Raw genomic sequence first — 57285 nt, forward strand, 5'->3', positions numbered from 1 at the left:
GATGCAGAGCGATGACGGCGTTGAACTGACGAAGGCGATCGGAAAGGCTGCGCTGGGCTCGGACACCAGGGTGATTCAGGGAGCCTTGTTCTTCGACTCGCGGCGCTGGTTCCAGCATGTATCCGGCTTGCCGGGGGATCAGTTCACCAACGGCTATCTCTGTATTCACGCTTACCCTTCACGTGTCGTCACCCTCTCGCTCCACGGGAAGACAGATCCTGCCCTGCTCGCCAAGGCCGATCTGGCTTACATTGATAGCATGGATAACAGCCTGATCCTTTCGGATAGCGCGCCCGCCGTCGCGAAGGAATTCGCTGAGGTGTACAACGCCTGTGGCGTGTCGCATTGCGGTATCGTTCCAGAGGAGGGCATTGCTATGATGATTAATACCCTCTTTGCCATGTTCGCAGGGTGCGACCTCTTAGGTTGGCCTAAATTCTCTGAGATCGATCCCTCCGACGATGTCTGGTGCCTGGCAATCGCGGCCATGAAGGAAATTCAGGGTCTCTCGATCTATGGCGAGGCGGGACGCGCAGCTGTCGAGGCAACGACCGAAGCTGGCGTGCTTGAAGGAAATGTGGCCTGGGAACAGCAGATGCTGCCGCTCGACTTGCAGGAGTTCAACCGCTTCCATCATGGCGGCAAGGTCAGCAAGCAGGACCATGCGATCCGCGCCGCCTGTCTTGCCGCTGGTCGGGCTGAGGGTAAGGACATGTCCGCCTTGAGTGAACTGATACGCCGCGTTGAAAGCAATGTGCAGTCTACGCTGGCACGCTGAAGACATCGTGGTGCCAGTAGCCCGGTTCTCCGTCCTACTGCACGGACCTTACCCGCGAGGCGCTACCGGCGGCGCTGGCAGCTACGGAGAAGTTGCGCTTGGCAAAGCGGCGGGATCTTATGCTCGCAGAAAAGGGCTCATAGCCACTTAAGATGCCGCACAATGTCCTGCGACTGATGAAGTATTCGAACAACAATGACGCTATCTGTTTCGTACAGAAAAAATAGCGTATGTCTGACGACGGGAAATGAGTACAAGCCTGGCCCAAGTTCCTTACGCTCGATCCCTATTTTGTTGTGTCTGATAGCGGAAAACGTGTGTTCAATGGTTTCCAGATAGGTGTTGGCGCTTTCCTCATTAAAATGCTGTAAACCATAGAGGTAAATCGCTTCCAGATCGCGTTGCGCCAGCGGCGTTAGCTTGATTTTATCGGGGGGGCCGCTCGCGTCCTGCTTCTGATTTTTTGCAAGAACTCATCTTTATCCCACTCCTGTGGCTCTCCGCTGTTTATCCCTTCAGCGAGTAAATGGCGTAGCGTTTGTAGATCTGACTCCGCCTGTTTTTCCCGTAGCATTCTCAGCGCTTCCCGAATGACTTCACTCTGCGTGCGGTAATCACCGGATTCCACCAGCGATTCCACGTAATGGCGAAGTTCATCTCCAAGGTCAATTGTCATGGTTCTGGCCATTATGCCTCCAGTGTTCAGTGTAAGATTTATTCTTACAAGAAGCGCGTAGCGTACTTAAAGATGCAATCGTCGTCCAGCACAAGGAAAAAGGATTTCCGCGTTGTGGGCAAGCGGCGCTTGATGGAAAAGGGAGACGACTCGAAATAAGGTTTGTAAGCGTTGCAAAAGGATAAATAGGATGGGAAGTGGTGGGCAGGTTTGTCAGAGAAAACCTGCCCACGGAATGATTATTCTTCTTCCGCCAGAAACAGTTCCAGCAGAGAATTCAGAAACAATTTGCCGTGTTCGGTGATTTGCCAGTGCGTGGCGGTTTCCGTCAGGTAACCTTGCGTCAGCGCCTGATCCAACTGCGGGCGGATGCTGTGTTCTTCCAGACCGGTGTACGCCGTGAAATCCTCGCGTGGAGCGGCTTCCAGCAGGCGAAAGCGGTTCATGAAAAACTCAAAAGGCCGATCGTCGTTGGCAACATTGTGCTGCTTATCCAGATACGTGCCTTGCATATAGCCACGCGGATGGCGCACTTTTACCGTGCGCAGAATACGCCCGTCGCTGAAGGTCAGCTTGCCGTGCGCGCCACAGCCAATCCCCAAATAGTCACCGAAGCGCCAGTAGTTCAGGTTGTGCTGGCACTGGTAGCCTGGTTTTGCATAGGCGGAGGTTTCATACTGCTGGTAACCGGCGGCGCTCAGTAGCGCGTGGCCCTGCTCGTAGATGTCCCACAGCGCATCGTCGTCCGGCAGCGTAGGCGGGCGCGAGCTAAATAGCGTATTCGGTTCGATGGTGAGCTGATACCACGATAAATGCGGTGGATTGAGCGCAATGGCCTGACGCAGATCGTCCAGCGCTTCGTCCAGCGACTGATCCGGCAAGCCGTGCATCAGGTCCAGATTAAAACTGCGTAAGCCCAGACCGGTTGCCAGATGCGCTGCGCGCTTGGCCTCGTCCGGGCCGTGAATACGCCCGAGGCGCGTCAGCTTTTGCGGATCGAAACTCTGTACGCCGATGGAAATACGGTTAACGCCCGCGCGCTGATAACCGCTGAAGCGGTCAGCCTCGACCGTACCGGGGTTGGCTTCCATCGTGATTTCGGCATCCGGCGTTAACGGAATCCTCGCGCGAACGCCGTCGAGCAGCGCCTGCATCGCTTCTGCACTCAGCAGGCTAGGCGTGCCGCCGCCGATAAAGATCGAGTGCAGTTCACGACCGCTCGCTAGCGGCAAATCGGCATCCAGATCCGCCAGCAGATGATCGACATATTCCTGATGCGGCACGTCGCCTTTCAGCGCGTGAGAGTTGAAGTCGCAATACGGGCATTTCTGTACGCACCACGGAATATGAATGTACAGGCTGAGCGGGGGAAGCTTAAGCATTGCGTAGCGCATCCAGCAGCAGGCGCAACGCCTGACCACGATGGGACTGCGCGTTCTTCTCTTCACGCGTTAATTCTGCTGCCGTTTTACCCAGCTCAGGCACGAAGAAGATCGGGTCATAGCCAAAACCACCGCTGCCCACCGCTTCATGCGTCAACACCCCTTGCCAACTGCCGTGGCAGACAATCGGTGTTGGGTCTTCAGCGTGGCGCAGATATACCAGCACGCAGTGGAAGCTGGCGCGGCGCTGTTCGTCTGGGACGTCTTTTAGTGTCAGTAGCAGCTTATCCAGATTTTGCTGGTCGCTGGCCTCTACGCCTGCGTAGCGTGCCGAGTAAATACCCGGTGCGCCGCCCAGCGCATCGACAGCCAGCCCGGAATCATCGGCAATGGCCGGTAACCCTGTAATTTGCGCCGCATGACGTGCTTTCAGGATGGCGTTTTCGATGAAGGTTAGGCCAGTTTCTTCGGCAGAATCCACGCCGAGTTCAGTTTGAGCCACAATATCCAGACCGAAATCGGCCAGCAAGCTCGCAAGCTCGCGCACTTTACCGGGGTTTCCGGTAGCCAAAACCACTTTTTGCATCGTCTTGTCCTGCGTATTTATTCAATCGTGTTTATTCAATGAAGCCCGCGACGTCAGCCGGGATGTGCTGCGGATGGGTAATTCTAATCTGTTTATGCCGCCCGAGTTCGCCTTTTTCAATCACGACCAGACTCTTGGCGACCCGAAACTGTTTGGCGAGGAATTTGGTCAGATGGGCATTGGCCTGCCCATCAACCGGCGGGGCGGTGATGGCGACTTTCAGTTCGTCGCCATGCAAACCCACGATCTGATCGCGGCTGGCTTTCGGCTGGATATACAGCCGAATCACCAGCGCATCGCCGTGGCGGGTAATGGCACTCACAGCAGGAACCATAGCCCCGGGAACAGGTCCATGCCCAAATAGTTGAGCATATACAGAATCAGAATCACGGCCATGGCAGAGAAATCAATGCCGCCCATCACGGGAATAACGCGGCGGAGCGGTGCCATTAGCGGTTCGGTTAACTGATGTAGCAGATACTCAATAGGGCTACGGCCTTGGCTGACCCAGCTCATGATGGAACGGATAATGATGACCCAGAAAACCAAATAACCCGCGGATTTAATCAGAGAAATGAACCCGACCAGCAGATTCATCGGGCTGAGAGAAATTGCGCCAACCTGAATCAATAGCAGCAACGGGTATTTGATCGTCGTAAGAATAAAGGCCAGCAGTAATGAGGCGCTATCAATCGGCCCTAGCGACGGCAGAATACGACGCAGTGGCCCGACAATCGGCTGGGTGATTTTGACGACAAACTGCGATAACGGGTTATAGAAATCGCTGCGTGACCACTGCATCCAGATGCGCAGCAGCAGGACCATTACATAGAGGTCGACCAGCGTTTTGACCAGAAAAGTCAGGGTGAGCATAGGTACGTCTTTTCCTTAATCAGATAAAGAATCGGGGGCTCGCTTTTGATTAAAAAAGCGTTTCCATTTCTTGTGCGCGAGCAATCGCCGCCTGCATGGCTTCTGCCACGGTCTGCGTCAACTGCTGTTCGTTAAACACCCGTAGCGCCTCTGCCGTGGTGCCACCTTTGGAGGTGACATTCTCCCGCAGAGTCGACAACGGCGTATCAGGATTGGCTTCAACCAATGCTGCCGCGCCTGATGCAGCTTGTTGCACCAGCAGGCGAGCGGTTTCTTGATCGAACCCCTGGCGAATCGCTTCCTGCTGCATCGCGTCCATAAACAGGAAGAAATAGGCCGGTGCGCTGCCCGCCGCGGCGATCACGCCGTTAATGCCAGATTCGCTATCTACCCAGCAAATTTTACCGACGCTCTGCATCAGCTGTGCGGTGAAGTCTTTATCAGCCTGACTGACGGACGCAGGGGCAAACATTCCGCTCATCCCTTTTCCGACCAGCGACGGCGTATTTGGCATGATCCGCACGATATTCAGCGGCTCACCCAGCAGCGCCTGAAAACGGGCGATATTGATTCCCGCTGCAATCGAGAGCACCAGTTTACCGGTGAAGTTGACCTGCTCACCCAGTGGTTCACACACTGTCGCCATCATCTGTGGTTTGACGGCCAGAACAATGACGTCCGCTTCCTGCGCGCAGCGCACGTTATCCGCGCTGCTGATGACGCCATATTGTGCAGCCAGCGCATCGCGGTTTTTACCCGAAGGTGCGCAGACGCTGATATGTTGAGCGGGATAACCGCCGTTGACCAATCCGGCGATAATGGCCTGCGCCATGTTCCCGGCACCAATAAACGCTATTTTACGTTGCTGCATCTGCATCCTCGTTGCTCACCTGTTTGTCAAAGACGACGTGCCGTTCAGGCGCGGTCTCTGCGGTTTATACGCTTTTGGCTGACTGTTTATGCGCTTTTTGCCGAATAGTCCCGTGCGCCAAAGATTGCCGTACCGATGCGCACCAGCGTGCTGCCTGCATTAATCGCTGCGCGCATGTCATCTGTCATCCCCATAGAGAGTGTATCAATATGCGGATAATTTACTGACAATGTTTGGCACAGCGCTGCCATTTGTTTGAAAACAGCAAGCTGCTGTTCATAATCGGTTTCCGGTGCCGGAATCGCCATCAGGCCGCGCAGACGCAGATTAGGCAAGGCCGCGACACTGGCGGCGAGTTCTGCAAGTTCAGCCACCATAATGCCGGATTTGCTCGGTTCGTTGCTGATATTAATCTGCAACAGCACATTTAACGGCGGTAAGGTGGTCGGGCGTTGTTCACTCAGGCGCTGCGCGATACGCAGGCGATCCACCGTGTGAAACCAGTCAAAATTCTCGGCTACCAGTCGACTTTTATTTGACTGTAGTGGGCCGATAAAGTGCCATTCCAACGACGTGTCCGGGTGATTTTCCTGGAAATAATGAACCTTCTCCACGCCTTCCTGAACGTAGTTCTCGCCAAACGCACGTTGCCCTGCCGCAATGGCTTCTTCGATCGCGCTCACAGGTTTGGTTTTACTGACTGCAAGTAGCGTAATTTCTTCTGGTGCACGTGCGCAATGCTGTGCGGCGGTGGCGATTTGTTGCCGGATGTCCTGTAGATTCTGCTGGATTGTCGTCATGGTTATTCAGGAGGTTAATCTATGGAGTTGGATGAGTGGATGGCGCGTAGTGTAAAACATAATGCCTCGGATCTGCACCTTTGTAGCGGGCATCCGCCGGTATTACGTGTGGATGGGCGGCTACAGCCTGAAAATACCTTACCATGTTTAACGCCGGAACAGGTGGCGCAATGGTGTGATGTCTGGCTAGAGCCGACTCAGAAAGAACAATTGCGACAGGCTGGGCAGGTGGATGGCGCGTTGATGCTGCCTGATGGTCAGCGCCTGCGGGTAAATGTGTTTCGTCAACGGGAAGGGTTATCTGTCGCGCTGCGTATTATCCCGTTTGTGCAACCTTCATTGGATGAGCTACATGCGCCACCCGTCCTCGCGACACTGCTGGAGAAACCAAACGGGCTGATTCTGATTACCGGTGCGACGGGCAGCGGTAAATCCACGACGCTGGCGGCAATGGTTGGAACGTTAAACGACAGCAGCGATCGCCATGTGATCACGCTGGAAGATCCGATCGAGTTTATTCATACCAGCCGGCGCTGTCTGATCCAACAGCGAGAGATCGGTGCACACAGCGCGTCTTTTGCTCAGGCGCTACGAGCGGCATTGCGGGAAGATCCCGATGTTATTCTACTGGGAGAACTGCGCGATACGGAGACGATTCGTCTGGCGTTGACAGCGGCGGAAACCGGCCATTTGGTGCTATCAACGCTACATACACGCAGTGCATCGCAGGCCGTTGATCGGCTAATTGATGTCTTCCCCGGTGAAGAGAAAGCGTATGTTCGCAGCCAGTTAGCGACCTGTTTGCAGGCTGTAGTGACGCAAAAGCTGTTGCCCGCCGCGCAAGGTGGCCGAATCGCCCTTTATGAAGTGCTGACGGCGACAGCAGCAGTCAGCAACTTGATTCGTGAAGGGAAAACGCACCAGCTTCCCGGCTTGATTCAGACGGGAACCGCAGTGGGAATGCAAACGTTCGAACAAAGCTATCAGCAGCGCTGTCGGGACGGGCTTATTTCACACAGTTGCGACCTTGCCGTTTAGCGGAATAAAGGTTTTCATCGGCTAGCTGAATCCAATCTTCAACGGAGGCAAGTTCAGGTCGGTAGGCGGCAATTCCTGCACTGATCGTAAAATGCAGACTCTGGCGATCGTATTCCAGCGTATGTTGCTCAATCGATTTACGAATACGCTCGATCGTCATCACCGCCGTTTGATAGGAGACCTCTTTTAACAGGATGATGAACTCCTCACCACCGAGACGGGCGACCAGATCCTCCTGACGTAATGACATACGCATCAACATCGCCAGCTCTTTTAAAACGGCATCGCCAGCCAGATGGCCATATTTGTCATTAATATTTTTGAAGAAATCGATATCAATGATGGTCAAACAGCTTTTATCTGCGTGCTGGTTTTGCTGCCTGAGTTGGAAAAAAGCGCTGGCCTGCTCGAAGAAACTGCTGCGATTGGGCAAGCCGGTAAGAAAATCATGTCCCGCGCTAAAACGGAGAGAGGCTTCTACCTGTGTGCGCTCATCCTCCAGCGAACGGGCGTGAATAATAATACCGAGCGTTTTCACCAACGGTGCCAGTAGTTCGATCATCGTTTGATCGTAACCCTCCCGGCGGTTAGCTAGCGCGATCATTCCGATCGCTTTACCGTTGTGGGTGATAGGAATGCCGAGCAGGGAATACAGCGCAGGATGGATAGGGGGAAGGTCCCGTCCGGCCTTTTGTCTCAACAGGTTGTTGGTGCAGACCACCGTGTTGTGGGTTACAACATGGCCAAACAGGTTATCAAGCTTACGTAGCCTCAGGCCGCCGTGGATTCTTCGCTGGTGCCTGTACCAAGCCAGGGTTTCTTCATCCCAGGCAAGATTGGACATAGCGGGAAGATAGAGCGATTGCCCGTCCTCATCTTCCTGCAACGTGGCGATAAAACCGAAACTGCTGTTGGTTACGTCAAGCAGGCGTTCAAAGACTTTATCGCAGGCAGAGGGGAGATTATGGTCGAGTAGAAAGCTGTCATGGACTGATAACAGGATATCGAGAATGATACCTTGCTGATGGGCTTTTTTTTCGGTTTCAACGTTTTGCGTGATGTTGTGAGCATATTTAATGATTTTTCTCACATTACCTTCACTATCCATGATTGGGCTGTAGGTCGCCTGTATCCAGAATGAATGATTATCCTTACCCAGTTGGTGGAAGCGTCCGCTAATGGGGTGGCCTCGATGCAAGGTTTCCCAAAATGTTTGATAGTCGGCTTGTTCGGTATAAACGGGTTCGCAAAGTGATTTGTGGTGCAGCCCGAGAATTTCCTTCTCTTCATAGCCTGTCAGCATCAGGTAGTGTTTATTGACGTGAGTAATATAGCCATCTTTATCAAATTCGATCACGCCTTGCGCATTTTCAATGGCCTCTAGCTGTGCCCGATGTTCCGACATCAGACGCTTTTCCTGAGTAATATCCAGCGCCAGTTTTATTACGCCAATGTGGCGACCGGAATGATCAATAATTGGCGTATAAGCGGCGTGGAGCCAAATAATGTCCCCTTTTTGGTTTTTTCGTTGGAATTCTCCCGCATTGATATTTCCTTTGATCACATCGTGCCAGAAATGATCGTGTTTTTGGCGCAATCCTTCTGGCAGAAAGAACGTGTGATTTTTCTGAATAATATCTTCTTTTTTATAGCCCAGCATTTTGCAAAAAAGAGGATTGGCTTCAACCAGTTTCCCTGCCAGATCAAACTCGGCGATGGCATAAACGGAATTGAGCGCGTGCAGTTTGGCTTCATTGTCAAACCTGGTAATCAAATCAACATCAACTGACTGATTATTCATGTTTATATTTGCCTATGTTCTTTCTGTCTTTACCCTTGATTCGCTGTTGCCAGAGGCATTCTTTTATCACAATGCCGTCTGCGATGTTATCGGCAGTCCTTTTTTTACGCGAAAAGCAATGGGGCGAATTAACAAAATAGCGAGCTATTAATTATATTAATAAATATTTTTCTGGCATGTAATTAATGGCCTGAAAGGCACAACGCCTATCAACAATAAGGTGTTTCTCTCATTGTCTTTTTATTCAATGTATTGGCGTGGTTGTTCTGGCCGTTTTTACGCTGAAACTCTATTTATACGCTTATGTGCAAAAACAGAGAATAGCGGCAAAAAAATAATACTCAAATTATCTGAAAGTATATGTATGAAGTATGTGCGTTAAGAGGGCAGCGGGTTCCTGCTTTTTCTCATTATTTATTCTGTGCTGTACGGAATTAGTAGAGAGCAGTGATGATTTTTTATAATGCCAGTGGTCAACGTGAGGCTGACCACTGGTGATGTAGATCTGTCGATTAGGAAAGGCGAGGTTCTACCTGAAACAGTGACATAGACCGCATCAACTGTTGAGACTGCTGTTCCAACGACTGCGTGGTGGCGGACGAGGCTTTGACGAGCTGTGCGTTGTGCTGAGCCACTTTGTCTATCTGCGTAAAGGCGACATTAACCTGTTCGATACCGCGATGTTGTTCTTGCGTAGCGGTAGAAATATCTCGCATCAGTTGCGTAATACGGATGATTTCGTCGGTCACCTCATCCATGGTTTCGCCTGCTTTAGAGGCCAATTCAAGCCCCTCAGACACGCGAGTTTGTGAATCTACAATCAGTGAGCGGATTTCTTTCGCCGCTTGCGCGCTGTGCTGCGCCAAATTACGTACTTCTCCGGCGACGACGGCAAAACCTCGGCCTTGTTCGCCTGCGCGGGCGGATTCGACGGAGGCGTTTAGCGCCAGAATGTTGGTTTGGAATGCAATGCCGTCGATGACGCTGAGGATGTCATTGATGCGCTTGGCGCTGGTGGCGATCTCCTGCATTTTTTCAATAACATAACAGACCGACTCGTTGCTGCGGCTGCTGGTGTTCGAGACGTTATTGGCGAGTTGATGTGCAAGCTCGGCGTGATCGGCATTGAGCTTCACCGTGGCACTCAATTGCTCCATGCTTGCCGCCGTCTGCTCTAGCGCGGCAACGGACTCTTCGGTACGCTGAGAAAGCTGAGCATTTTCTTCAAACAGTTCGCGGCTACCGAGATCGATTTGCGTGCTGGCATCACGGACTTGGCTAACCGATTCCAGCAGCGCGCTCTGCATGCGCCCTATAGCATCGTTGAGTCGACCTAGCTCGTTGTTTCCGCCTTGAATCAGACGGCGCGTCAGATTACCGCTGGCAACCTGCTCCAACTGCTCGATTGCATAGTCCAGCGGTTTGAGCAGCATGTGACGCAGTGCGACCCAGGCTAATACCACCAGCGTAATGGATAACAGGCTGGCAATCGCAATGAGCAGCAGCATCATGCGTTCATTACGTTCAGACTGCACCAGGCCCTGTTCTGAAAGCTGTTGGGCATACTGACGGAAGTTTTGGATCGATAAATCAAAGGCCTCGCTCAGCGGACCGAGTTGTTTTTCCAATACGTCGTAATATTCGTCGGTATACTGCTTTTGCAGCGCGCTCAGCATCGGGGTCATACCCTGCTGAAAATAGGCTTGATAGGTTTTTAACACCTCTTGTGCCAATGCCTGACGTTTTGGATCGGCATCGACCGATTTGATTGCGCGTTCAATGTCTTCCTGTGACTGGCGGAGATGTTTTTCTACGATTCCGGTTTCTTTCGTTCCGTCGTCCAGCAGCCCGATTTCGATTTTCCTGACGGCGAGCGTTGCCGAGGCGCGGGCGCTAAGCGTTTGATTATAGCCGTTCATCAGGTTGCCCAACTCAATCCCCTGTATTTGATTTTGTGTAGCCAGAGTTTCCCTGTCTTTCTTAATAGCGACAACGCCCATACTACTGACGATAAGCAGCAACAGGGTCGTTAACAGCAATAACGTTAATAAACCGGTGCGAATAGAAATATTTTTCAGCCCCATGGTGTCCTTTTCCTTACGCTGCTTTCGTGGGTGATAGCCCATTCATCATTGGATATGGTGTGTGCAACCAAAGAGAATACGTTATCTGTGTTGCGGTGAGATAAAATTAAAAAGATATGGCAGGAGCAAAAGGTATTGGCAACAGGGCGTAGCCCGCTGGTCTCTCGCAACGTAAAGGGTATAAATAATTAGCCGTAGTGTTTGTGCCTGGTTTATCATCTGTCAATAGCATTGGTTTTTCAGGGGCGTAGTTGATACGCCTGTCAATGATACCCAGAGGTATCCGAGGTTTATGTGCAGTTAACAAGTTTCACGGATTATGGTTTGCGGGCGCTGATTTATATGGCGTCACTGCCGAGCGGGAAAATGACCAGCATTTCGGAGGTAACGGAAGTGTATGGTGTGTCTCGTAATCATATGGTCAAAATTATCAATCAACTTAGCCGTGCTGGGTTGGTAATGGCCGTGCGCGGCAAAAACGGCGGTATTCGTCTTGGGAAACCGGCAGAAACTATTCGGATTGGCGATGTTGTACGCGAATTGGAACCGCTCACGCTGGTTAACTGTAACCATGAGTTTTGCCACATTACACCAGCCTGTCGCTTGAAGCAGGTGCTTCAACAGGCGGTACAAAATTTTCTGCATGAGCTGGATCAATACACGCTGGCTGATATGGTCAAAGAAAACCCGCCGCTTTATAAATTATTGTTGGTTGAATGAATTTTGTTCAGCCATCCTGCTGATGACAACGGAGGAACCGCAATGTCACAAGATCCATTCCTGGAACGAGAAGCAGAAAAATACGAATCCCCTATCCCTAGCCGTGAATATATTTTGGCGCACATCGCCAAGCGCGATACCCCGATCAGCCGGGAAGAATTAGCCGCCGACCTGCAATTAACCGGAGAAGAACCCCTCGAAGCGCTGCGCCGCCGCCTGCGTGCGATGGAGCGCGATGGTCAGCTTATTTTTACCCGCCGGCAATGCTATGCGTTGCCAGAAAAGCTCGATCTGCTGCGTGGCACGGTGATCGGTCACCGTGATGGCTTTGGTTTCCTGCGTGTGGAAGGCCGCAAAGACGATCTTTATCTGTCGGCTGAAGAGATGAAACGGGCGATTCACGGCGATGTAGTGCTGGCACAGCCGCTGGGTGCGGATCGTAAAGGACGCCGCGAAGGGCGTATTGTACGCGTGCTAGAACCGCGCACCGGGCAAATTGTCGGCCGCTATTTTGTCGATGCCGGTGTTGGGTTCGTCGTACCGGATGATAGCCGTCTGAGCTTCGATATCCTGATCCCGAAAGAAGAAATTAACGGCGCTCGCATGGGCTTCGTGGTCGTGGTTGAACTGACGCAACGCGCCACACGCCGCACGAAAGCAGTCGGTAAGATCGTCGAGATCCTCGGTGACAACATGGGCACTGGGTTGGCGGTGGATATCGCCCTGCGTACCCACGATATTCCGCACACCTGGCCGCCTAAAGTCGAAGAGCAGGTGAAGGATCTTTCCGAAGAGGTGCCGGAAGCCGCGAAGAAAGGCCGTGTGGATCTGCGTAAGCTGCCGCTGGTCACGATTGACGGCGAAGATGCCCGTGATTTTGATGACGCCGTGTACTGTGAACAGAAACGTGGCGGCGGTTGGCGCTTGTGGGTCGCGATTGCGGACGTGAGCTATTACGTTCGGCCGAATACGGCGCTTGACCATGAAGCGCGGGCGCGCGGCACGTCGGTGTACTTCCCGTCGCAGGTCGTACCGATGCTGCCGGAAGTGCTGTCAAACGGGCTATGTTCGCTTAATCCGCAGGTTGACCGCCTGTGTATGGTCTGTGAAATGACCGTGTCGGCACAGGGCAAGCTGTCATCTTACAAGTTTTATGAAGCGGTGATGAGTTCACACGCACGTCTGACCTACACCAAGGTGTGGAACATTCTGCAAGGCGATGCCGAGCTGCGTGAGCACTACAAGCCTTTGGTCGGCGGACTGGAAGAGCTACACCACATGTATAAAGCGCTGGAACACGCGCGTGAAGTACGCGGTGGCATCGCGTTTGAGACCGAAGAAGCGAAGTTTATTTTCAACGCCGAACGCCGTATCGACCGCGTAGAAGCCGTAGTGCGTAATGATGCGCACAAGCTGATCGAAGAGTGCATGATTTTGGCGAATATCTCCGCCGCGAGATTTGTGGAGAAAAACGAAGAGCCTGCGCTGTTCCGCGTACACGATCAGCCGAGTGAAGACCATGTATTAGCCCTGCGCAGCGTGTTGGGCGAGCTGGGGCTGACGCTGAAAGGCGGAATGAAGCCGCAGCCGAAAGACTACGCGGAATTGATGAACGAGGTGGCGGAGCGTCCCGATCGGGAAATGCTGCAAACCATGCTGCTGCGTTCGATGAAGCAGGCGATTTATGACCCGGAAAACCGCGGTCACTTCGGGCTGGCCTTGACGTCCTACGGCCACTTTACGTCGCCAATTCGTCGTTATCCTGACCTGTCGCTGCACCGTGCGATTAAGTATCTGCTGAGCGATCGCCATGAGCGCTGGACGTCAACGGGCGGTTGGCATAGCGATATTAACGAGATGCTACAGCTGGGTATGCACTGTTCGATGACGGAGCGTCGTGCGGATGAAGCCACACGCGACGTCGCGGACTGGCTGAAGTGCGACTTTATGCAGGATCACGTGGGTGAAGTCTTTACGGGGATTATCGCCAGCGTGACCGGCTTTGGCTTCTTCGTGCGCCTGAAAGATCTGTTTATCGATGGGCTGGTGCACGTTTCCACGTTGGATAATGACTACTACCGTTACGATAATATCGGTCAGCGGCTGATCGGCGAATCACGCGGACAGGTTTATCGCCTGGGTGATGAAGTGGAAATTCGCGTTGAAGCGGTGCATATGGATGAGCGCAACATTGATTTTGCGTTGATTTCCAGTACGCGCAAGGTGCGTGGCGAAGGTAAAACCGCGCGTGACCGGACGAAAAAACCGGAGTCGCGTGAGGCCAAGCCAAGTCGACGCCGTCGTAGTCCAAGCAAGGCCGCCGCAAACTTTGAGCCGGATGCGGCATTCCGCAAAGAAGGCGATCGCAACGCGAAATCGGATAAGCCAAAAGCCAAACCGAAAAAGAACCGCGATAAAGCGAAAAAGAACGCAGAAAAAACGCGTAAAATCGCCGCTGCGACCAAGGCTAAACGCGCAAAGAAAAAGTCTGCTGAGTAAGGTTAGCTAGCCTGCTGCTCCTCGATGCAGAGGAGCAGCAGGGTAAACCTCTATCTCTAATGAACAGGTTCTGCCTGTTATGGTTAATTTGAAGAGTATTAATGAGCGAAATTATTTACGGTATTCATGCGGTTAAGGCACTGCTTGAGCGCGACCCACAGCGTTTTCTGGAAGTCTTTGTTCTGAAAGGGCGCGACGATCGTCGCCTTCAACCCGTGATTGCCGAGCTGGAAGCGCAGGGCATCGTCATTCAAGTGGCGAATCGGCAGTGGCTGGATAAGCAGGCCGACGACGCGGTGCATCAGGGGATCGTAGCGAAGGTCAAAGAAGGGCGGAAGTATCAGGAAAACGATCTGCCTGCGATGTTAGACAATCTGGAAACCCCTTTCCTGCTAATACTGGACGGCGTGACCGATCCACACAATCTGGGGGCGTGCCTGCGTAATGCCGATGGTGCTGGCGTGCATGCGGTGATTGTGCCCCGCGATCGTTCGGCACAGTTGAACGCGACAGTGAAGAAGGTAGCCTGTGGTGCGGCGGAAACCGTGCCAGTTATCAGCGTGACCAATCTGGCTCGCACGATGCGCCTGCTGCAAGAGCGCAATATCTGGATCGTCGGCACGGCAGGTGAAGCGGATCATACGTTGTACCAAAGCAAACTGACCGGGCCGTTGGCGCTGGTGATGGGCGCGGAAGGGGAAGGGATGCGTCGTCTGACTCGTGAACATTGCGATGAGTTGATCAGTATTCCGATGGCGGGCAGCGTGTCTTCACTGAACGTGTCCGTTGCCACTGGCGTGTGTCTGTTTGAAGCCGTTCGCCAGCGCGCGTGATTAGCGTCGTATCTGATAACAGAGAGGTGCCATAAGGCACCTCTCTGTCGTTGGGGCTACGCCGCAGAGTTTGCCAGCCTGCGAAGGTCTTGCTGTGAAGGATGTAAAAGCCGGAAGACGGAAACGGCATCAGAAAGTACGATCGCCTGTTGCTCCAGCGAGTGAGCGGCAGAAGAGGATTGCTCGACCAGCACGGTATTTTGCTGCGTGTTCTGATCCATTTCTATGATTGCCTGACCGACCTGAGAAATACCGCGGTGCTGCTCGTCCGAGGCGGTAGTAATGTCTTTCATGATGGCGTGGACCTGTGTCACGGACTGTACAATCCCCTCCATCGTTTTCCCTGCGCTGTTAACGAGTGCCGCACCGTTATTAATCTGTGAAACCGACTCGCCAATGAGCGTATCGATCTCTTTGGCGGCCTGCGCGCTGCGTTGTGCCAGATTGCGCACCTCGCTGGCGACGACGGCAAAACCACGACCTTGTTCACCGGCTCGCGCAGCCTCTACTGCCGCATTGAGCGCCAGGATGTTAGTCTGGAACGCGATGCTGTTAATCATTGAGGTGATTTCAGCAATACGGTGAGAGCTCTGTGCGATACCGTGCATGGTATTAACAGCTTTAGAGACCTGCTCTCCCCCCTGATTCGCGGTATCAGAGGCATCCATAACCAGCCGGTTGGCTTGATGGGCGTTATCGGCATTTTGTTTTACCGTTGACGTCAGCTGTTCCATGCTGGCGGCGGTTTCTTCCAGCGCGGCGGCTTGTTGCGTTGTACGAGACGAGAGATCGATATTGCCAGCGGTAATTTCCCCAGCGGCAGAGGAAATTTGATTCGCACTGAGGCGAATTTTATCAATCATGCTGTGCAGATTGTTGTTCATCTGCCCCATAGCCGAAATCAGCTGGCCTAATTCATCACGACGTTCATTGTGAAGTTGTACCGTGAGATCGCCTTCTGCAATCGCGCGGGTGGCGTGTAGCGCCTGGTGTAGTGGGCGAACGATCTGCCGTGAGATAACAATCGCGGTTGTCAGACCGAGTATGATGGCAATCAGCGTAATCACACCCAGTTGGATATCGCTGCTGATGACGTTACGGCCAGCGCGGCTCTCTTCCGTGAAGTAAAGCTTATTGATATTTTCCTGCAACAGCGCCATCTGATCGTTCAATTCACTGAGCCGCTGTTGGCTGACATCCGGGCTCATGACCTGCTGGCGCTGAGCCAGGTAGGCATTGAGTGACGTGCTGATATCCTGAATGGCGCTTTTATCTTCTGCTGGCCAGTGTCCTGTATCAATTTCCTTCAGCAGTGCTGATAGCTCTCCGCTGATATTATCGATAGCGCCGTCATGCTGTTCCAGATACTGTGCCTTACGTTCCAGCGCATAACCAAAGTTACCTTCTCGGGCGACCACGGTCTTGTCATAAATGGCACCCAAGCGGCTGATGCGCTTTAACGATTGGTCGCTATTGTATAATCCATAAAAGCCGACCATGGAAAGAATGACTCCCATGATGAGCAATAAACCAAACCCTACCAATAACTTGCGTGTTACTGACAGGTTTTGAAATGACATCCAGCGCAGCATAAACTTCTTCCTTTTGTTCATTAATTATTACCGTCATAGCAGGCCAATAACGGATTAGTTGTCGTTGTGTGTTGTGTAAAAAGGGCAGGTGATGAAAGTAGAACAGGCTCCTATATCACTGATAAAAAATGCCTCATCTGTTATCGGCATTTCAGGCGCAATACTTATTCCTTTTCTCAAACAATGTGAGGATATTCGTGCGGATACAATGATCAGGGGGATAAAGCGCCGTGCAGGGGATTTCTGCATTGCTTATCACGTAAAGTCATGTATAAACGCTTTGCTATGCAAGAATCATCTATATTCTTCATGCTTCCTCTTATCTTTGCTGGCGCGTCAACGTGTCTCATTTGAAAGGAATACTGCTATGCCTATTGTTACGTCGCTACTCGCTTTCGCATCCTATTTCTTTATCGGGTTTGCCATGGTGCTGGCCTTTTTGTTTATTTACACCCGTGTTACGCCGCATGATGAATGGGCGCTGATTAAAGAGAACAACGGTACGGCCGCGATTGGATTTGGTGGGGCGTTGATTGGTTACGTGATTCCACTTTCCAGTGCGGCGATTAATTCGGTGAGCCTGGTGGATTACATCACTTGGGGTGTGGTCGCGCTGGTGGTGCAACTGTTGATTTATTTCGCGGTGCGCCTGTATATGCCGCGTCTCAGCCAACATATCCAGAATAACGATATTGCGTCCGGTGCTTTTCTCTGTGCCGCTTCGCTCAGCGGTGGGATTCTGAACGCGGCGTGTATGTCGTACTGATTCGCCATTGCGTGATGATACGGAAACTCTCTCATCGCACTGATAGCACTCTTTAGCGAGGGGAAAATCACGGGCAGGAAATCGATGCCTGCCCGTCAGTTGAGGTTAGTGAGAAGCAACCAGCGTAAAATCTTCGCCCTTGAAGACTTTTACCGGATTGCCGCGCTCTATCTGATGGTGGAACAGACGCCGCTGTGCGCGTAGTTCGGCGTGTTGTTGTTGCTGTAGCGTCTCCAGACGATAGGCGATGAGATAACAGGCCAGACGCTTGTTCGCGTGCTGACTGCGTTCGCTCTGCACCTTCACGGTGATACCGCTGGCGACATGAGTGGCACGAACGGCAGACTCGGTTTTGTTCACATGCTGTCCGCCGGGTCCGGAGGATTTGGTGGTTTCAAAACGGATCTCGTTATCGGCAAACGCCTGCTCCTGATGAAAGCGTGCGACGCCGATAAACCAGTTCTTGCGTCCGCCACCTTTACGCCAGGGGCTATTGCATGTCCATTGAAGCGTACCGCACCAACTGGCAGCCAATGGTTCCGCCTGCTCACCGTTTAACAGAACCAGTGCGGAACGTAGCGTACCGGAACGTTTTCCTGCTTCGGTTTCGATGATTTCACAGTCGATGCCTTGCCGTGCGGCATCTCGCTTTAGTGCTTGCAATGCTTTTGCCGTTGCCAGCATGCATTCGTCCGGTCCCTGTGCAGCGGAGAGTTGAAGCAATATCATTTATCCTCCCCGCGCGTTTTGTAGGTGAGTACGGGTTTCAGGCGAGCAATTAACGTAATTAATCCTGCCTGCTGCATCGCGCCGATCACACTGTCTATCGGTTTGTAGGCTTCTGGTGCTTCCTGAAAAATCAGCTGCCTATCCTGACAAATCACACGGCTGCCGAAACGAGTACGCGCCAGTTGCTGGACGCTATACCGTGAAGACAGTCGATCCTTACACTCCGTGCGCATCCACTTTCTGCCTGCGCCATGTGCCAACGAATACAGGCTGTCTACGTGAGGTATAGGCTGCACGATATAGCTGTAGTCGCCGCGCGATCCGGGAATGATAACCGGGCCGCAGTCGGCGGGCGTCGCGCCTTTGCGGTGCAGCCAGCCGGAAATGCCCTCAATCGTCGTCGATGTCACCAGATTGTGGTTCACGTCCAGTGCGGCGGTGCCTTCCGTATGCCAGCGATCCAGCATGCGCTGTGCGATCAGCCGCCGATTGTGGGTGGCAAATGTCAACGCGAACTGATGCTGTTCCAAATAGGCCGCAGCGGCTGGCGTGTTGGCTTCAAGCCCTTGATGGCCGAATTCTCGCACGTGGGCTTCCAGTATGGTTTGCCCTAATCCGCGTGAGCCGCTATGCACGAGCAGCAGTAGCTGCTTAGGATCGATGTGCAGAGCATGCAGCGTCTCTGGCTGATAAATTTCATCAAGCTGCTGCAATTCTGCAAAGTGGTTACCGCCGCCGATGGTGCCAAGGGAATAGCGGAAATCCGCCAGCGATGGGGGAATTTCGATCTCGTCTTCCAGTGGCCCATCGATATTGCCAAGCCGTTTTTCCAACTTATCCAGCGAAATTTTGTTAGCGTTCAGGCTAGTGCGCCATAGCGCCATGCCGCAGCCGATATCATTTCCGACCAGAGCGGGGTAGAAGCGCTGTTGTGAAAAAAACGCCGCCCCAATGGGATAGCCACGGCCTGGGTGCAAATCTGGCATACCGGCCACGCGTACCATATCGGGAAGCTGTGAGGTAATTTGAAGCTGTTGGATTGCTTTATCTTCAATCCAGGTATTTTCCGTCGCGATCACACTGACGCGCGCCGAAATAGAGCGAATAGCATTGCCCATAGATCATCCTGCTGATCAATTTAAAAATAGGGTAAGGCAGGCTACAGCTGGGGGGATAACGCAACGCGGAAAAGAATGCGGAATTAGTCCCGAGATGTCCTGCAAAGAATCAGAGTAAGTGTTGTCATGATGTCGTCTCCTTTGTCAGTGGGGGAATGGGTGAAAAAGCGTCGGCATAATACTCAAGTGGCGACCATCGCGCAATACCTGCGATGGCCGTTATGGTTTTTTCCGCTTTTGTGCGACGGGATAAAAATAGTGACACAAAAGCGGATACCTTACTGATTTTTAAATACGGAAGACGCTGACCAACTCGCTGAGGTGGTGGCCTTTCTGACGCAGACTCTGCGCGGTGTCTTCCGAGTTGTTGACCAGAATGGCGTTTTCTTGTGTTGCCTGACCAATCTGTACAATCGCGATGTTCACCTGACTGATACCGGCGGACTGCTCGCGTGAGGCGATATCAATATCGTTCACGATGGTGCTGACTTGCAGGATGCGGTTGCGCAAGTCGTCCATTACCGCCTGCGTTTTTTCTGAGAAATGGTAGCCCGCTTCGATTTTCTCCAGTGACTCATCAATCAAGCTTTCGATCTCTTTCACCGCAGTAGAACTGCGCTGTGCCAGCGCGCGCACTTCAGCCGCAACCACGGCGAAGCCTCTGCCGTGCTCGCCCGCACGAGCGGCTTCTACGGCAGCATTAAGTGCCAGAATATTGGTCTGGAAAGCGATGGATTCGATCACCGTCGTGATATCGGCGATCCGCTGCGATGAATTTTTGATATCACTCATCGTAGAAACCGAGTCGGTGACGGTTTGGCTGCCGTTGCGTGCCGCCGCTGCGCTCTGTTCTGCCAGATCTTTGGCGGCGGAGACATTATCGGCATTCTGCTTCACGCTGGCGGAGAGTTGCTCCATGCTGGCAGAGGTTTCTTCGACGCTACTGGCCTGAAGGGCAATCTGCTCGCTGATATTTTCGCTATCAGCGGCAAGCGCATCGGTGCTGGCACTGATTTCCTCAGAAGAGCTTCTTACCTGCGACACGATAGTCGTTAACCCCTGCCCGATGCCGTTAATCGCATCGATCAGGCGACCCACTTCATCGCCCCGGTTGCTGGAAAGCGTGGCCGTCAGGTTACCGGCAGAAAATTGTTCTGCCACTTTGACGATTTCAACCAGCGGCTGGCTCAGCCATTTGCGCGTCAACACGACAAAGAATGCAGCGAAGAGCAGAACCAGAATAATGCCACCGCCCAAAAACAGGTTTCGAGTACGGTTAATCTCCGCCATCAGGCTTTCCTTGCTGATAGTACCAGCCACAATCCAGTTCCACTGTGGAATACTGCGGTACACCATGATCCGGGTTTTTTCTTCGCCCGTCATCGTGTTGTTGTCGTATTCGATCGTACCATTACCGGTTGCCAGTACTTTCTCTAATGCACCTTCTGACCAGTCAGGGCGTTGGTTGGCATTGCTTTGGTGGTAAAGATAGTTACCCGCATCCTTTCCTTTTTTCGAGCTAAGGACAAAGAAATGGCCTGTCTCACCCATTTTCTTGTTCAGAATAGTTTGTTGCATCTCGGTAAATTGCTTCGTGATATCGACGCCGACGAACAGAATACCGATGACCTTGTTTTCACTATCGCGTATCGGCTGATACTGGGTGATGTACTGTTTGCCGAATAGGGTTGCTAACCCACTGTAGGTTTCACCTTTCATGACAAGTGCATAGGCCGGGCTTTCACGATCGAGTTTGGTACCCATTGCGCGCGATCCATCTTCTTTCTTCAGTGAAGTGGTGATGCGCGTAAAATCTTCTCCATCGCGGACGAAAATTGTTGAGATGGCGTGAGTGCGGCTCAGAAAGTCATCCGTCACCTCGGTGTTGAGGTTCAATACCGTATCGCCAGCCTTTAGTGTCGGCTGAGGTGTGTTGCCGAAAGGGGTACGGTTAACGGTATCCAGTGAAAACCGCGTCGGCAGAAAGCTCGCCAGCAGCCGTGTATAGTTGCTGACCTCGGCTTGTAGGCTGGTATCGTACATGTTGATCATGTCGGTGACTCCATTCACCTGGCTCTGCATATCATTGAGGGTCAACGATTTTAGTTGATCGCCTGCGGAGCGGGTCAGAGTAAGGGTGAACGCAATGAACAATATCGCCACGCTTAGGGAGGCGATAATTGATAACTTGATACCCAAACCCCAGTGCTTAAAGGAAAGTCCCAACATATGTGTGTCTCTTATAATAAAAAAGGTTATTTTTTAGTCTTACTTCACATGCGTTAACGGCAGTAAATAAAAAAAATTTAATCACGGAGTGTAAATATCCATTTCAGTAATTGATCCTGATCAATGCAATTTTTTTATTTACATAAATGCGCTGCTTAAATAAGCATGAAATTAATAACATTACTGAGATAGGAAGAGTGTTGTGAGCGGGTTTTATCGTAAAAGGTTGTGAGCTTGTTGCTAAATACGATTTCGCTACATAAAAGTGTGCTGACAGAACGGAATACGAGGGAAATATGGTTGAAATGTCACTGGATAAACTCGGCAGCGGTATAGATGTGATTCATGCGGTGCCTGCGGGAAGAAGGGAACAGCCTCTACCGACGATTTTTTTCTTCCACGGTTACTGCTCGTCAAAAGAGGTGTATTCGTATTTTGGCTATGCGCTGGCTCAGGCTGGATTCAGAGTGATTCTACCCGATGCCGCCATGCACGGTGCCCGTTATGACGGGGATGAAGCACAGCGGTTGCGTCATTTTTGGGATATCCTGCAATCGAACATCGAAGAACTTCCTGATTATGTCGCGGAATACCGGCAACGTGGCCTGATCGACGGGGAACGGGTTGGCGTTTGCGGCGCGTCACTTGGCGGAATGAGCGCACTGGGGTGCATGGCTCGCTATCCTTGGATTACGGCGGTGGCGGCATTTATGGGTTCCGGCTACTTCTCCACGTTATCCTCAACGCTATTTCCTCCGGTTCCGGCCGATCGCGAAGAGAATCAGGCTGAGTTACTGGCGTTAGCGACCCAGCTCGCTGATTACGATGTCACCACGCGCCTGGAGGCGCTGTCCAATCGGCCGCTGTTGGTGTGGCACGGTGAGGCGGATGATGTCGTGCCTGCGGCGGAAAGCGCACGTCTCCATCAGGCATTACAGGCGCGTGATCAACTGGCTAATTTGACGTATTTGACTGAGCCCGGTGTGGCGCATCGCATTACGCCGACGGCCTTGCAGGCGGGGGCTGGTTTCTTCCAGCGGACACTGTCATTCCACGTTGATTCTGCAAATATCACAGCGTAGAAAACTTCTGTGTTTCTTCCTTGTGTTCTTTAATGTCGAGCACTATACTTACGCGTCATTTTTTCAGCCGCACACATACACGTTCCTTGCCTCCACGGGCCGCGGTTGACCCAGACAGGAGGCTGAATAATCCGTAAGGAGCAATTCGATGCGTCATTACGAAATCGTATTTATGGTTCATCCTGACCAGAGCGAACAGGTTCCGGGCATGATCGAGCGCTACACTGCTACCATCACTGGTGCGCAGGGCACGATCCACCGTCTGGAAGACTGGGGCCGCCGTCAGCTGGCTTACCCGATCAACAAACTGCACAAAGCTCACTACGTTCTGCTGAACGTTGAAGCGCCGCAGGAAGCGATCGATGAGCTGGAAACAAACTTCCGCTTTAACGATGCCGTTATCCGCAGCATGGTTATGCGCGTTAAGCACGCGGTAACTGAAGCATCTCCAATGGTGAAAGCGAAAGACGAACGCCGTGAGCGTCGTGAAGATTTCGCTGAAGCTGGCGATGATGTGGATGCAGGGGATTCTGAAGAGTAATTGTTGTGGTGACGGTGAACCGTCTGGTGTTGTCTGGCACCGTGTGCAAGACGCCCATTCGTAAGGTCAGCCCGTCAGGTATTCCTCACTGTCAGTTCGTGCTTGAGCACCGCTCGACGCAAGAGGAAGCCGGATTGAAGCGGCAAGCATGGTGTCGTATGCCCGTGATTGTCAGCGGACTTTCGTCACAAGCAGTTACCCACAGTATAACGGTCGGCACGCAACTTACCGTGCACGGATTCATTAGCTGCCATCAAGGGCGCAATGGTCTGAGCAAGATAGTGTTACATGCCGAGCAGATTGAATTGATAGATTCTGGAGACTAGCCACATGGCACGTTATTTCCGTCGTCGCAAATTCTGCCGTTTCACCGCGGAAGGCGTTGTAGAGATTGATTATAAAGACATCGCTACGCTGAAAAACTATATCACTGAAAGCGGCAAGATTGTTCCGAGCCGTATCACCGGTACTCGTGCAAAATACCAGCGTCAGCTGGCCCGCGCTATCAAGCGTGCGCGTTACTTGTCTTTGTTGCCGTACACTGACCGTCATCAGTAATCGGCCACTGTCCATTAACGAGACTTTGAGAGGATAAAGTAATGCAAGTTATTCTGCTTGATAAAGTAGCAAACCTGGGCAGCCTGGGTGATCAGGTAAACGTTAAAGCGGGCTATGCTCGTAACTTCTTGGTTCCGCAGGGCAAAGCTGTGCCGGCAACTAAGAAAAACGTTGAGTTCTTCGAAGCACGCCGTGCTGAACTGGAAGCCAAACTGGCTGACGTTCTGGCTGCTGCTGAAGCTCGCGCCGCTAAGATCAAAGAACTGGGTAGCGTTACCATCGCGTCTAAAGCAGGCGACGAAGGTAAACTGTTCGGTTCCATCGGTACTCGCGATATCGCTGATGCGGTAACGGCTGCCGGTGTTGACATTGCTAAGAGCGAAGTTCGCCTGCCGAACGGCGTTCTGCGTACTCTGGGTGAGCACGAAGTGAGCTTCCAGGTACACAGCGATGTATTTGCTGAGCTGAATGTCGTTGTTGTTGCTGAAGCATAATTCACGTTTATCGTCGAATTAACACTTTAGTTAACATGTGAAACGCTGGCCTTGTGCCAGCGTTTTGCATTTTAGGGATTGGGAAATGGACTATCCTTACCTGACTACCCTAAAAAGGAGACGCTAAAAAGGAGGCCGTATGTTCGATTTGATTCACCTCATCCGCGTGTATGACGCGCACGCCCCTTTCTCTTCCCCCACTTTTCTTATTGACCGCCTGTGGCCGCGTGGTATCAGTAAAACGCGTCTGGAAGGGGTTGAGTGGTTTAAAGACATTGCGCCGAGCAGCGAGCTGCGAAAATGGTTCCACGCTGAACCTGAACGTTGGGCGGAGTTTGTGGATTATTATCGTAATGAGTTAGCGCAGGGGACGGCGTGCAACAGGCTGTTGGCGTTATTGGAGCAGAAGAAGACCATTACGCTGCTTTATGGCAGTAAGGATGCGCAGCACAACCATGCTCTCGTCCTGCGCAATGTCCTATTGGAGCGGCTGGCCCACTAGCGTGTGCGGGTGAACGCCCCGTCCGCACCGCGCGTGAACCTAATCGTCTGGTTTGCTGTGGTTTCGATTTCCAACTCAGCCACCATGCCTTGAGCATTCAGCTGTAATTTGACCGCCTGACCCGCCCGCAAATTACTGAGCGGCTTATCCCGGCCTTCCACCTGCGCCATCGCGAACACATCGCTGACGGGCAAATTGTTATCACGAAAGAGCTGTGCCAGCGTTTGCCCTGATGATATCTCATAGTTCCGCCACGGCGCTGACTGCTGAGCCGGTGGCGGTGTAGACGCATGTTGCTGTTGTGACGTGGAAGGCGGATTTTCAATAATCACGGCCTGCATCGCGGCCTGATTATCCGCCTGAGTAAGCGGTACGGGTGTGCTACGTGCAGGCTGCGGATGTTGCGCGCTGTAAGGCCAGAGCAAGACGACCAGCAGCAGTGCGATAGCGATTAAAATCCAGCGACGATGGAGGAGAGGCAACGGTTCCATCCAGTGGTAGCTGTCGGGCAGATGCCAGATTTTTTGCAGCGTGACACTCATACGTTCACGCAGGGAAGGGGGAGACAGACGCTCCTGCTCTTCATTAGCCTCATCATTTTCTACGGCTACAGCATCTGAGGGCTGCCGCTGGATAATTCGCTGGCAGAAGTGCACTAGCGTTTGATAATCCCAGGTGGTTTTCCGCTTCCTGGGCGCAATTCTGCCCATGGTGACCTCTCTTACTACAATTCAGTATAAAAACAGTCATATAAAAAACGCATCAGATAAAAATGATGTCATTAACCACGCTATGCCAACAATAACGCTGCGTCAGCATAAAAACCGTATCAGGATAAGAATGCGTTCAGTATACCGATAATTTCCCTTAGCTGACCAGTTAACACGTTGATGATCAAGGCAGCCGATGTGTTAGGAATAGTAGAATCACCAGTATAGGCCAGCTTCCGGCAATGGCTTGGCTCGCGTTCAGTTAACGTGATTACCTGCACACAGGATTTTACCCCAATCCCTGTCGCTGTTATGCTGCGCTTTCAGTTTTTTACAGATTAAAAGGAACATCCATGACAACTCCTTCTTTTGATAGCGTCGAAGCGCAGGCAAGTTACGGCATCGGCTTACAGGTTGGTCAACAGTTACAGGAATCAGGGCTTGAAGGTCTGATCCCAGAAGCCCTGCTTGCTGGTCTACGCGATGCGCTGGAAGGTAACGCGCCTGCGGTGCCTGTGGATGTGGTTCATCGTGCGCTGCGTGAAATTCATGAGCGTGCTGATGCCGTGCGTCGCGATCGCCAACAGGTGCTGGCGGTAGAAGGCCAACAGTTCCTGGCGGAAAACGCGCAGAAAGAAGGCGTGGATAGCACGGAATCTGGTCTGCAATTCCGCGTGTTAACACAGGGCGAAGGGGCGATTCCTGCTCGTCAGGATCGTGTTCGTGTGCATTACACCGGTCGCCTGATTGACGGCAGCGTGTTCGACAGCTCCGTTGAGCGTGGTCAACCTGCTGAGTTCCCGGTCAGCGGCGTCATTCCTGGTTGGATTGAGGCGTTGACGCTGATGCCAGTCGGTTCTAAGTGGGAGCTTTATATCCCGCATAATCTGGCGTATGGCGAACGTGGTGCCGGTGCTTCCATTCCGCCGTTCAGCGCGCTGATTTTTGAAGTGGAACTGTTGGAGATTCTGTAATCTCCAGACAAAAAAAGGCGCTCATTGAGCGCCTTTGTTATTTTTCTACTGACTTTCTTTTTTTATTGAAACGACATTACTCACCGCGCAGCGCGCGTGGGAACAGCAAATTGTTTTCCAGATGGATGTGTTCCATCAGATCGGTAATGAACTCGTTGATACCTGAGTACAGTGCGCGCCAGGTGTTGCAGGCACCTTCTGGTGGCACGACGCCGTTGGTCAGCTCTTTGACCACTTCCACATCACGTCCCGCGTCATCGTGCTCATGCTCCATCACTGAAATCGGTGCGGCAGCATTTGCCCCCATTCCCTGACTAATCATTGGGAACAAGATGCGCTCTTCTTTCATCATATGCTGGGACAGCTCGTTATAGATGGCGGTCAGCTGGTTTGCGAGGCCGTGCGGGCAATCGGCTTTATCGTGATGCACGCGCTCGACTTTTTCTGCCATCAGAATCAGTTCCGGCAATTGTTCACGGTGGCGATCGTGAAAGCGAGGAATGATGTACGCGATAATGTCAGCCAGTGGTGCTTCACGCCAGTCTCGTGCATCAGAAGGCTGTGCGGCCAGCTCATTTAATTGGGCTTCTAGTTCATCGATATTGAGATCTTTTTTGCCAGCTGCACGGCTTAGCGTTTGTTTTCCGCCGCAGCAGAAGTCCAGATTGAGTTCACGAAAGAGTTTGGTGGCGCGCGGAATAGCGATAGCCAGTTCACCCAGGGATTGATCGCGATATGCCATGATGATGCCTCTCAACAAATGCAGTTTATAAATTGCATTTTAAATGCATCTTTATGTGTTGAATATACCGCTTACGAGGTAGGCGGTAAAAGTATACCGTGCTACTGCACGGTATTGCGTGTCTCAAGCGGCTGCGTGATGGTGTGTAAGAGCGCGGGAATATCCATTCTTGGCAACACCACTTCAATGAGCGATAAGAGGGATTCTGCGTTAACTTGTTCAATGACCCTGTCGATCTCCGTCGTTGCGTTCTCGATGGTGAGGCTGGCTTGCGCAACGGTAACATCGCGGTTTCCTCTATGAATGACGGATATTCTGCAATTAAGTATTGGCGCTAAGGTGAATATTTCTAATATTTATTCCCTATGGTTAATCCTTAATCCTGCACTTATTCGTGCTTGAGAGGGTTTTTAGTATTAAATTTATTAATGAATTAATTAGTAGCTAGCTGATGAATAGCGTGCGCTGTCGTTAGCGAAACGTTAAGAACGGTAAAGTCAGGAAAATGCGCATTTATCTGATAGTGATGCAGAGGAATTCCCCGTATATCTCTGTCAGGCCGCAGTCGCGGTGAGCAAGGAGTACCCCTTATGTTTAAGCCACTCGTCATCAGTGCCCTGTTTGTGGGAATGTTTGCGGTTATGCCCGCGCCAGAGGCTAAGGGTGCCAGCATCGATCTGATGCCCGGCGTCACGTTGAATATCGGCGAGCGTGACAGACGTGGTAACTACTGGGATGGCTATGACTGGCGCAGCGAGCGTTGGTGGCAGGAGCACCGGGGTTACTATCGTGGTGAGCGTAATCGGCACGGTTACTACTGGGATGGCTGGCGCTGGCGGGATGCTCGCTGGTGGCGTGAGAGCCAGCACGAGAGACGTGATTTTGAGAAGCGCCGTTTTGATCCTCCGCGCTATGTTGACGAGCGGGGCCCGCGTCGCGGTGATTGGGATAGGCGTGGACATGAGCGAGGAAATGGCTATTACCGCAATGGGCGAGGGTCGTTCCGCGATTAGCTAAATAAAAAAGCGCCGCGAAAGGGCGGCGCATGTTCGTCAGCGAAGGGCGTTTAGTTTGCCAGTTTTGCGGCGATGTCTGCGATGCGCTGGCCATACAGCTTACCCGTTGCCAGATCGCCGGCGACGACTTCATCTGCGCTGGCATCAGAAGGCGTTTGTGCCAACAGGCCGACGGAACCACCGAGGTTGTTCAGATCGTCACGTTTTGCCGCTTTGGCATTGGAAGGCAACTGGTTCAGGCTGACCCAAATCCCGCCGTGCTGTGAAGCCAGCGTTTGCAGATAAATCAGCGTAACCTGTTTGTCCCCATTCAGGCTGGCACTGTTAGTAAAGCCGCCAAACACTTTGTTGCTCCAACTGCGGGACATCCAAACTTTAGAGCTGGCATCTGCAAATTTCTTGAACTGCCAGGGAACGCCGCCCATGTATGTCGGTGCACCGAAAATGATCGCGTCGGCAGCGGCGAGTTGCTCCCACTCTGCATCGGTAATATTCCCTTCTGCATCAATCGCAATCAGCGCTGCTTGCGCGCCTTCTGCTACGGATTGTGCCAGACGTTGTGTGTGGCCATAGCCGGAATGATAAATAACGACGTTTTTTGACATTATTGTCCCCATTTTTTCTATGTTGTATCGGTATGTAGATAACCTACTTTACACCGAGAAAAGATTATCTCTGTGTCATTACTCTGTAACATTATGATACTGGAGTAAAAATGGGAGATGATCTGGTTTGAGTCACGGGGCATTCAGGCTCCCACCGCAGCAGGAGCCTGACAAGGCTGTCAGTGTTTATTTCGCGTGTTGCAGGTCAATACGATAAACTGCAAATCCCGTGTCATCATTCCCGACGGACGTCATCGGGTACTGCGCTTTCTCTTTGATAAACGCGGCGGCTTTCTCTGACGGTGACGTTTCAAAACGGATATCCAGCGGCGTATCGCTGACGATAGGCGCCAGACGCCAGTTGTTATCCGCCTGTGGCTTCACTTCTCCCGACTTTTGCGTTTCCGCACTAATGTAAGCCGCGAGCACGGAGCGGTTTTCATCCGGCGATGCAAAGGCCACATATTTCTCACCCGTACCGGCAAATTTCTCACCATAAGCGCGATAGTTATTCGTGGCGATCAGGAAGGTCGCTTTGGGATCGATCGGTTTACCGTTAAACGTCAGCCCTTTGATACGGTGTGATTTCTCGTTGATTAACGCGCACTCGCTGTCATAGCGGGCAGGTTGCGTCACATCAATCTGATAATTGACGCCATCGATCACGTCGAAGTTATAGGTGCGGAAGCCATCCCAGTTGAGTAGGGATTGCGGTTCACGCTTGCTCGTATCGATTTGTTTGAACTGACCCGCAGCGCATTCCAGCCACTCCTGCACCTGCTGTCCGTTGACTTTCACCACCACCAGCGTATTTGGGTAGAGATATAAATCGGCGGCGTTACGGAAAGTGAGCTGGCCTTTTTCTACTTCGACATAGCTGGCCGGATCGTTTTTACGTCCACCGGCTTTAAACGGGGCGGCGGCGGACAGCACGGGCAGATCGGCCAGATCGGGATCGCCCTGAATAAAGTGTTCGACATAGGCGCGCTGGGCATTGTTGACGATCTGCACGGTCGGATCGTCCTGAACCAGCGACAGGTAGCTGTACATGTTGTCTGCGGATTTACCGATCGGCTTGCTGACGAATTCGCGCGTGTCCTTGTGCGCATCGGAGAGCACTTTTACGAGCTTGTCATCTTCCGCTGCCAGTGATTTCTTCTGCGCTTTGTCATAAATAGGTCGGGCTTCCGCTTTCGCCTTTTCCACCTTCCATGTGCCGCTGTCGTTATTCAGTGTGAAATCAACGACGCCGAGGTGGTCACCCCATTGCCCCGGCATTACGGCAGGTACGCCGTTGAGCGTTCCCTGTTTGATGTCAGCGCCCTTGATGTTGGCAAAGTCATTGCTGGGGAAAACGGCGTGAGCATGGCCAAACATGATCGCGTCAACGCCGGGGATTTGGCTGAGATAATAAACGGAGTTTTCCGCCATCGCTTTATACGGCTCGGCAGACAGGCCGGAGTGAGGGATCACAATCACCAGATCGGCACCTTGCTTACGCATTTCAGGCACCCATTTTTTGGCACTCTCCGTAATGTCTTCGACGGTGACTTTGCCGGTCAGATTGGCTTTATCCCACACCATGACCTGCGGCGGGACGAAGCCAATATAGCCGATGCGCAGGGTGTGCTGCTTACCTTCGCGATCCGTGACTGACTTGTTTTCAATGTGGTAAGGCGTAAACAGCGGTTTACCCGTTTTTGCATCCAGCACGTTGGCGTTTACATAAGGAAATTTCGCGCCGGACAGCGCCTTGTGCAGGTAGTCCAAGCCATAGTTGAATTCGTGGTTACCGATATTGCCGACGGAATAATCCAGCGTGTTCATCGCCTGATAAACCGGGTGTACATCGCCCGCTTTCAGCCCCTTCGCCGCCATGTAGTCGCCTAACGGGCTGCCTTGAATTAGGTCGCCATTATCGACCAGCACGCTGTTGGTGGCCTGTTCGCGCGCGGCGTGAATCAGGCTGGCGGTACGCACCAGACCAAATTTATCGGTTGGCGTATCCTTGTAGTAATCGAAGTCCATCATATTGCTGTGCAGATCGGTGGTTTCCAATACCCGTAAATCAACGGTGGCGGCATGAACGGTCGTGGCGACCAGCGTAGCAAGCAGGCTGAGAGCCAGTGAATGCTTCATTGCGTAACTCCTTGTGCGGTGAGTGTCGACGCGTGAGACGATCGGGGTGTCTTTCATATCATGATGAAGTTAAAGTGATTATCGTCTCTAAATTCTGAGGATGACATCAATAATGGCAATAATCGTAGATTGCCTCACAGATGTATAATGAATGACAGAGATGAAGTCTGCGTTACGCTATCGTCGCGTAACCGATAACGACGAGGTAGATCATGCTAGAACCTATTTGCCAACTGGCTCGCGATGCCGGTGCTGCTATTATGCAGGTTTATGACGGGCACCATCCGGTGGATGTCGCGCACAAGAAAGATGATTCGCCAGTAACCGCCGCCGATCTTGCGGCGCACCGGGTGATTAAAGATGGGCTGGCCGCTGCGTTCCCCGATATTCCTTTGCTGTCAGAAGAAGATCCGCCAGCGTGGGAAATCCGTCGGCACTGGCAGCGCTATTGGCTGGTCGATCCGCTGGACGGCACTAAAGAGTTTCTCAGCCGCAACGGTGAATTCACGGTAAACATTGCGCTGATTGAGAACGGTCAGGCTGTACTGGGCGTAGTTTATGTACCGGTCACGGGTGTGATGTATTCCGCAGCGGAAGGCAAAGCCTGGAAAGAAGAAAGCGGCCAGCGTCGGCGAATTTCGGTGAAGCAGGCGCATCCGCCGCTGGTGGTGGTCAGCCGCTCTCATGCCGATAGCGAGTTGAAGGACTATCTCAACCAACTGGGTGAGCACCAGACGGTGGCGATTGGCTCATCGCTAAAATTCTGTCTGGTGGCAGAAGGCGACGCGCAGCTTTACCCCCGTTTCGGGCCGACTAACATTTGGGATACCGCAGCGGGCCATGCGGTGGCGGTGGCCGCCGGGGCGCAGATTCACGATTGGCAGGGACAACCGCTGTCCTATACGCCGCGTGAATCCTTCCTCAACCCCGGTTTTCGCGTCTCCCTGTTTTAGAATACTATTTCTCTTCCAGCAACTGGCGCAGCAGGGACATCACCTGCTGCACTTCCTGTCCGCTCAATGCGCCATCCTTCACGAAACGGACTTTCCCTTGTTTATCCAGCACGGCGATAGCTGAACTTTGCGGCTGGAGCTGCCAGGTTTTCCGCACGTTCCCGTTACTGTCGACAATAAACTGCGACCACGGGAAGGCTTTTTTGTTGTCCTCAAGGTTACTGCGCACAAACATGCTGGTGCCGATGATGGCATCGTCGGTATTCACGATTGTCGTCGTTTGGTAATAATCATGCGGTAGGTTAGCGGCCTTCAGGGCGGAGATGAGCGGATCGTTCATCTCCTTGGCAGAGGTGCGGCCAGCGATATGTTGTATCACCCGCACTTTTCCGGGCAACTGCGCGCTGTTCCAGTTTTTATAACTAAACTGATTATTAAGGTACTGAAGTTCTCCTTTGTCTGCGACGCCGACGGGAGGAACAAGTTGGTTGAGTAGTAGCGTATGCGCTGAGGCCGTGAGTGCAACAGACCCCAACAAGGGGGTGATAAAGAGCGCGAGGAGCAGGTGGCGTATTTTTATCATGGTATGTCCTTCAGTGTGGGTGGCCCGATGCAATGTCAACGATGGAAAATGTCAGGCCATGGAATAAGCGTAGATTCAGGAAACTGGTCTGTCCTGCTCCGCGCTAAAACGCTTTGTGGCCGAGTGCACAAAACCCTTATTTTTGAAGGTTTATACTGATGGCTAGGGGTTTATTTAAACACTGTTCTGTAAAAATCTGTAAAAGCAGTTAAGAATACTGAATAGTGGGGAACTAAAAGCCGTTTTACAGGACTAATTAGCAGTATCCGTTATCTCATTAGCGCTCCAGAACCTCAGCCATGTTGGCGACAGGGAGAGCGTAGAAAAATAAAACGGGAGAGTAAAACGATGAGGATCTTCGAACGTTACAACCCTTTGAAAGTCGCCAAATATGTGAAAACCCTGTTTCGTGGGCGGCTGTACATAAAAGGGGTTGGTGCTTTTGAGTTCGACTACGGCAAAATTCTCTTGCCAAAGAAACAGGATAAGCAGCATCTTCTGGTGATGTCCGAAGTGAACCGCCAGGTCATCCGGCTTCAGGCCGAGATGGGATGAAGGATAAAGAAACGGCCCATAGCGGGCCGTTCTGGTTTGTTAGCTATATCACTTGCTGATTGATAACGGTTAGTCCGTGCTATCAGCCCGCGCGCTGGATGAGACGATAGGGCGATCTTCCAGACGGGTGACCAGCAGCTGATCGATCTTATAGCTATCGATGTCCACCACTTCAAACTTATAGCCTGAAAAGCGCACTGCATCGGTACGTTTGGGGATTTTCCGCAGCGTATACATCATGAAGCCGCCAATGGTTTCGTAGTTACCGGAGTGCGGGAAGTCATCAATATTCAACGCCCGCATCACGTCTTCTATTGGCGTACCGCCTTCAACCAGCCATGAATTTTCATCGCGCGCTACAATCTGCTCTTCCATTCCCTGGCCGACAAGATCGCCCATCAGCGTGGTCATGACGTCATTAAGGGTGATGATGCCGACGATCAGCGCGTATTCGTTCAGAATGACCGCGAAATCTTCGCCCGCGGTTTTAAAGCTTTCTAACGCTTCAGACAGCGTCAGCGTATCCGGTACGATCAGCGCCGGGCGAATCTGCACGCCGCTGCTCAGCGTCAGGCTTTGGTTTCCCAGCACCCGAATCAGCAGGTCTTTGGAATCCACGTAGCCGACGATCTGATCAATCGTGCCATCGCAAACCAGAAACTTGGAATGTGGCTGCTGGGCGATTTTTTCCTTAATGCTGTCTTCCTGCTCGCGCAGATCGAAGTAAACCACGCTTTCGCGCGAGGTCATTGAGGAAGGTACGGTGCGGGATTCCAGTTCAAACACGTTCTCGATGAGTTCGTGCTCCTGCTTACGCAGTACACCAGCCAGCGCACCCGCTTCCACCACGGCATAAATATCATCGGACGTGATGTCATCCTTACGTACCATCGGCAGTTTGAGCAGACGGAAAATGACGTTAGCCAGGCCGTTGAATATCCAGACCAGCGGGCGGAAAAGGAACAGACAGAAGCGCATGGGGTTGATTATGCGGACCGCTACGGTTTCCGGCGCAATCATACCAATGCGTTTCGGGGTGAGATCGCCAAACAGGATGAACAGGCTGGTGACAAGGACGAATGAACAGATGAAGCTAACTTTATCTGCGGCTTCAGGTGACATGAAGCGTTCAAATAGCATGGAAAAGGTCGGAGAAAATGCCGCATCGCCGATGATACCGGCCAGAATGGCGACGGCATTGACGCCAATTTGAATCACGGTAAAGAAGATGCCCGGCGTTTCCTGAAACTTGAGCACCAGATCGGCGTTGAGGTTTCCCTCATCGGCCATCAGTTTGAGTTTAATTTTACGAGACGCCGCCAGCGAGATCTCGGACAACGAGAAAAATGCACTGATGGCAATAAGAAAAAGAATCAGTAATAGACTGTTTAACATAGTTTTTACTTTAGGTAAGTTTTCGCATGAGCCGAAATTGACGCAGCGATCCTCAGAAAGGTGAACACATAAAGGTGAACACATTATGATCATTGTTGAAGGTCAAAACCGGGCGAGGATGGGCCCGGTTCGGGCGCATTATAGCAGGAGCGGTGAAATTACCGCCAGCGGTCAACGCGGTGGCGGCAGACAGACGCCGATGCCGCCTAACCCACAGTAGCCGTTCGGGTTCTTGTGCAGATATTGCTGGTGATCATCTTCAGCATAATAGAATGGACCCGCAGGCTCGATTTCTGTGCTGATAGCGCGACTATCACCGTTCTCTCTCATCGCCTGCTGAAAGCGCTGAAGGCTTTCCTGCGCGGCCTGTTCCTGCTCTGTCGTGAGCGTGTAGATGGCGGAACGGTACTGGCTGCCGATATCCCCGCCCTGACGCATGCCTTGCGCAGGATCGTGATTTTCCCAGAACTGTTGCAGCAACTGATCGTAGCTGATGACCGCAGGATCGAAAACGACACGTACCGCTTCAGCATGGTCAGTCTGCCCGCTACACACTTCACGGTAGGTTGGATTGGGCGTATAACCGCCAATATACCCCGCCGCTGTGCTGTAGATCCCCGGCTGTTGCCAGAACAAACGCTCCGCGCCCCAGAAGCAACCCATGGCAAAAATAGCCACGGACATATGGTCTGGCACATGCGTCATTGAATGTTCATTTACGACATGCAGTCTGGCCACCGGCATGGGGGTGGAACGCCCCGGTAAAGCAGCGGATTGCGTAATCCGCTGTGTCTTATCAATCGAACTCATCACGTTGTTAACTCCAACAGGACTGGGTGAATGACCTTCTCTCACTGAGAGCATAACTAAGAAGTATTGACCTGTCTTTATATCTTAAAAGTGTTTAATGTTAAGGTAATGCGCGTCCATAACGTGAAAAAGTGATAATTGCAGATTAATATCCAACACTAAGGTAAAAAATTAGTATTTATCACTAATTTCATGCGGAGTTATTAGCCTTTTTCTGCTTTACATGATGTTTTGTTTGGAAACATGAACCTATATGACCGTCAGCGCGGCGGGCGAAGTGATAAAAGCCATGCTATAGGTTTTAGGCGACAGACCGATTGATCAGGGAGCTCAGTGACTATTTTCATTGCAAAAAGACGTTTTACTTCAAAGAACCGTTTCATTGGGCAAAAAAGTGCCACCGGGGAAAAAGGCATTGCGGGAAGAAAAACCGGCCTTGCTGGCCCGCGTGGTGTGCCGCGATACCGGATACTTGGCCTGATGTGCGCGTTGCTCACGTTGGTGCCTGAAAGCCAGGCGGCGAATGTGCGTCTGCAAGTCATGGGGCTGGAAGGGCAGCTGCAAAAGAATGTACGGGCTCGTTTATCCACCATAGCGGGCGATGAGGTGAATGCCGACGGGCGTTTCCGCTCACGCGTCGATGAAGCGATCCGTCAGGGGCTGCGAGCACTCGGCTATTACGATCCACAGATAGGTTTTGAATTCCGGCCTGCCATTAATGGCGGGCGACCGGTATTGATTGCCACTGTCACACCTGGCGACCCGGTAAAAATTGCGGGGGTGAACATCACGCTGCACGGCGGGGCGCGCGATGATAAAGATTACCAACAGCTGGTTAAAGACGATCGCCCCGAAATCGGTTCGGTGTTAAACCACGGTGATTTCGATCGCTTTAAAAGCGGGCTGAACGGTTTGTCATTACGTAAAGGCTACTTCGATGCGCGTTTCCAGCAAAGTCAGCTCGGCGTGATGCGCGAAGAAAAAGAAGCTTTTTGGGATATCGATTTTGATAGCGGGGAACGCTACCGCTTTGGCGCTGTACACTTTCAGGGCGCACAAATCCGCGATGATTATCTGCAAAATCTGGTGCCGTTTCATGACGGTGATGCGTATACCAGCGAAGACCTTGGCGAGTTAAACCGCCGCCTTTCCGCGACGGGGTGGTTCAATTCTGTCGTGGTGTCGCCCAATTTTGACCAGTCAAAAAGTACCAAAGTTCTGCCGCTGGATGCGGTGGTAACGCCGCGGACCCGTAACCGCATCGAAACCGGGGTGGGTTATGCCACGGATGTTGGTCCCCGTTTTAAAACCACCTGGAATAAGCCTTGGGTGAATTCACGGGGCCACAGCCTGGAAAGCAGCCTGAGCGTGTCCGCGCCGGAGCAATCGCTTGATTTTAGCTACAAAATCCCTTTGTTGAAGAATCCACTAGAGCAGTATTACCTGCTGCAAGGCGGCTTCAAGCGCGAAGATCTCAACGATACCCAATCCGATGGCACCACGCTGAACGTGGCGCGCTACTGGGATCTCTCCAGCGGCTGGCAACGGGCGATTAATCTGCGCTGGAGCCTCGACCACTTTACGCAGGCGAGCGTAACGGATACCACGATGCTGATCTATCCGGGGGTCAGCATTAACCGAACCCGCCAACGTGGCGGGCTGATGCCGGTATGGGGCGATACGCAGCGCTACTCTATCGATATTTCCGATACCACATGGGGATCGGATATCGATTTTGCCGTGGTTCAGGCACAAAACGTCTGGATTCGGACGCTGGCGGATAAACACCGTTTCGTCGCGCGCGGCAATTTGGGGTGGATTGAAACCAATAATTTCTCCCGTGTGCCGCCCTCACTGCGGTTCTTTGCCGGTGGCGATCGCAGCATTCGTGGGTATAAGTACAAATCTATTTCGCCGCGCGACAGCGACGGCAAACTGACCGGTGCGTCCAAGCTGGCGACCGGCTCGCTCGAATACCAATACAACGTGACGGGAAAATGGTGGGGCGCGGTTTTTGTTGATTCAGGTGAAGCGGTGAATGACATCAAACGGAGTAACTTCAAGACCGGCACGGGTGTCGGTGTACGCTGGGCCTCGCCGATTGGGCCGGTGAAATTCGATGTTGCCATGCCGATTGGCGATGCAGAGAAGAAGAACGATGTTCAGTTCTATATCGCACTGGGGCCTGAATTATGATGGATGATAAAAACGACAACAGCACACCTGCTGCGGTGACGGAAGAAAAGGTCGCGCAGGATAATGTACCGACGACGCCAGTACGAAAAGGACGCTGGTGGAAACGTATCGGGATTGGCATTGTTGCATTCTTACTGCTGCTCGTTGTTGGAGTGGGCCTGCTAGTGGGGACCACGTCGGGTTTGCACCTGTTGCTGAATACCGCCGCGCGCGTGGTGCCGGGGCTGGAGATCGCCAGCGTGAGCGGTGGCTGGCGTGATTTAACCCTGAAAAATGTCAGCTACGAGATGCCGGGCGTAACGGTAAAGAGCGAAGAGTTTCACCTGTCGCTCGCGCTGGACTGTCTGCGTAAAAGTCAGCTATGCATCAATGACCTATCGGCTAATCGCATTGACGTTGTGGTGGATACCAAAGCGTTGCCTGCATCAGAAGAACCTACAACGCCTTCAGAACCAGTCACAGAAATTTCAGCGCCTTTCCCTATTTCTCTGCGTCAACTGGTGCTCAACGGCGTTCAGGTTACCGTCGATGATACGGCGATTTCACTGGGTGAGTTCCGTACGGGAATGCAGTGGGAAGGACGCGCGTTGACGCTGTTGCCGACCAAAATTAGTGCACTGCTGGTGGCTTTGCCAAAAACGCCCGTTGATGTATTGGAAGATGGCAAAGTGACGGCAGCGGAAATGGCGTCCGTCATCAAAGAAACGGCGGAAAATGTCCGCGAGGCTGCCGAACAAGGCACCTCACAAACGCTTCAAATCGATAAAGTGCTAGAAGCAAATAACACGGTAGCGGCAGCCACGACGACGACACCGATACCAACGGCGAAAACGGATAACGCCTCTGACAAGCCTGCCGTGCCTGAACAGCCATTGGGTGAACGCCTGAGCGAGCTGTTTTCCAAACCGCTATTACCTGATTTACCGCAGTTCACGCTGCCGCTGGATCTGAATATTGTCGAGATTCACGGTGAACAGCTACGGCTGACGGGCGATCAGGACATTTTGATTAATAACCTTTTCGTACAGGCATCGACCCAGCAACAGCATTTGCGTTTGGACAAGTTGATCGTGCAATCGCCACAGGGTGGATTGAATGTGCGCGGTGAAGCGACGCTTAGCGATAACTGGCCCGTTTCACTGGCGGCGAACGGCGTGCTGAACGTTGATCCGCTCAAAGGCGAGAAGCTGAAACTGACGGTTGATGGCGGCCTGCGTGAACAGCTGAATGTGGCGCTGAACCTTTCGGGGCCGCAGCGTGCGCAGTTAGAGCTGCAAACTCAACTGGCGGAAGCCGGGCTACCGCTGGCGTTGACGCTGCAAACCGAGCGCGTGCGCTGGCCGTTGACGGGCGCAACACAGTATCAGGCCAGCAACGTCAGGCTGCGCTTTAACGGCAAAGTGACAGACTATGCCCTGTCGCTGCGCGGCGACCTGAGCGGAGCAGACATTCCCCCTGCGACGCTGTTGTTGGATGGTAAAGGTAATGAGCAGCAGTTTACGCTGAGTCGTCTGCGGCTGGCGGCGTTGCAGGGCAATGCCGATCTGAACGCTCTTATCGACTGGAGCAAAGCGATCAGCTGGCGTAGCGAGCTTGTGTTGAGTGGGATCAACACCGCGAAACAGTGGCCTGAATGGCCCGCGAAAATAGATGGCAAGATAACAACGCGCGGTAGCGTCTATGGCGGTAGCTGGCAGTTGCAGGTGCCGGAACTGCGGCTGGATGGCAACGTGAAAGCGAATAAGCTCACGGCCAGAGGTGAACTGCGCGGTAACGCGGCGGGGCAGTGGACAATACCTGAGCTGAACCTGGCGTTAGGGCGTAACCAACTGAACGTCAAAGGCGATCTAAGCGACAAGTGGCAGTTGGATGCCGACATCAATGCGCCGTCGCTGGATGGTATGTTGCCCGGTTTGGCGGGGCGTGCCATTGGCACACTCAAGCTACGCGGTAATCTGCGTGAACCGCAGATGCTGGCTGATATTACCGCTTCTGGTCTGCGCTGGCAGGCGATCACAATTAGTCAGGTGAGGGTGGAAGGTGATGTGCGCTCCGAACAGCAGATTCAGGGCAAACTCGCGGTGCGCCTCGAGGCGCTGAAGCAAGACGGTCTGAATATTGCCCTGTTGACGCTGGATGCCAGCGGCAATGAGAAGCAGCATCAGCTTCGGCTGAATATGCAGGGGGAACCGGTCGCGGGGCAATTGGCGCTTTCAGGTAGCTTCGATCGTCAGGAACAGCGCTGGCGCGGTACGTTGAACAATACCCGCTTCGATACGCCAGTGGGTGAATGGCGTCTGACGCAGGATATGGCGTTGGATTACCTGAATACGCAACAAAAGATCACGATTGGTACGCACTGCTGGCGGAATCCGAATGCTGAGCTTTGCGTACCAAAAGCGATTGAAGCTGGGCCGAGCGGACAGGCGAGCATTCGACTGAATCGCTTCGATCTCGCCATGCTGAAACCGTTCCTGACGGCGGATACGGTGCTAGCCGGGACATTCACGGGCGGTGCCGATATCAGCTGGCAGGCGGGACAAGGTTTACCGCAGGCGAAAATCTCGCTGGTGGGGAACGGCGTGAGCGTTCGCCAGCAGATGCAGGGCAACACGCTGCCGATTGATTTCGAGACCTTTACGCTTAATGCCGGGCTCGATCGTGGACGAGCACAGCTTGGTTGGCTGATGGCAATTCGGGAAAACGGGCGCTTCAGCGGCGATATTCAGGTGAGCGATCCACAAGGGCGGCGCAATCTCGGCGGCAGCGTTGCGATCAATAATATTTCGCTGGCGCTGCTCAACCCTGCGTTGAGCAAAGGGGAGAAAGCGGCGGGGATTCTGAATGCGAATCTGCGTCTTGCGGGGGATGCTGCACGTCCTCAACTCTTCGGCCAAATGGTGCTGGAACGGTTAGATATTGATGGCAACTGGATGCCCATCGATCTGACCAACGGGAGGCTGGCGGTGAACTTCAGCGGAATGTCGTCAACGCTGCAAGGGTTCCTGAAAACGGATAATGGGCAGTTAAACCTCGGCGGGAATGCCGATTGGTCGCGGCCTGATGCCTGGCGTGCACGCATTGCCGCGAAAGGCCAGAAGCTGCGGGTGACGATTCCACCGATGGCGCGGCTGGATGTTTCGCCGGATATTGTTTTCGAAGCTACGCCGCAACTGTTTGCGCTCAATGGGTCGGTCAGTATCCCGTGGGCGCGGATTGTGGTTAAAGACATGCCGGAAAGTGCGGTGGCCGTGTCGTCGGACGAAGTGATGCTGGATGCTCAGCGCCAGCCGCTGAAAAAAGCCAGCGCCGCGATCCCGATTAACAGCAATCTGACGATCCGCGTCGGCAATGATGTCGCGCTGGATGCGTTTGGGTTGGCCGCGCGCCTACAGGGTGACCTGAAAATGGTTCAGGATGAGCGCGGATTAGGGCTTAACGGCCAAATCGATATTCCGTCCGGCCGTTTTAAAGCCTATGGGCAGGATCTGATCGTTCGTAAGGGACTGATTTTGTTCTCTGGCCCACCCGATCAACCGATCCTGAATATCGAAGCGATTCGTAACCCAGACAACACGGCTGATGATGTTACCGCTGGCGTGCGCGTCACCGGTATGGCCGCCACACCGAAGCTGGAAGTCTTCTCCGATCCGGCGATGTCACAGCAGGAAGCGCTCTCTTATCTGCTGCGTGGACAGGGTTTGGACAGCGGTGGAGCAGATAGCTCGGCGATGACCTCAATGTTAGTAGGTTTAGGGGTTGCACAAAGTGGTCAAGTTGTGGGTAAAATCGGCGAGGCCTTTGGCGTAAGTAATTTAGCTCTGGATACACAGGGTGTTGGCGATAATTCTCAGGTTGTCGTCAGCGGCTACGTCCTTCCGGGTCTGCAAGTGAAATATGGTGTTGGCATATTCGATTCTTTGGCAACGTTAACGCTGCGTTACCGCCTGATGCCAAAGCTATACTTGGAAGCGGTGTCTGGAATTAGCCAGGCACTAGATGTGCTCTATCAGTTTGAGTTCTAGCGATGCGAATTATTGTTTACGGCAGTTTACGACGCAAACAGGGAAATAGTCATTGGATGACGAATGCCCAATGGTTAGGGGATTGTCAGCTCGCCGGTTTCGAGCTGTACGATCTCGGCCATTATCCGGCAGTCGTCCCCGGAAATGGAGAAATCCATTGTGAGGTTTATCGCATTAGCTCGTCGATACTGACGGAGTTGGATGCTTTAAAGCGAGACGGCCATGAATACCAGCGAGAGCTGATTTCCACGCCTCTGGGTAGTGCCTGGATCTACCTCTATAAACACCCGACTGAAGGGTTGACGCGTATTGCCAGCGGCGACTGGTTGAAACGTGATGAAGAGGCTTGAGGTCGAGTAACCACCAAATCATGGTCGGTATAAATAAAAACACCGCGTAATGCGGTGTTTTTGATCGTGCTATTTTTGAGCACGTAATGTTTTGTATACACAATGTTTTTGATTGCGTATTGAAAGGCGCTTATTTGTTTTTTGCGCGCTCGAAGGAAGCAACGATCTCGGCTTTCGCCGCCGCAGCGTTATCCCAACCTTCAACTTTCACCCACTTGCCTTTTTCCAGATCTTTGTAGTGTTCAAAGAAGTGGCCGATCTGTGCACGCAGCAGTTCAGGCAGGTCGTTAACGTCTTTAATGTGATCGTATTCTTTGGTCAGCTTACTGTGCGGAACGGCAACCAGCTTGGCATCTTCACCTGCTTCGTCACTCATTTTCAGTACGCCAACAGGACGGCAACGGATCACGGAGCCAGGCTGTAACGGATACGGGGTCGGTACCAGCACGTCAACCGGGTCGCCATCCAGAGACAGCGTGTGGTTGATGTAGCCATAGTTGCATGGGTAGAACATGGCGGTAGACATGAAACGGTCTACAAACAGCGCACCGGTATCTTTATCAATTTCATATTTGATCGGATCGGCATTCGCGGGAATTTCAATCACTACATAGATATCTTCTGGCAGATCTTTACCTGCCGGAACATCGTTCAGACTCATGTCAGTTTCCTTCTCTTAAAACCTGAAATAGCGTGGCCGTCATTATAGCCAAAAAGCGTTTAATGTCGCCGATTTTTAGCGTATCGACGCACTATGCATTAGCGTGAGCCGTTTAAGTAAAAATACTTTCGTTACTAAAGTTTCTTTAAAGAAAGCAGGCTTGTTACCGATAGGAACATGATCGAGATCACGTTATGTGGAGCATTTCTCCGCATTTATTTATCATTTGTAATTCCAGGGAAACAAAAATGTTAAGAAACATCACAATCAAGACGAGCTTGATTGCTTTGTTGGGCACGATGGTGCTGCTCTTATTACTCGTATGCGGAATTGGCATCACCTCAATCAATCAGGGGATCACATCGCTCACGACCATTGACAAGATTCAGGGCAAAGAAGTGACGGCGCTGGCAGGGAGTTACACGGCCTCGCTGCGTGCCAGAACGGGGGCAGCATTGGCTGCCCGTCAGATGGAAAACGGACTGACCGATCTCGCGAATGCGTCAGTGGCGAGAGCAGAAGCCTACACGGCACTTTCCCACAAAGAAATGGCACGTTTTCTTTCCTATGGCACCGTAACGGAACGCGGCGCCAAAATGGCGGCAGAGGTCAAAAGCAATTACGAGCAATATATGAATCTTGGCGTTCAGCCGATGGTCGATGCGCTGAAACGCGGCGATGTGAATGCTTATTACGCGCTGTTGCAGGACGTGCTACCACCGCTTAGCGTTAAGATGGATAAGGTAGCGAATGAATTCCGCGACTTTGGCCTGGAAGTGGGGGAAAACATGCTGGCAGAAGCAGAACGCTTTGCGTTCGAGCGGTTGACGATCATCGGTATTGCTTGTCTATTCGTTCTGCTGCTGGTGTTGGCTGCCTGGGTCGCCCTGAAACGTTCTATTTTGTCTCCGCTTGAAGAGACGGTCGAACAGTTGGAGTTTATTGCCCGTGGCGATTTGACTCAACATATTGCCGATGGCGGTAATAATGAAATTGGTCGCCTGATTCAGGCGATGAAGGCAATGCAGCATTCGCTGGCAACCGCCGTAGGGCGTGTCCGCGATGCGGGTATGCAGATCGATGTCGGTACGCGCGAACTGTCTTCCGGCAATACCCATCTGGCCGCCCGTACGGAAGAGTCAGCCTCATCGCTGGAAGAAACCGCAGCCAGTATGGAACAACTGACCGCTACGGTAACGCTAAACGCCGAGAGTGCGGAACAAGCCCATACGCTGGCACAAAATGTGTCTGACATTGCCAATAAAGGCAGTGAGATGGTGGGGAACATGATTGAGAAGATGCAGATGATCTCCAGCAGTTCCGCCCGTATTGGCGATATTCTGGCGGTGATTGACGGTATCGCGTTTCAGACCAATATTCTTGCGCTGAATGCGGCAGTTGAAGCCGCGCGAGCGGGTGAACAGGGACGTGGATTTGCCGTGGTCGCGGGTGAAGTCCGTAATCTGGCGCAGCGCAGTGCGCAATCAGCGAAAGAGATCAAAATGCTGATGGAGGAATCCCAGAGCCGCGTCAGTGAAGGCACCATTATGGCAAAAATGGCGGGCGAAACGATGGATGACGTCTCTGACGCCGTAGTGCGCGTGACGTCCTTGATGCGTGAAATCTCAACGGCAACGCGTGAGCAGAGTAATGGGATTGGGCAAGTGAATCTGGCGGTATCGCAGATGGATGAGGTCGCACAGCAAAATGCGTCTCTGGTTGAAGAATCCGCGGCAGCCACGCGTTCATTAGAGGATCAGGCGCGTCTGTTAGCAGAAAGTATGGCACAGTTTAAAGTCCAGTCGCAGGTGTTTGCCGCCATCGGCCGGTTCTAATATCCCCGTCATACGTCATAAAAAAATTCCCGTGAAAACGGGAATTTTTTGCCTCACTCATCGAGGGATGTCTGTTCGTCTTCTGGCTGTTTCTTCTTGCGTAGCTTATCCCAGATTTTACTTTCTTGTCCGCGCCACAGGCGTTGGATGTTGTCGTGGTGACGCATCAGTATCAGACAAGAGAGCATCGCAACGGGAAAGGTAAACTGTGGTTTGAACCACCAGACATAAAACGGGGCGATGAGCGCACTGACGATGGCACCGAGCGAGGAGTAGCCGCTCAACAGAACGGTCAATAGCCAGGTTCCGGTCATCAGGCCTGTCAGATCCCAGCCGATAGGGGCGATGGCACCAAAAGCAGTTGCCACACCTTTACCCCCGCGAAAGTGGAAAAAGACGGGATAGATATGACCGAGGCAGGCAGCAATGGCGGTTAACCCGAGATACAGCGGGGCAACGCCCAATGCGTAAGCAGCCCAGACTGGCAGCATCCCTTTCAGAACGTCAAAAACCAACACGGTTGCTGCGGCCGCTTTGCCGCCAATACGCAATACGTTAGTGGCTCCAGGATTGCCAGAACCATGCTGACGCGGGTCGGGTAGCCCAGCAATTCTGCAAAACAAAATCGCACTGGAAACAGAGCCACACAGATACGCGATTAACATCATACCAAGCGCGGTAACACTCATAACGCCATTCCGTTTAATAAGGGTCGTTTTACTCTTCTCATCTGTGGATAATACGCACATTCCGTCGGAAGTGGTATCCGACAGCGACAAAAACAGAGAACGGCGTGATGGATATCGTATTTATTGAAGAACTTACTGTAATCACTACCATTGGTGTTTACGATTGGGAACAGACTATCCAGCAGAAACTGGTGTTCGATATCGAAATGGGCTGGGATAACCGCCAAGCTGCCGCCAGTGACGATGTTAAGGACTGCCTGAGCTATGCCGATGTTAGCGATGCGGTGATTGCCCATGTGGCAAACCAGCGTTTTGCTCTGGTGGAGCGTGTTGCTGAAGAAGTCGCGCAGTTGCTGATGCAGCGCTTCTCGATCCCTTGGCTGCGGATCAAGCTCAGCAAGCCGGGTGCCGTCGCGCAGGCGCGTCAGGTTGGGGTCATTATCGAACGTGGTACGCGATAAATCTGATTTAACAGAATAAATACTGATTTACGTGCAACTAAATCGTAACCCAAATAGTCTATAAGCCAGTTATACCCGTCATACTTCAAGCTGCATGTGCGTTGGCTGCGTTCACTCACCCGAATCACTTACTTGAGTAAGCTCATCGGGACTCGTTCGCTTGCCGCCTGCCTGCAACTCGAATTATTTAGGGTGTGTAGCGGCTAGCGAAAGTACGCGGCCGCTTTTTTATGGGCTAAATTTTCGTTTTTATTAGAGGCAAGGATCTTTAGATGACTGACCTGCATTCGCTGCTAATCGCATTTATTCTTGGCGTGGTCGAAGGGCTGACCGAGTTTTTGCCCGTATCATCTACGGGGCATATGATTATTGTTGGTCATTGGTTGGGGTTTGTTGATGAGAAAGCCAAGACGTTTGAAGTTATTATCCAACTTGGCTCAATTCTGGCGGTTGTCGTCATGTTCTGGCGTCGTCTCTTTGGCCTGATTGGGATTCACTTTGGCAAGGTGCCGCATGAAGGGCATACGGCTGGCCGACTGAAGTTGACGCACATCTTACTGGCTATGATTCCCGCAGTGGTGCTTGGACTGGTTTTCCACGACGTGATCAAATCGTTATTTTATCCACAAAATGTGATGTATGCGTTAGTGATCGGTGGTTTCCTGCTATTAGCGGCTGAATGGCTCAAGCCTAAAAAACCACGCGCCGTTGGGCTGGATGACATTACGCATCGTCAGGCGTTTATGATTGGCTGTTTTCAATGTTTGGCGCTGTGGCCCGGTTTTTCACGTTCGGGAGCGACCATTTCCGGTGGAATGCTGGTGGGCGTCAGCCGCTACGCGGCCTCTGAATTCTCTTTTATTCTGGCGGTTCCCATGATGATGGGCGCGACCGTTCTGGATCTGTATAAAAGCTGGCATTTCTTGTCGCTGGCTGATGTGCCAATGTTTGCCGTGGGGTTCGTGACGGCGTTTGTCGTCGCGCTGATTGCGATTAAAACCTTCCTGAAAATCATCAAACGTATCTCGTTTGTTCCCTTCGCAATTTACCGTTTTATTGTCGCGGGCGTGGTTTACATGGTGTTTATGTAAGACTGAGAACGTCGATTTTAGGTGGACCATTATAGAGAGAAGAGGCCACGCATTAGCGTGGCCTCTTTGTTTCAGGACGTACCCGATATATCAGGCTGTTGTGCTTTCAACTCTGCCAGAGCGTGAATACGGCGGCGAGCCAGTTCATTGCGCACGTCAATACCCTTAAAACCGTCGGCGACGACGCTTGCGCTGCTGACCAGAGCGGCAACGCGGAAGGCTTCACGCAGGTAATCGCCTTGTGGATAAGGATTCTCTTCAAAACCGGCTCGGCCTCTGGCATCGGCCTCGCTAGTCAGCGCTAACTGCTCCAGACGCTGCGGTTTGCGCCAGACGTCAATCGCATCAAATAACTTCAATAGCGTTTTGGGTTGCAGCACCTGCACGGTATGAATTAGGTCATGATATTCCGCAACCAGTTTCGCCAGATCGCGAATGGGGTTAGGCACACGCAAGCGCTGACACAGGGCTTCAACCAGTTTGACACCCGCAGGGCCGTGTCCATGATGCCGTGGCCACAGTTCGGGGGGCGTGAGCCCTTTTCCTACATCGTGACACAGCGTGGCAAAACGTACGTCAATCTCGGGGCTGAGGCGTGCGGCCATTGCTACCGTCATGATGGTGTGAATGCCGGTATCGATTTCCGGGTGCCATTTGGCTGGTGCGGGTACGCCATAGAGGTTATCGATTTCAGAGAACAGCACGGCTAGCGCACCGCAGTCACGCAGCACCTGAAAATAGACATCCGGCGATGAGGTGCCGAGTGCTTTTTCCGTTTCTTTCCAGACGCGTTCTGGCGTCAGGTAAGCCAGTTCACCCTCATGCACCATTTTTTGCATCAGTACCAGGGTTTCTTCTGCAATCTGGAAGCCGAGATGGGCAAAACGCGCGGCAAAACGGGCGACACGCAGGACGCGTAATGGATCTTCGCCAAAGGCATCAGAGACATGGCGCAGTACGCGGTTTTCAAGATCGCGACGACCGTGATACGGATCGATCAGCTCACCCTGCTCAGTACGGGCAATCGCATTGATGGTCAAATCGCGGCGGAGTAAATCCTGCTCTAACGTGACATCCGGTGCGGCATGGCAGACAAATCCAGTATAGCCTTTGCCGGATTTGCGTTCGGTTCGTGCGAGGGCGTATTCATCGTGACTGACAGGATGTAAGAAAACGGGAAAATCCTTTCCAACCTGCTGGTAGCCCTGTGCAAGCAGATGCTCTGGCGTAGCGCCGACCACCACCCAATCTTTTTCGGTGACGGGTAAACTCAGCAGGCTGTCCCGAACAGCGCCGCCGACAAGGTAAATCTTCAACGTCGGGCTCCTGAATAAATAACCAATGTTTCGCAACATACTACCATCTTTATGCGGTTGCGTTGGCCGCAGAGAAAAATGCCTGCAAGAAGCAGGCATGTATTCCAATTAGTTCATCCAACGGTCATTTTTCTTTTTACGCGGGATGATGTGCGGCAGCAGTAAGCCTAGCAGCAAGCCTATCCCCGCAACACCACCGCCATACATGAACCACTGTAGAATGATGGTGCGCTGCTTATCATCAAGCTGGACATTCGCCGCACTGACTTTTTTCTGTGCCACGGTAAGCTGATTTTTCAGATCCTGATTTTCCTGACGCAATCCGTTGATAATATCATCGCTGGCAGCCACTTTTTGCTGCATGTCAGCGGTACGCTGGTTCCAGGTCTGATCGATATTATTCAGTTTGTCAGTCAGGTCTTTTACCTGTTTTTCCAATTCCGGCACCCGCGTGCGCAGGCTTGGCATGTCGCTAAGCTGGTCGAGAGGAATCCAGGTGGTACGGTTTTTATCATCACGGATCTGCGCATAGCCTGCGCTTTCATTAACGCTGAGTAGCGTGACCTCAGTGCCTGCATTCAGCGTGCCGACGATACGATATTGATTGCCCGGCCCGCTGTGGACATATGTCAGTAACTCATCGGAAATGTAGCGTTTTTCTTCCGCCTGTGTGGTCCAACTCAGCGTGAGAGAAAATAAAGTGAAACAGAGTAAGCCTAATTTCTGCATAAGATCATCATGTTGCGTTAATGGTGGTCTGATAGTAGAGGCTTAAGTCTGACGAGGCAATGTATAAACCGAAATGAGAACAGTCTTAGAACCTATCCCATTAGGGCTATTTCACACCAATAACGCCTACTGGGACAGGTTCTTAGAAGACAGTATACAACCTGTTTAAGCCGAGAGAAGCATGTTCCTGATGGCAAGTTTGCATAAGAAATGCGCGCTTGTTCGCAGGTGAAAAAGAGTGTGTGCGGTAAGGGTAGTAAGGTGAAGTAAAATGTTATTTACTGACATAATAATGAACGCGATCTTGGTGTTGTGAATACTATGAGTGAAGAAATTGAGCTGAAGTTTATTGTTCATCCTGACAGCGTTGAATCGCTGCTGACGCAGTTGGCTGAATGGGAGAGTGATTACAGCCAGTATGAGCATATGCGCGCTCAGCGTCTGAGCAATGTCTATTATGAAACCGCAGATAACTATCTGCGTCGTAATGGCATCGGTCTGCGTATTCGCGGCGAGAATGAACGCTACGAAATGACAGCGAAAACAGCGGGTAAGGTGATTGGTGGGTTGCACCAACACCCTGAGTATAACGTTGCGCTGGAGAAAGCAGAGTTGGATCTCAGCCTGTTTCCCGCGGAAATGTGGCCGGAAGATTGCGATATTGAGGCGCTGCAACCCTCACTTAATCCACTGTTTAGTACGGACTTTACGCGTGAGAAGTGGGTGTTTACTTACTACCAAAGCGTGATTGAGGTTGCATTAGACCGCGGCGAAATCCGTGCTGGCGATCTGAGTGAACCTCTGTGCGAACTGGAGATGGAACTTAAGCTGGGGCAAACCACTCATCTGTTGGCCTTGGCAAAAGAAATCGCGGAATTTGGTGGGATGCGGCAAGGGAGCCTCAGTAAAGCGGCACGTGGATACCATCTGGCTAAAGGCAATCCCGTACGCGAATGTCTTCCGCTCAATACATTGGTCGTGGATGCAAAAACCAACATCGATCAGGCCATCCGCGCGGCGTTAGAATTGGCGCTGGCTCACTGGCAATACCACGAAGAGCTTTGGGTAAGAGGGGATTCGTCCGCTCGCGCAGCTCTGCCACAGGCCAGCGCGTTGATGCGTGAAATGCTGGTGCTGGTGGGCGGTGTCGTGTTACGTAAGGTGACCACGCTTTTTCGCTCTGCACTCACTACTCTGGAAAACCGGCTACAAGGCCCCGGTGGGGCGGAGATCTGTTATAGCGCAGACTACCTGCAAAGTAAGTTAGTACTGACTTCCTGGCTAGTCGAGTCTGGCTGGCGTGACTATATGGATAATAAAGATCGCATTAAGCTACAGGGATCGTTCAAACGCTTTGCCGACATTATGCTAAGCCGTAGTACGGCGGAGCTGAAAAGCGCCTTTTCTTCTACCTTGACGGATGCGCAGTACGAGCAGCAAATTCCCCGTCTTCAACGTAATCTCTGCGCATTTCTCCTCTTATCTGGAGCCTATCCGGCAGAGCAAATCGAAGCCTACACTGAACACTGGCGGGCGTTACTACAGGAGATTGAGCGGCTTGCTGCCGGGAAAGCTCCTTCCGTCTATCTGGAAGCCCAGCGTAAAGCCGTGCTGACCTTGTCCCCGTTCTGGCTACATAGCGGCGGACAGTAACCGTTAACTGCCGCTTGTCAGTGAGGATAGGCGGCGCATCAAGGGAACCCCCATGTCGATACTTCCTTTGCCTGCTTTACCTGCGCTTCTGACGGAACACTCTCAGCGTGCGCTATCGCGTTTGCAGGAAGCCGCACCTGATGAACCGATAACGGACAGCGATGCCGCTGTTTTGGCATTGAGCGATTTTGTCAGCGATGCGCTTGCGTTGCATCCTGACTGGTGGCAAGGGATTCATCAACAACCGCCGCAGCCTGAAGAGTGGCAGCACTACGCCGACTGGCTGAGTCACGCATTGGCCGATGTTAACGACGAAAATGCGTTGATGGCGGCATTGCGTCGGTTTCGTCGCCATATGCTGACGCGCATTGCGTGGTCACAGGCGCTGCAAACCAGCACCACCGAACACACGCTGCGTCAGTTGAGTGAACTGGCCGAAGTGGTGATTGTGGCGGCCAGAAGCTGGCTGTATCAAGCCTGTTGTCGCGAGTGGGGGACGCCTTGCAATGCGCAGGGCGTAGCTCAGCCTCTGCTGATTCTTGGCATGGGAAAATTGGGTGGAGGAGAGCTCAATTTCTCTTCGGATATCGATCTCATCTTCGTCTATCCCGAAAATGGTCATACGCAAGGCGGACGGCGTGAACTGGATAATGCACAGTTCTTCACGCGTCTGGGGCAGCGGCTCATCAAGGTGTTGGATCAACCGACTGTCGATGGTTTTGTTTACCGTGTGGATATGCGGCTACGCCCTTTTGGCGACAGCGGGCCACTGGTACTCAGCTTTGCCGCGATGGAAGATTATTATCAGGAACAGGGCCGCGACTGGGAACGTTACGCGATGGTCAAAGCGCGCCTGATGGGCGGAATGGACGATGCTTACAGTCAGGAACTGCGTAGTACGCTGAAGCCCTTCGTTTTCCGTCGCTATATTGATTTCAGCGTGATCCAATCGCTGCGAAATATGAAGAGCATGATTGCCCGTGAAGTGCGTCGCCGGGATTTGCGCAACAACATCAAGCTGGGGGCGGGAGGGATTCGTGAAATCGAATTTATCACGCAGGTTTTCCAACTGATTCGCGGCGGGCGTGAACCAGGGTTACAGGGACGATCGTTGCTGCCTACGCTCCATCATGTGGGGGCTCTGGGGTTATTAACGCCACAACAGGTACTCGATCTCAGTCGCGCTTACCTGTTTCTGCGCCGTCTGGAGAACCTGTTGCAGGCGATTGCCGATGAGCAGACGCAAACGCTGCCGGGCGATGAACTCAACCAGCAACGGCTGGCATGGGGAATGGGTTTCGAAAACTGGGACGTACTGCAATCCATGCTGGCACAGCATATGCAGGCGGTGCGGAACGTATTTGATGAGCTGATCGGCGATGATGCACCAGACAATAACGATATCCCCGAACATAGCAGCTACAGCAGCCTATGGCAGGATACGCTGGATGATGGTGAACTGGCTCCGCTAACGCCGCATCTTACGGAAACCGTGCGTGAGAAGCTGATGCGGGCGATTGTGGAATTCCGTCACGATGTGGCGAAACGCACAATCGGGCCGCGCGGGCGGGATGTGCTGGATCAACTCATGCCGTGTTTGCTAGCGGAAGTGTGCGCTCGACAGGAGGCGGATACGGTGTTGTCTCGTTTGACCCCGTTACTGCTGGGGATCGTCACACGCACCACCTATCTTGAGCTGTTGCTGGAATCTCGTGCTGCTCTGGCTCAGTTGATTCGCCTGTGTGCGGCGTCGCCGATGGTTGCCAGCCAACTGGCGCGCTATCCCCTTCTGTTGGATGAATTACTTGATGCCTCAACGCTGTATCAGCCGACGGCACCGGGCGCGTACTCTGATGAGCTGCGTCAGTATTTGATGCGTGTTCCTGAGGATGATGAAGAACAACAACTGGAGGCCGTGCGCCAGTTTAAACAGTCACAGCAGTTGCGTATCGCCGCAGGGGATATCGGCGGCGTCCTACCGGTGATGAAAGTGAGCGATCACTTAACGTATCTGGCGGAAGCGATTATCGCGGCAGTGGTTCAGCAGGCATGGGGACAGATGGTAGCGCGCTACGGTCAGCCATCCCATTTGCAACACCGCGAAGGGCGAGGGTTCGCCGTCATTGCCTATGGCAAGCTTGGCGGCTGGGAACTGGGGTATAGCTCCGATTTGGATCTGGTCTTCCTCTTGGATTGTCCGTCTGACGTGATGACGGAGGGGGAACGCAGTATTGATGGTCGCCAGTTTTACCTGCGCCTCGCACAGCGTGTAATGCATCTGTTTAGTACTAGGACGTCATCAGGCATTTTGTATGAAGTGGATGCTCGGCTGCGTCCATCGGGCGCGGCAGGCATGTTGGTGAGCACGGTGGAAGCGTTTGATGATTATCAGCGCAACGAGGCGTGGACGTGGGAACATCAGGCGCTGGTGCGTGCGCGTATGGTGTATGGCGAAAGCGGTGTGCAGCAGACCTTTGAGTCTATTCGCCGTCGTATTCTCTGCGCTGAGCGTGACGCGGATACTCTGCGAACCGAAGTGCGCGAAATGCGGGAAAAAATGCGTCAGCATCTGGCGAACAAAGATAAAACGCTTTTTGACATCAAAACGGATGCGGGCGGCATTACGGACATTGAATTTATCGCCCAGTATTTGGTACTGCGCTACGCCGCTCAGGAGCCGCGTTTGACCCGTTGGTCAGACAATGTACGAATTCTGGAACTGATGGCGCAGTATGGCGTGATGGAAGAGAGCGAAGCTAACGCGCTCAAGCTGGCCTATGTCACCATGCGCAATGAACTGCACCATCTGGCCTTGCAGGAGCTGTCCGGCCGTGTCAGCCAGGAGCGGTTTGTTGCGGAGCGGGAGCAGGTGCTGGTGAGTTGGAATAAGTGGTTAGTGGGAGCGTAATTATCTCAATATATGTGGTCAAACGCTCAGCGAAGAGCCGCGCCGCAGTGACGTGTAATGATCGTGCCTATGATATTATTACGCGCATTATGCGAAATAAGCCTGGAGTAGAGGATGAAAGTGACGCTGCCTGATTTCCGTCAAGCGGGTGTGTTAGTGGTGGGTGATGTCATGCTGGATCGTTACTGGTATGGCCCTACCAGCCGAATTTCACCAGAGGCACCGGTGCCTGTGGTAAAAGTTGATACGATCGAAGAGCGCCCAGGTGGGGCGGCGAACGTTGCAATGAACATCGCCGCATTGGGGGCTGGCTCGCGTCTGGTGGGATTAACGGGAATTGATGATGCTGCACGTGCACTGAATGCCAAACTGGCTGAAGTGAATGTGAAATGTGACTTTGTTTCTGTTCCCACGCATCCAACTATCACCAAGCTGCGCGTGCTGTCTCGTAATCAACAGTTGATCAGGCTGGATTTCGAAGAGGGCTTCGAGGGGATCGATCCTCAGCCGATCATCGAGCGTATTCAACTGGCGTTACCCAAAATTGGTGCGCTGGTGCTGTCTGACTACGCGAAAGGTGCGTTGGCGCATGTGCAAGCCATGATTCAGACGGCAAAAGCGGCTGGCGTTCCGGTGCTGATCGACCCGAAAGGCACCGATTTTTCCCGTTACCGTGGTGCGACGCTGCTGACGCCGAATTTGTCTGAGTTTGAAGCCGTTGCAGGGCGCAGTAAAACGGAAGAAGAACTGGTCGAACGCGGTATGCAGGTGGTGGCGGACTACGATCTGTCTGCCTTGCTGATCACCCGCTCCGAGCAAGGGATGACGCTGCTACAGCCAGGTAAAGCACCGTTGCATTTGCCGACGCAGGCGCAGGAAGTGTATGACGTGACCGGTGCAGGCGATACCGTAATCGGTGTGCTGGCCGCTGCGCTGGCGGCGGGTAACCCGCTGGAAGAAGCCTGTTTCCTGGCGAATGCCGCCGCTGGCGTTGTCGTTGGCAAGTTGGGAACGTCTACCGTTACGCCGATTGAATTGGAAAATGCTATCCGCGGCCGCGCCGAAACTGGATTTGGTGTGATGACCGAAGAACAGCTGAAACATGCCGTTGAACTGGCGCGTCAGCGTGGCGAAAAGATTGTGATGACTAACGGCTGCTTCGATATTCTGCACGCCGGGCATGTATCTTATCTGGCAAACGCTCGCAAGCTTGGCGACCGGTTAATCGTTGCGGTAAACAGCGATGCATCCACCAAGCGGCTGAAAGGACCAACGCGACCCGTCAACCCGCTGCCGCAGCGGATGATCGTGCTAGGCGCATTGGAGGCTGTCGATTGGGTTGTGCCGTTTGAAGAAGATACGCCACAGCGCCTGATTGCGAGCATCCTGCCGGATATTCTGGTGAAAGGCGGAGATTACCAGCCACATGAAATCGCCGGTAGTGAAGAGGTCTGGGCCAACGGCGGTGAAGTGAAGGTCTTGAATTTTGAGGACGGTTGCTCCACGACAAATATCATCAACACGATTAAAGCCAGCACGTCTAAACCTTAAACGGAACAAAACTGACGGTGCTCAAACGATTTCTGCGCCGTTCAGTCCGCAAACTAATGATTCTCGCTTTGATACACCACGGGCGAGAATCATAAAAATCATAACGCCGACAGGGCGACACGTCAGATAAAACAGGTATGAAACCAGTGAAGAAAGAACCAGCCGAAGTGAATGCGGCCGCACTGCGGGTAGCGGAGTTGCGCCGGGTCTTACGCCATCACGAATACAAATATCACGTTGAAGATGCGCCCGAAATTCCTGATATCGAATATGACAAGCTCATGCAGGAACTGAAGGCATTGGAGACCGATCGCCCAGAGCTGGTGACGAGTGATTCTCCTACGCAGCGCGTCGGCGCGGCGCCGTTGGCGGCATTTGAACAGGTGCGCCATGAAGTGCCGATGTTATCGTTGGATAACGTATTTGATGAAGAGAGCTACCTGGCCTTCAGCAAGCGAATTGGTGACAGGCTGAAGAACGGTGATGACCTGACATTCTGCTGCGAACTGAAACTGGATGGTTTGGCTGTCAGCCTGTTATATGAAGAGGGCGTTCTGGTACAGGCTGCCACGCGTGGGGATGGAACGACGGGGGAAAACATCACCAGCAACATCCGTACCGTTGGAGCGATCCCGTTGCGCCTTGAGGGTGAAAATATTCCGCGCCGTGTTGAAGTACGCGGCGAAGTGTTTATGAAGCATGGCGGCTTTGAAAAATTGAATGAAGAGGCTCGGCGTACAGGAAGCAAAGTCTTTGCCAACCCGCGTAACGCTGCCGCTGGGTCGCTACGCCAGCTTGACCCCCGTATCACGGCTAAACGCCCACTGACCTTCTTCTGCTATGGCGTCGGTCTGCTGGAAGGCGGTGAATTACCCGCCAGTCACTGGGAGCGCCTGATGCAGTTCAAGGCATGGGGATTACCCGTTAGTGACAGAATCAAGCTCTGTACTGGCCCGGCCGAGGTGCTCGATTTTTATCGTCAGGTTGAACAGACCCGCAGTGCGTTAGGCTTTGATATTGATGGCGTCGTCGTTAAAGTTGACTCGCTGGCATTGCAAGAACGATTAGGGTTTGTTGCCCGCGCACCGCGTTGGGCGGTTGCTTTTAAATTCCCCGCGCAGGAACAGCTGACGTGGGTGCGCGATGTCGAGTTTCAGGTAGGGCGGACGGGGGCGATTACGCCCGTTGCGCGTCTGGAACCGGTCGCCGTAGCGGGTGTGATTGTCAGCAACGCCACCCTGCATAATGCTGATGAAATTGAGCGGCTGGGTTTGCAGATTGGCGATCGTGTCATTGTACGTCGAGCGGGGGATGTGATCCCGCAGATCGTGGGTATTGTTGAATCTGAGCGGCCAGAAACAGTGCAACCGATCGTCTTCCCCGTGGCTTGTCCAGTGTGTGGATCTGACGTTGAGCGTGTGGAAGGGGAAGCCGTCACACGTTGTACCGCTGGCTTGATCTGTGGTGCCCAGCGTAAAGAGGCACTGAAGCACTTTGTTTCTCGCCGTGCGCTGGATGTTGAGGGTATGGGCGATAAGATCATCGATCAACTGGTGGAAAAAGAGTACGTCAAAACGCCAGCCGATCTGTTTCGCCTAAGCGCCGGGATCATGACGGGGCTGGATCGAATGGGACCGAAGTCTGCGACGAATTTGGTTAATGCGCTGGAAAAAGCGAAAAGCACCACGCTGGCACGTTTCCTGTATGCGTTGGGGATTCGTGACGTTGGCGAATCGACGGCGGCTAATCTGGCTGCCCATTTTGGTTCGCTGGAAGCGCTTTTTGCTGCCGATGAAGAAGCGCTGCTGGCGGTGCCGGATGTCGGTAAAGTTGTTGCTGCGCATGTACGCCATTTTCTTGAAGAAGAGCACAACCAAACTGTGATCCGTGAGCTGACCGATCCTGCCGGTATTAACATCCACTGGCCTGAGGTTCAAATTATCAATGCCGAAGAGATCGACAGCCCGTTTGCGGGAAAAACGGTGGTATTGACGGGATCGCTGAGTATTTTGTCCCGTGACGAGGCCAAAGATCGGCTAACGGCATTAGGGGCAAAAGTAAGTGGCAGCGTCTCGAAGAAAACCGATATGGTGATTGCCGGTGAAGCCGCAGGTTCTAAACTGGTGAAGGCGCAAGAGTTGGGGATTTCGGTGATCGATGAGGCGGAAATGATCCGATTATTAGGGGCGTAAACGGATGGAAAAAGAAGACCTGATAGACATTGCCACGATGCAGATGCCCTTTGGCAAATATAAGGGGCGGGTGCTGATTGATTTACCGGAAGAGTACCTGCTGTGGTTCTCCCGCAAGGATGAATTTCCTAACGGTCGCTTAGGAGAATTGATGCAAATTACGCTGGCAATCAAGATAGAGGGTCTGCAAGGGTTGGTAACACCGCTGAAGCGGCCCCGTTCCTGACTATCCATTTCCTGCGGTAACTTCTGATGAAAAAAAGGTCGCTTCAATTAAGCGACCTTTTACCTTTACCGGCTACCCCATCCCTGACGCGGACTAGACGTAGATATTAATCTGGTTATCTGCTGTCGGGCGGTTAACGCCTTCTTGTTTAGCACTTTGAACCGAAGATGTGGAATCAGACTGCTGTTCTGATTTTTCACTCTGCAAGCGGGCAATTTGTGCCTGTAACGCCTGGATCTGTGCTTGAATGGCCTGCTGTTGTTGTTCGATCAGTTTACGTTCATCATCGCTTTCTGCGCTGGAAGCTGATTCGGTCAGCTTACTCGCCTGTTTGGTGAGCGCCTGGACCTGCTTGGTAAGCTGCGCGA

At 52.6% G+C, this 57285-nt stretch carries 53 protein-coding genes (1 of these 53 only partly in view); 27 read left to right on the plus strand and 26 right to left on the minus strand.

Going from position 1 to position 57285, the window contains the following annotated elements; all coding sequences use genetic code 11:
- The coding region (locus EDI29_RS22765; RefSeq protein WP_167494509.1) for a hypothetical protein at positions 1-778 on the plus strand (778 nt) is incomplete at its 5' end.
- 137 nt (positions 779-915) lie between these two features.
- Here EDI29_RS22765 and EDI29_RS13140 read toward each other — a convergent pair.
- The 8 genes from EDI29_RS13140 to EDI29_RS13175 form a co-directional block, all read right to left on the minus strand.
- Positions 916-1203: a type II toxin-antitoxin system RelE/ParE family toxin gene (locus tag EDI29_RS13140; protein WP_137741319.1), complete on the minus strand. Its 288-nt coding sequence runs from the start codon at positions 1201-1203 to the stop codon at positions 916-918.
- Entirely contained in the window at positions 1194-1466 is a 273-nt protein-coding gene (locus tag EDI29_RS13145; RefSeq protein ID WP_137741242.1) for a type II toxin-antitoxin system ParD family antitoxin, read from the minus strand. The genes EDI29_RS13140 and EDI29_RS13145 overlap by 10 nt, the downstream gene beginning before the upstream one ends.
- Before the next feature lie 227 nt (positions 1467-1693).
- A complete protein-coding gene (hemW, locus tag EDI29_RS13150; RefSeq protein WP_137741243.1) occupies positions 1694-2836 on the minus strand; it encodes a radical SAM family heme chaperone HemW in 1143 nt (380 codons plus the stop codon).
- A complete protein-coding gene (locus EDI29_RS13155) occupies positions 2829-3422 on the minus strand; it encodes an XTP/dITP diphosphatase (RefSeq protein ID WP_137741244.1) in 594 nt (197 codons plus the stop codon). The genes hemW and EDI29_RS13155 overlap by 8 nt, the downstream gene beginning before the upstream one ends.
- A 31-nt stretch (positions 3423-3453) precedes the next feature.
- A complete protein-coding gene (yggU, locus tag EDI29_RS13160) occupies positions 3454-3744 on the minus strand; it encodes a DUF167 family protein YggU (RefSeq protein ID WP_010295005.1) in 291 nt (96 codons plus the stop codon).
- Positions 3741-4295 (minus strand): YggT family protein, encoded by a 555-nt coding sequence (locus EDI29_RS13165; protein ID WP_137741245.1) that lies wholly within the window; start codon positions 4293-4295, stop codon positions 3741-3743. Before EDI29_RS13165 ends, yggU begins: the two co-directional genes overlap by 4 nt.
- Positions 4296-4344: 49 nt before the next feature.
- A complete protein-coding gene (gene proC, locus EDI29_RS13170; protein ID WP_137741246.1) occupies positions 4345-5166 on the minus strand; it encodes a pyrroline-5-carboxylate reductase in 822 nt (273 codons plus the stop codon).
- An 86-nt stretch (positions 5167-5252) separates the two neighbouring features.
- Positions 5253-5966, minus strand: a complete 714-nt coding sequence (locus EDI29_RS13175; RefSeq protein WP_137741247.1) for a YggS family pyridoxal phosphate-dependent enzyme — start codon at positions 5964-5966, stop codon at positions 5253-5255.
- 21 nt (positions 5967-5987) lie between these two features.
- Here EDI29_RS13175 and EDI29_RS13180 point away from each other — a divergent pair, with 21 nt between their 5' ends.
- Positions 5988-7004 (plus strand): type IV pilus twitching motility protein PilT, encoded by a 1017-nt coding sequence (locus EDI29_RS13180; protein WP_137741248.1) that lies wholly within the window; start codon positions 5988-5990, stop codon positions 7002-7004.
- Here EDI29_RS13180 and EDI29_RS13185 read toward each other — a convergent pair.
- Together EDI29_RS13185 and EDI29_RS13190 are read right to left on the minus strand one after the other, a co-directional pair.
- A complete protein-coding gene (locus EDI29_RS13185; protein ID WP_137741249.1) occupies positions 6973-8805 on the minus strand; it encodes a sensor domain-containing diguanylate cyclase in 1833 nt (610 codons plus the stop codon). The two genes, EDI29_RS13180 and EDI29_RS13185, sit on opposite strands and share 32 nt — an antisense overlap.
- A 512-nt stretch (positions 8806-9317) precedes the next feature.
- A complete protein-coding gene (locus EDI29_RS13190; RefSeq protein ID WP_137741250.1) occupies positions 9318-10889 on the minus strand; it encodes a methyl-accepting chemotaxis protein in 1572 nt (523 codons plus the stop codon).
- A gap of 294 nt (positions 10890-11183) precedes the next feature.
- On the opposite strand from EDI29_RS13190, the gene nsrR reads away from it, so the two are divergent.
- From nsrR to rlmB, 3 genes are all read left to right on the plus strand, one after another.
- Positions 11184-11609, plus strand: coding sequence for a nitric oxide-sensing transcriptional repressor NsrR (gene nsrR, locus EDI29_RS13195; RefSeq protein WP_103160677.1), 426 nt, complete (start codon positions 11184-11186; stop codon positions 11607-11609).
- A gap of 42 nt (positions 11610-11651) precedes the next feature.
- Positions 11652-14108, plus strand: a complete 2457-nt coding sequence (gene rnr / locus EDI29_RS13200; RefSeq protein WP_137741251.1) for a ribonuclease R — start codon at positions 11652-11654, stop codon at positions 14106-14108.
- A gap of 101 nt (positions 14109-14209) precedes the next feature.
- Positions 14210-14941 carry a 23S rRNA (guanosine(2251)-2'-O)-methyltransferase RlmB gene (gene rlmB / locus EDI29_RS13205; protein WP_010279080.1) on the plus strand — a complete coding sequence of 244 codons (732 nt, stop codon included), beginning with the start codon at positions 14210-14212 and terminating at the stop codon, positions 14939-14941.
- Positions 14942-14997: 56 nt separating this feature from the next.
- Here rlmB and EDI29_RS13210 read toward each other — a convergent pair whose 3' ends face one another.
- Complete coding sequence (locus EDI29_RS13210) at positions 14998-16533, minus strand: methyl-accepting chemotaxis protein (RefSeq protein WP_137741252.1); 1536 nt, start codon at positions 16531-16533, stop codon at positions 14998-15000.
- A 367-nt stretch (positions 16534-16900) separates the two neighbouring features.
- Between EDI29_RS13210 and EDI29_RS13215 the strand changes: the two genes are divergently transcribed.
- Positions 16901-17299: a DUF350 domain-containing protein gene (locus EDI29_RS13215; protein WP_137741253.1), complete on the plus strand. Its 399-nt coding sequence runs from the start codon at positions 16901-16903 to the stop codon at positions 17297-17299.
- A gap of 105 nt (positions 17300-17404) precedes the next feature.
- On the opposite strand, the gene prfH is transcribed toward EDI29_RS13215, so the two are convergent.
- The 3 genes from prfH to EDI29_RS13230 form a co-directional block, all read right to left on the minus strand.
- On the minus strand, positions 17405-18028 hold the full coding sequence (prfH, locus tag EDI29_RS13220; RefSeq protein ID WP_137741254.1) for a peptide chain release factor H: 624 nt from the start codon (positions 18026-18028) through the stop codon (positions 17405-17407).
- Positions 18025-19146: an RNA ligase RtcB family protein gene (locus EDI29_RS13225; RefSeq protein WP_137741255.1), complete on the minus strand. Its 1122-nt coding sequence runs from the start codon at positions 19144-19146 to the stop codon at positions 18025-18027. Before EDI29_RS13225 ends, prfH begins: the two co-directional genes overlap by 4 nt.
- A 288-nt stretch (positions 19147-19434) precedes the next feature.
- Positions 19435-21375, minus strand: a complete 1941-nt coding sequence (locus tag EDI29_RS13230) for a methyl-accepting chemotaxis protein (RefSeq protein ID WP_137741256.1) — start codon at positions 21373-21375, stop codon at positions 19435-19437.
- 296 nt (positions 21376-21671) lie between these two features.
- Here EDI29_RS13230 and yjfP point away from each other — a divergent pair, with 296 nt between their 5' ends.
- The 6 genes from yjfP to EDI29_RS13260 all read left to right on the plus strand — a co-directional run bounded on the left by yjfP (position 21672) and on the right by EDI29_RS13260 (position 24552).
- Positions 21672-22457, plus strand: coding sequence for an esterase (yjfP, locus tag EDI29_RS13235; RefSeq protein ID WP_137741257.1), 786 nt, complete (start codon positions 21672-21674; stop codon positions 22455-22457).
- Positions 22458-22605: 148 nt separating this feature from the next.
- Entirely contained in the window at positions 22606-22998 is a 393-nt protein-coding gene (rpsF, locus tag EDI29_RS13240) for a 30S ribosomal protein S6 (RefSeq protein WP_005974793.1), read from the plus strand.
- Between the two features lie 5 nt (positions 22999-23003).
- Positions 23004-23324 carry a primosomal replication protein N gene (priB, locus tag EDI29_RS13245; RefSeq protein WP_107170004.1) on the plus strand — a complete coding sequence of 107 codons (321 nt, stop codon included), beginning with the start codon at positions 23004-23006 and terminating at the stop codon, positions 23322-23324.
- Between the two features lie 4 nt (positions 23325-23328).
- Positions 23329-23556, plus strand: a complete 228-nt coding sequence (gene rpsR / locus EDI29_RS13250) for a 30S ribosomal protein S18 (protein WP_005974788.1) — start codon at positions 23329-23331, stop codon at positions 23554-23556.
- Between the two features lie 41 nt (positions 23557-23597).
- Positions 23598-24050, plus strand: coding sequence for a 50S ribosomal protein L9 (gene rplI / locus EDI29_RS13255; protein ID WP_010279043.1), 453 nt, complete (start codon positions 23598-23600; stop codon positions 24048-24050).
- Positions 24051-24189: 139 nt separating this feature from the next.
- Positions 24190-24552 (plus strand): DUF488 domain-containing protein, encoded by a 363-nt coding sequence (locus EDI29_RS13260; RefSeq protein WP_137741258.1) that lies wholly within the window; start codon positions 24190-24192, stop codon positions 24550-24552.
- On the opposite strand, the gene EDI29_RS13265 is transcribed toward EDI29_RS13260, so the two are convergent.
- On the minus strand, positions 24549-25262 hold the full coding sequence (locus EDI29_RS13265) for a LysM-like peptidoglycan-binding domain-containing protein (protein ID WP_137741259.1): 714 nt from the start codon (positions 25260-25262) through the stop codon (positions 24549-24551). The genes EDI29_RS13260 and EDI29_RS13265 overlap by 4 nt on opposite strands.
- Positions 25263-25615: 353 nt before the next feature.
- Here EDI29_RS13265 and fklB point away from each other — a divergent pair, with 353 nt between their 5' ends.
- Positions 25616-26236 carry a BamJ family beta-barrel-assembly machinery protein gene (fklB, locus tag EDI29_RS13270; RefSeq protein ID WP_005974772.1) on the plus strand — a complete coding sequence of 207 codons (621 nt, stop codon included), beginning with the start codon at positions 25616-25618 and terminating at the stop codon, positions 26234-26236.
- Positions 26237-26312: 76 nt separating this feature from the next.
- Here fklB and ytfE read toward each other — a convergent pair whose 3' ends face one another.
- Complete coding sequence (gene ytfE, locus EDI29_RS13275) at positions 26313-26978, minus strand: iron-sulfur cluster repair protein YtfE (RefSeq protein WP_137741260.1); 666 nt, start codon at positions 26976-26978, stop codon at positions 26313-26315.
- Positions 26979-27568: 590 nt separating this feature from the next.
- Between ytfE and EDI29_RS13280 the strand changes: the two genes are divergently transcribed.
- Complete coding sequence (locus EDI29_RS13280; protein WP_137741261.1) at positions 27569-27991, plus strand: DUF2502 domain-containing protein; 423 nt, start codon at positions 27569-27571, stop codon at positions 27989-27991.
- A 53-nt stretch (positions 27992-28044) separates the two neighbouring features.
- On the opposite strand, the gene EDI29_RS13285 is transcribed toward EDI29_RS13280, so the two are convergent.
- Together EDI29_RS13285 and EDI29_RS13290 are read right to left on the minus strand one after the other, a co-directional pair.
- Positions 28045-28599: a flavodoxin family protein gene (locus tag EDI29_RS13285; protein ID WP_014701235.1), complete on the minus strand. Its 555-nt coding sequence runs from the start codon at positions 28597-28599 to the stop codon at positions 28045-28047.
- A 186-nt stretch (positions 28600-28785) separates the two neighbouring features.
- Positions 28786-30738 carry a bifunctional 2',3'-cyclic-nucleotide 2'-phosphodiesterase/3'-nucleotidase gene (locus EDI29_RS13290; protein ID WP_137741262.1) on the minus strand — a complete coding sequence of 651 codons (1953 nt, stop codon included), beginning with the start codon at positions 30736-30738 and terminating at the stop codon, positions 28786-28788.
- A gap of 212 nt (positions 30739-30950) precedes the next feature.
- On the opposite strand from EDI29_RS13290, the gene cysQ reads away from it, so the two are divergent.
- Positions 30951-31691 (plus strand): 3'(2'),5'-bisphosphate nucleotidase CysQ, encoded by a 741-nt coding sequence (gene cysQ / locus EDI29_RS13295; protein WP_137741263.1) that lies wholly within the window; start codon positions 30951-30953, stop codon positions 31689-31691.
- A gap of 4 nt (positions 31692-31695) precedes the next feature.
- On the opposite strand, the gene EDI29_RS13300 is transcribed toward cysQ, so the two are convergent.
- The gene (locus EDI29_RS13300; RefSeq protein WP_137741264.1) at positions 31696-32274 is read right to left on the minus strand and encodes a YtfJ family protein; all 579 of its coding nucleotides are present in this window, start codon (positions 32272-32274) and stop codon (positions 31696-31698) included.
- 348 nt (positions 32275-32622) lie between these two features.
- Here EDI29_RS13300 and EDI29_RS13305 point away from each other — a divergent pair, with 348 nt between their 5' ends.
- Positions 32623-32829: a DUF1107 domain-containing protein gene (locus EDI29_RS13305; protein WP_005974755.1), complete on the plus strand. Its 207-nt coding sequence runs from the start codon at positions 32623-32625 to the stop codon at positions 32827-32829.
- A 69-nt stretch (positions 32830-32898) separates the two neighbouring features.
- Here EDI29_RS13305 and paeA read toward each other — a convergent pair whose 3' ends face one another.
- Entirely contained in the window at positions 32899-34224 is a 1326-nt protein-coding gene (gene paeA / locus EDI29_RS13310; protein ID WP_137741265.1) for a polyamine export protein PaeA, read from the minus strand.
- Between the two features lie 171 nt (positions 34225-34395).
- A complete protein-coding gene (gene msrA, locus EDI29_RS13315; protein ID WP_137741266.1) occupies positions 34396-35034 on the minus strand; it encodes a peptide-methionine (S)-S-oxide reductase MsrA in 639 nt (212 codons plus the stop codon).
- A gap of 453 nt (positions 35035-35487) precedes the next feature.
- On the opposite strand from msrA, the gene tamA reads away from it, so the two are divergent.
- From tamA to EDI29_RS13330, 3 genes are read left to right on the plus strand one after another with little or no spacing between them, the layout of a single operon-like run.
- Positions 35488-37230: an autotransporter assembly complex protein TamA gene (gene tamA / locus EDI29_RS13320; protein ID WP_374213761.1), complete on the plus strand. Its 1743-nt coding sequence runs from the start codon at positions 35488-35490 to the stop codon at positions 37228-37230.
- On the plus strand, positions 37227-41255 hold the full coding sequence (tamB, locus tag EDI29_RS13325; RefSeq protein WP_137741267.1) for an autotransporter assembly complex protein TamB: 4029 nt from the start codon (positions 37227-37229) through the stop codon (positions 41253-41255). The genes tamA and tamB overlap by 4 nt, the downstream gene beginning before the upstream one ends.
- A gap of 2 nt (positions 41256-41257) precedes the next feature.
- A complete protein-coding gene (locus tag EDI29_RS13330; protein WP_107170019.1) occupies positions 41258-41605 on the plus strand; it encodes a gamma-glutamylcyclotransferase family protein in 348 nt (115 codons plus the stop codon).
- 130 nt (positions 41606-41735) lie between these two features.
- Here the strand turns inward: EDI29_RS13330 and ppa are convergent, their stop codons facing one another.
- The gene (gene ppa, locus EDI29_RS13335; RefSeq protein WP_048262061.1) at positions 41736-42266 is read right to left on the minus strand and encodes an inorganic diphosphatase; all 531 of its coding nucleotides are present in this window, start codon (positions 42264-42266) and stop codon (positions 41736-41738) included.
- A 248-nt stretch (positions 42267-42514) separates the two neighbouring features.
- On the opposite strand from ppa, the gene EDI29_RS13340 reads away from it, so the two are divergent.
- Entirely contained in the window at positions 42515-44101 is a 1587-nt protein-coding gene (locus EDI29_RS13340; RefSeq protein ID WP_137741268.1) for a methyl-accepting chemotaxis protein, read from the plus strand.
- 53 nt (positions 44102-44154) lie between these two features.
- Here EDI29_RS13340 and plsY read toward each other — a convergent pair whose 3' ends face one another.
- Positions 44155-44790 (minus strand): glycerol-3-phosphate 1-O-acyltransferase PlsY, encoded by a 636-nt coding sequence (gene plsY, locus EDI29_RS13345; RefSeq protein WP_137741269.1) that lies wholly within the window; start codon positions 44788-44790, stop codon positions 44155-44157.
- A 107-nt stretch (positions 44791-44897) separates the two neighbouring features.
- Here plsY and folB point away from each other — a divergent pair, with 107 nt between their 5' ends.
- Positions 44898-45251 carry a bifunctional dihydroneopterin aldolase/7,8-dihydroneopterin epimerase gene (gene folB, locus EDI29_RS13350; protein ID WP_107170022.1) on the plus strand — a complete coding sequence of 118 codons (354 nt, stop codon included), beginning with the start codon at positions 44898-44900 and terminating at the stop codon, positions 45249-45251.
- 272 nt (positions 45252-45523) lie between these two features.
- Positions 45524-46342, plus strand: a complete 819-nt coding sequence (gene bacA, locus EDI29_RS13355) for an undecaprenyl-diphosphate phosphatase (protein WP_107170023.1) — start codon at positions 45524-45526, stop codon at positions 46340-46342.
- 71 nt (positions 46343-46413) lie between these two features.
- On the opposite strand, the gene EDI29_RS13360 is transcribed toward bacA, so the two are convergent.
- Positions 46414-47658, minus strand: a complete 1245-nt coding sequence (locus tag EDI29_RS13360) for a multifunctional CCA addition/repair protein (protein WP_137741270.1) — start codon at positions 47656-47658, stop codon at positions 46414-46416.
- Positions 47659-47766: 108 nt separating this feature from the next.
- A complete protein-coding gene (locus tag EDI29_RS13365; protein WP_137741271.1) occupies positions 47767-48387 on the minus strand; it encodes a TIGR04211 family SH3 domain-containing protein in 621 nt (206 codons plus the stop codon).
- Positions 48388-48708: 321 nt separating this feature from the next.
- Between EDI29_RS13365 and EDI29_RS13370 the strand changes: the two genes are divergently transcribed.
- The 5 genes from EDI29_RS13370 (at position 48709) to EDI29_RS13390 (ending at position 56917) form a co-directional block, all read left to right on the plus strand.
- Positions 48709-50040, plus strand: a complete 1332-nt coding sequence (locus tag EDI29_RS13370) for a CYTH domain-containing protein (protein WP_137741272.1) — start codon at positions 48709-48711, stop codon at positions 50038-50040.
- Positions 50041-50092: 52 nt separating this feature from the next.
- The gene (glnE, locus tag EDI29_RS13375; protein ID WP_137741273.1) at positions 50093-52948 is read left to right on the plus strand and encodes a bifunctional [glutamate--ammonia ligase]-adenylyl-L-tyrosine phosphorylase/[glutamate--ammonia-ligase] adenylyltransferase; all 2856 of its coding nucleotides are present in this window, start codon (positions 50093-50095) and stop codon (positions 52946-52948) included.
- 114 nt (positions 52949-53062) lie between these two features.
- Positions 53063-54499 (plus strand): bifunctional D-glycero-beta-D-manno-heptose-7-phosphate kinase/D-glycero-beta-D-manno-heptose 1-phosphate adenylyltransferase HldE, encoded by a 1437-nt coding sequence (gene hldE / locus EDI29_RS13380; RefSeq protein WP_137741274.1) that lies wholly within the window; start codon positions 53063-53065, stop codon positions 54497-54499.
- Between the two features lie 137 nt (positions 54500-54636).
- Positions 54637-56691 carry an NAD-dependent DNA ligase LigA gene (gene ligA, locus EDI29_RS13385; RefSeq protein ID WP_137741275.1) on the plus strand — a complete coding sequence of 685 codons (2055 nt, stop codon included), beginning with the start codon at positions 54637-54639 and terminating at the stop codon, positions 56689-56691.
- A 4-nt stretch (positions 56692-56695) separates the two neighbouring features.
- A complete protein-coding gene (locus EDI29_RS13390) occupies positions 56696-56917 on the plus strand; it encodes a DUF3820 family protein (RefSeq protein ID WP_137741276.1) in 222 nt (73 codons plus the stop codon).
- Positions 56918-57010: 93 nt separating this feature from the next.
- Here the strand turns inward: EDI29_RS13390 and EDI29_RS13395 are convergent, their stop codons facing one another.
- Positions 57011-57285 carry the 3' portion of a FlxA-like family protein gene (locus EDI29_RS13395; protein WP_137741277.1) on the minus strand. Its footprint extends 82 nt past the window's final position, so 275 of the gene's 357 nt are visible here — the last part of the coding sequence; its start codon lies beyond the right edge, outside the window; the stop codon is at positions 57011-57013.

The sequence above is a fragment of the Pectobacterium polonicum genome (assembly GCF_005497185.1).
GTDB classification, from domain to species: domain Bacteria; phylum Pseudomonadota; class Gammaproteobacteria; order Enterobacterales; family Enterobacteriaceae; genus Pectobacterium; species Pectobacterium polonicum.

Bases quoted from the DNA above. Each gene is read 5' to 3' on its own strand.
- ligA (WP_137741275.1), top strand. From the start codon at position 54,637: ATGAAACCAGTGAAGAAAGAACCAGCCGAAGTGAATGCGGCCGCACTG.
- plsY (WP_137741269.1), bottom strand. From the start codon at position 44,790: ATGAGTGTTACCGCGCTTGGTATGATGTTAATCGCGTATCTGTGTGGC.
- ytfE (WP_137741260.1), bottom strand. From the start codon at position 26,978: ATGGCATATCGCGATCAATCCCTGGGTGAACTGGCTATCGCTATTCCG.
- EDI29_RS13145 (WP_137741242.1), bottom strand. From the start codon at position 1,466: ATGGCCAGAACCATGACAATTGACCTTGGAGATGAACTTCGCCATTAC.
- EDI29_RS13230 (WP_137741256.1), bottom strand. From the start codon at position 21,375: ATGTTGGGACTTTCCTTTAAGCACTGGGGTTTGGGTATCAAGTTATCA.
- rpsR (WP_005974788.1), top strand. From the start codon at position 23,329: ATGGCACGTTATTTCCGTCGTCGCAAATTCTGCCGTTTCACCGCGGAA.
- paeA (WP_137741265.1), bottom strand. From the start codon at position 34,224: ATGTTAAACAGTCTATTACTGATTCTTTTTCTTATTGCCATCAGTGCA.
- rpsF (WP_005974793.1), top strand. From the start codon at position 22,606: ATGCGTCATTACGAAATCGTATTTATGGTTCATCCTGACCAGAGCGAA.
- bacA (WP_107170023.1), top strand. From the start codon at position 45,524: ATGACTGACCTGCATTCGCTGCTAATCGCATTTATTCTTGGCGTGGTC.
- EDI29_RS13305 (WP_005974755.1), top strand. From the start codon at position 32,623: ATGAGGATCTTCGAACGTTACAACCCTTTGAAAGTCGCCAAATATGTG.
- msrA (WP_137741266.1), bottom strand. From the start codon at position 35,034: ATGAGTTCGATTGATAAGACACAGCGGATTACGCAATCCGCTGCTTTA.
- glnE (WP_137741273.1), top strand. From the start codon at position 50,093: ATGTCGATACTTCCTTTGCCTGCTTTACCTGCGCTTCTGACGGAACAC.
- EDI29_RS13340 (WP_137741268.1), top strand. From the start codon at position 42,515: ATGTTAAGAAACATCACAATCAAGACGAGCTTGATTGCTTTGTTGGGC.
- EDI29_RS13210 (WP_137741252.1), bottom strand. From the start codon at position 16,533: ATGCTGCGCTGGATGTCATTTCAAAACCTGTCAGTAACACGCAAGTTA.
- EDI29_RS13365 (WP_137741271.1), bottom strand. From the start codon at position 48,387: ATGCAGAAATTAGGCTTACTCTGTTTCACTTTATTTTCTCTCACGCTG.
- EDI29_RS13280 (WP_137741261.1), top strand. From the start codon at position 27,569: ATGTTTAAGCCACTCGTCATCAGTGCCCTGTTTGTGGGAATGTTTGCG.
- EDI29_RS13225 (WP_137741255.1), bottom strand. From the start codon at position 19,146: ATGGGCAATGCTATTCGCTCTATTTCGGCGCGCGTCAGTGTGATCGCG.
- fklB (WP_005974772.1), top strand. From the start codon at position 25,616: ATGACAACTCCTTCTTTTGATAGCGTCGAAGCGCAGGCAAGTTACGGC.
- EDI29_RS13390 (WP_137741276.1), top strand. From the start codon at position 56,696: ATGGAAAAAGAAGACCTGATAGACATTGCCACGATGCAGATGCCCTTT.
- EDI29_RS13370 (WP_137741272.1), top strand. From the start codon at position 48,709: ATGAGTGAAGAAATTGAGCTGAAGTTTATTGTTCATCCTGACAGCGTT.
- EDI29_RS13285 (WP_014701235.1), bottom strand. From the start codon at position 28,599: ATGTCAAAAAACGTCGTTATTTATCATTCCGGCTATGGCCACACACAA.
- EDI29_RS13300 (WP_137741264.1), bottom strand. From the start codon at position 32,274: ATGATAAAAATACGCCACCTGCTCCTCGCGCTCTTTATCACCCCCTTG.
- EDI29_RS13260 (WP_137741258.1), top strand. From the start codon at position 24,190: ATGTTCGATTTGATTCACCTCATCCGCGTGTATGACGCGCACGCCCCT.
- EDI29_RS13330 (WP_107170019.1), top strand. From the start codon at position 41,258: ATGCGAATTATTGTTTACGGCAGTTTACGACGCAAACAGGGAAATAGT.
- rnr (WP_137741251.1), top strand. From the start codon at position 11,652: ATGTCACAAGATCCATTCCTGGAACGAGAAGCAGAAAAATACGAATCC.
- EDI29_RS13180 (WP_137741248.1), top strand. From the start codon at position 5,988: ATGGAGTTGGATGAGTGGATGGCGCGTAGTGTAAAACATAATGCCTCG.
- yjfP (WP_137741257.1), top strand. From the start codon at position 21,672: ATGGTTGAAATGTCACTGGATAAACTCGGCAGCGGTATAGATGTGATT.
- EDI29_RS13215 (WP_137741253.1), top strand. From the start codon at position 16,901: ATGCCTATTGTTACGTCGCTACTCGCTTTCGCATCCTATTTCTTTATC.
- cysQ (WP_137741263.1), top strand. From the start codon at position 30,951: ATGCTAGAACCTATTTGCCAACTGGCTCGCGATGCCGGTGCTGCTATT.
- rplI (WP_010279043.1), top strand. From the start codon at position 23,598: ATGCAAGTTATTCTGCTTGATAAAGTAGCAAACCTGGGCAGCCTGGGT.
- EDI29_RS13155 (WP_137741244.1), bottom strand. From the start codon at position 3,422: ATGCAAAAAGTGGTTTTGGCTACCGGAAACCCCGGTAAAGTGCGCGAG.
- ppa (WP_048262061.1), bottom strand. From the start codon at position 42,266: ATGAGTCTGAACGATGTTCCGGCAGGTAAAGATCTGCCAGAAGATATC.
- EDI29_RS13185 (WP_137741249.1), bottom strand. From the start codon at position 8,805: ATGAATAATCAGTCAGTTGATGTTGATTTGATTACCAGGTTTGACAAT.
- rlmB (WP_010279080.1), top strand. From the start codon at position 14,210: ATGAGCGAAATTATTTACGGTATTCATGCGGTTAAGGCACTGCTTGAG.
- EDI29_RS13290 (WP_137741262.1), bottom strand. From the start codon at position 30,738: ATGAAGCATTCACTGGCTCTCAGCCTGCTTGCTACGCTGGTCGCCACG.
- prfH (WP_137741254.1), bottom strand. From the start codon at position 18,028: ATGATATTGCTTCAACTCTCCGCTGCACAGGGACCGGACGAATGCATG.
- hldE (WP_137741274.1), top strand. From the start codon at position 53,063: ATGAAAGTGACGCTGCCTGATTTCCGTCAAGCGGGTGTGTTAGTGGTG.
- EDI29_RS13190 (WP_137741250.1), bottom strand. From the start codon at position 10,889: ATGGGGCTGAAAAATATTTCTATTCGCACCGGTTTATTAACGTTATTG.
- hemW (WP_137741243.1), bottom strand. From the start codon at position 2,836: ATGCTTAAGCTTCCCCCGCTCAGCCTGTACATTCATATTCCGTGGTGC.
- tamB (WP_137741267.1), top strand. From the start codon at position 37,227: ATGATGGATGATAAAAACGACAACAGCACACCTGCTGCGGTGACGGAA.
- EDI29_RS13165 (WP_137741245.1), bottom strand. From the start codon at position 4,295: ATGCTCACCCTGACTTTTCTGGTCAAAACGCTGGTCGACCTCTATGTA.
- proC (WP_137741246.1), bottom strand. From the start codon at position 5,166: ATGCAGCAACGTAAAATAGCGTTTATTGGTGCCGGGAACATGGCGCAG.
- EDI29_RS13175 (WP_137741247.1), bottom strand. From the start codon at position 5,966: ATGACGACAATCCAGCAGAATCTACAGGACATCCGGCAACAAATCGCC.
- EDI29_RS13265 (WP_137741259.1), bottom strand. From the start codon at position 25,262: ATGGGCAGAATTGCGCCCAGGAAGCGGAAAACCACCTGGGATTATCAA.
- folB (WP_107170022.1), top strand. From the start codon at position 44,898: ATGGATATCGTATTTATTGAAGAACTTACTGTAATCACTACCATTGGT.